Origin of the sequence: Pseudomonas sp. TSRC2-2 (genome assembly GCF_049897785.1) — a bacterium.
GTDB lineage: Bacteria > Pseudomonadota > Gammaproteobacteria > Pseudomonadales > Pseudomonadaceae > Aquipseudomonas.
In genome coordinates this window covers 453,483-509,032 of the sequence record NZ_JAFCWZ010000003.1, presented here as the reverse complement: position 1 = coordinate 509,032, position 55,550 = coordinate 453,483, and the positions used below count along the sequence as shown (strand labels likewise).

Sequence of the window (55,550 nt, the reverse complement as noted above, 5' to 3'; positions counted from 1 at the left end):
ATCGTTGATATAGCCTCTCAGCACCGCCCAGTGCATGTCTTAGCACTGAGTGGAAAAGCCAAGGAGCGCGCCAAGGAGTCTGTTGGCCGAGACACCTACACGATCCACAGCTTCTTGATCAAAATCAGCACCGCAAGCTCAGGGATCAGCACTGGAGGCGACCCTCTGGTAATCATTGATGAATCCAGCATGGTAGACATCGCCTTGATGCTGAAACTGCTGAATGCCTTCGCAAAGAAAGAACTGTCTCTTTTGCTAGTAGGCGATACCGGTCAGCTATCTCCGGTTGGTTATGGAATCTTCTTCCATGCACTGGCCAAATCGAAGGCGATACCGTCGACTCACCTGATCAAGGTTCACAGGTCTATCGGCAACAGTCACCTTCAGAACATCGCCATGAAGATTAGATCTGGTCACCTGGACACCTTGCCATTCTGGAATGGCGAGCGCGATGGGGTTTATCTGATCCCCTGCACAAACACGCAGGACATGCTGACACGCCTCGCGAAGATCAAGCAGATCATCCCTGACGCTCAGATCCTGACGCCACACATGTCTGATCGCATGCCGGATTCCGGGCACAAGATAAACAAACATTTGCAAAGTGCCCTCCAGCATACAGACGAGACGCAGGGCATCTGGATGGGCAAATACTGGCTGCGAGTTAACGACCCCGTCATCGTCACCCAGAATAGCTACGAACATAATCTGTTCAACGGCAACACCGGGATCATGACTGGCGTTACGTCAATCGATGGCCAGACTTCAGGTGTGTTTTTCTTCAATGGGTTCGAAGTGAACCTGTCCAGGATGGACTTGTTCGGGCTGGGAATGAAGCTAGCCTACGCCATATCCATTCATAAGGCGCAAGGCAGCGAGTACGAGACGTCGATCCTTTGCACTTTGAGTCAAAGCGAATTTGTGGAACGAAGCATGCTGTACACAGCCGTCTCCCGATCTAAGCGGCTGGCTTTGATCCTAAGCACGCAGAACATCATGCAGCAGGGGGTAGCTCGCCCAAACCGAAGCGACACCCTCTGTGTTGGCTTCTCGGTTTGAATACCAAACAGGTCGTTAGCCCTACAATATTGCGGGCAGGGCTTTCGCTTCAGGCGCCTTACCCTCCTCGTATGATTGCAGGATCCGCGCCCAATGCCTCAAGATAGGATAATGTCATTGAAGTTGCTCACAACGCTTTGGAGCGTCATCAGCCCCGACCGCCGCCCCGAGCGTGAGAAAGCGCGTGAACGTGAGTTCATCCGGGCGGCGAACTCCTTGAAGACCCTCAAGGTGACACCCGAGGGTGGGATGTCCATCGATCCCGAAGAGCTCCGCGATCAGATAATCGCCTCGCGTGAGCAGTTGAAGCACCTTGTCCACAAGCCAGGAGCGCCTAGCAGGTCATTAACGCCAGCGGGAGACGTCCAGGCGGAACAGGAAGCGAGTCCCGCCGTAATGACTTTGGTGAACGCCTTGGACTTTATCGAGGTGGTGGCTTGGCGTCGGTTGCAGACCGGCGCTGCTGTGCGCTACGTGTGCCTCCAGTCTACAAGTCCGGGGCGATCCGCTGTCGCTACAGCCAGTCTGTTCACAGAAGCCATAGAGAGTCTCCCTACTTGGGTCGACGGCAATACCAACAGGCAAGTTGCAAATGCCTTGCAGAGCGGTGGACTCCATTGGTACGCGACTTTGAGCGAGGCGATGGATGCCTGGGATGCGGAGCTTTGATGGCTCCACTAGGAGTTTTCACTCACACCAAGGCCCCCACGTTGGCGGGTTGTCCACGAGATCGATGGACGTACCGAGCTCGTCTTGCATGTGTTCGAAGACTCTGTCGAGACTTGGATGAGCTTTCGATTCTCGCAGTGCGTTCACTAATTCCAGTAGCTCTCGGCCTTGGGCCACAGGCATTTGGATATCGCAATACACAGTGTCATCGTTGTCTCGTTCCACGTCTATTCTCCGCCTGCATCAATCCAGCTTGGGCTCACTGCAGGCAGCTCTGTGTGCCTTGAGATGCTGCATCTCTGATTGCCAGCAAGCCAGGAATTTATACCAGTCCGAGGCGTATGGCCCATCAAGCAACCTGGTCGAGCCGATACTTGCCTGGTTGAAACGCTCCCTCCAGGGCTGCGGAATAGTCTGCTCCAAAATGATGTCGATTCCGGAATGGCGATGCTGCACCGTGACACAATCCCGAAGCTGGTTGAGCTCAAGTGCCTTGACCGTATGAGGGGAGTTTTTTCGCTCTTGAAGTTCAAGGTCATCAAGGATGGATAAGGCATCGAACGCCTTCGACTCGCCTGGGGATATGCTCGATAGCATCCACAAAGCCTTTCGTCTCTTGGCTTCTAGTTCGCGGAGATCATTGTGGGGCATTTGGGTTACCTCTTGCTTGAGCCAGGCGTCGCTGATGGCGTGCCGCCTGCGGCGTCAGGCTGCGGTGAATCGAGCCCCGCCAAGGCGTGTCTCGCCCTGCGGGCGCGCATCCTTCATGCCTGTGCGCTCCGCTTGCTTGGTGTTGGTGGCTCTGTAAAGCCTAGATTGTGACGCATCCTGCCCTCATCATTCGCAGCTCAGCATCGTTATCCAAAGCGTTCTGTTATCGTTCTAAAAGTAATTTAGTCGCTCTTAGTCACCAGCCTTCTGGGGAGCCGGGAATGGACACAACTCGACGTGTACCAGGCAGAGCCTACCAAAAGGTTCGCGATCCCGAGCGCCTACTCATTGAAGAACGCGCCGAAGCTCTATCCGCTGCTGGCTACCCGCTGCCAGCTGATGACCCGGCTATGTACGCTGAGCAAAGGCTGAAAGAGGCCAGAGCGGCAGCGCGTTCATCCCAGGTAGGTAGCGTTAGCGTAAACACTGAGGCTGAGCTCTCCGCAAGAGAGGTATCCCAGGTACTTAGGGAGGCGATTTTCGGTCGAACCGTCATGAGTAAGGTGGGTCATGAATCGTGGGACGAGATTTATGCCGGCCACTTCCAGATCAATGTAGACGGTTGGAAGGTCTCGATTTACAACGACTGCGATGAGCTCGACTACTGCGAAAACTGCGTGAGCCCAGATGGGCGGCGCTGGTCGTTTGACGCAGGAGATCGATATGGGACTGATCCTGTTGCCCTGCTCTCCGTCTGGGAGCATCAAACACTCGAGAGGCTTTTGAAGGAAATCTGACTTAACGCATTCATGGAGCGCCCCTGACGGGGACTGCTGTCGTAGACCATGCCCTGGCTAACGCCAGTGTCATGGCCCGTAGGGCTTCCATCCTCGCGCCTTCGGCCATGTTGGCCTGCGCGCTCCCCCACAGTATCAAGACGTCTCATAGGCAACCACCGAGCTGAAAAATTTCTACCTGCCCAACCCCATCAGAAACTCGTCGACCCGTTCGAATAAATAAGTATTCGGGTCTCCGCCATCATCCTTCGCGATGAGCAATTTCTCTATTTGGGGCACGGTGAGTGAAACAATCAGCTTTCCTCCTTCTCGCATGGCACCTCGGATAACCTTGTCTGCTGAAGGGGCACACCCTTTGGGCGATATCATAATTGCAAGCTTTCTAAGGGCTGAGGGATACAGATATCGCTCAGTCGTAACCACCTCTTTCTGAGTGATTGGGTCGGTATAATTTTTGAACTCAAAAATCACGTACCGGCTGCCCAAATCATCGAGCATGAGTTTCCAGATTTCAGCGTTAGGAAGTATTCGACATATGAGATCCCTGCGGTGAAGCTCATCATCGGTATTCGACTGTTCATGCCATCCATGGAGGTCGGTTTCAAACAGATACTTCAAAGCGGCGATACACGCGTCCTCGAAAGCAGCCGCCATTTTTCGTCCAAGTCTGATATCCAGAAGTGTATCGGCCAATCGGCGCCCAGTCTTTTGGGGCATCCCTTTAGTTTCGGAAAGACCGGCTTCTAGCGCCAAGGCTGGCTTGGTGTAGGGAGATGTCGTTGCTTCGAAGAAGTGCTCCAGCTTCCGTGTAAGTCCTGGAAATCCAGCCGCGCGTCTGAATAGTTCCGCAGCATCCCAAATTTCGACCAGAGGGTATGCCTTCGCAGCCTCTGCCAAGCTGGGTGTTAATGGGCACGAAAAAGCAAGGATAGCAACGCGGGCTCCTACCAGCTCTCTTACACTATCTGCCTGTCTGAGAGCCTTCAGAAATAGACTGGGGGTGGGAGGAGACAAATATCTGTAGTGCTTAACTTCAGCTACGCCAACCTCACCGTCCCTAATAAAGGAAACGTCGATCTCATAATGCCTTTCCAAGGCAGTCATGCCTTGAGGGTTGTTGCGAACATCCTCGTAACCCTGCGCCCGAAATATCTCGGCGACAAGCCGCTCCAGGTACTCTCCGCTTGAGTTGATATTGTGCACAAAAGCTCCTATGAGCTACCTGTAGAAGACCACCAAAAGTCTGCCATCGGTCGTCTATAATTTTTTGATAGTAAATCCTACTGGTGGCGCCCAGGTTGGTGTAGCACACCACATCCACCAAAATCTCATGACTTTGTTTCAAACCTAAAAACCGCCAAGGCAGGGCCGCTCATTTGAGGTAGCTTTAAGTCATCGGGGAGCCACCATTCTGATGCGCTCGTACTGTCTCTAAGTTCTCTATCATAAGTTTAAAATCCGCTACGAATTCCGGGTCACGATCCTGCCAGCGATCTCCGAACCGGTTTGCCTTTCTCTTAATTTTGACCACTGACAGCCATCGACTGAGCCTGAACTGAGAGCGCCATACAAAATGTTGGGCTGAGAGCTTATCTCCGCCGATGGGTACGGGCTCTGTGGTATCCCAATTGCTTTGAAAGAGTGAGTCTGGCTCAAGCCTTTGGCAACTATCTTTGACGTACTGAGCTTGAGAGCTCGAACTAAAAATCACTGACGACGTCCGACTTCGGAACTGCAGAGAGTTCAATAACCTGACGTCTTCTGTAGAATTTAACTTGGTAAAGCCATCCCGCCCACTGCCCACCTTATAGGTACGACTATCATAAAAGGTAAGCATTAAGCGATTTGATATGGGTAGAAAAATGTGTACCCCCTGCTTCGTCAGGCTGGTGGCACACATACCAGTTTCGTCTTTTAAATACCAATTATAAAAGCAGGATGGATTGTCTGAAAGTACAAAATCCAAGGGTGTTGAGTTAATAAATACATGGGGCTCCAGATCTCGAATGAGTGGCCAATTCAAAGCGCTTCCGACTGCTGAGATCCTTAACAGATCCTTCTCATCCTCAAGCACTATCGATACCCCTTCAAACTCCTTGGGATCATGACCAAGGATTTTAAGCTGCTGGGTCACATACGAGTCTGTGTAGCTTTTCAAATTACCTCTTGCCGTCCCGTAAGCGCCGGGTGTTCTTCCTAACTGAACCAAAACAAAACGAAGAAGATCGATGTCCTGACGCGGAATTCTCTCAGTTGGGTTGGCTATTATCTGAGCAATCTTAGGGGCTGCCAGCGCCTCAACGGTACAAAGAAAATTTTCAACTTGGTTATCTTTGTCGTAAAAGAAGTTTTCTGACAAAACACCTTCAGGCTTGGTGGAGCGAAGAATATCGCGAGAGCTATCGTATGTCCAAACTTTGCCTTTGATAGCAAAGTTTCTAATTAATAATCGAGGGACATAATGCTGATTTTTTGTGATGTTAACCATGTAAACTTCCGTATGTAGTCCATGTAGCGATGTTTGCCTACCAGAAACTTCGACAGGAGCATGAGGCTGGACACCCGGCACTCACTCAATGTGCCAAAGCCGACCAACGGTGCTGCGTGGCAGTCCCAACTGCCGACTGACTTCCAACTGGGAAAGCCCAGTATTCTTCAGTTCCCGTACCGCCTTCAGTTTTTCTGCAGCAGCGGCTGATTGGGGGGCTACAAGTTTGTTTGGCTCACTAGGGAGCACCTCGTCGAGAACACCCAAGACGAGCAATTCAGCGAGCGTCGCATTCAAAGCTGAGCGTGCCGTCTTACCCTCATGGGAGGCAGCTACCAGTGTGAGAAATGTAAGTGGTGTTACCCCCAATGCCTGAGCGATATCAGCAGTTAGGTCGACACTGGCTGATCTAGTCGATGCCTCCAATCGGCTGATGTGCCCTTGATCGGTCTGGGCTTGGAGCTCTGTCTGCGATAAGCCCCGCCGCATCCTTAGCCACTGTAATGTTGCTGCGTACGCCTTGCGCAAAGACATCCAGGCTGTTCTCCCCCAAAAGGAGACGGTATGCCGCGTTTGATTGATCCCATTCAAATGTATATAGTCATAGCGATGGGATTTGCGGCCTGCCTGCGCCAACCAACACGTGCGCCGCACGCTGAATTTTGCTGTCGTCATGAGGATCATCAATTTATGGGTAATTCTTCGGAGCACGAGTTGCTCCGGGAGGGTGAGATATCGTCCTTCGGAACAGAGCTACCTCAAGCCGAAATAGAGGCATTGGTGGCGGATCGCTTCGGTCGGAAACCGTACTGTTTGGTCGAGGACTGGCTCATCTTTCACGTGGACGAGCCTCCTGAGTCGCTCGCCAGGGTACGCGCCATAGGCCTGCAGACAATGTTCCTTTATTCCCATTGCGTCACCTACGACAGCCAGGGCCGGTTCCCTCCAGGGGGCTGGGTACGCTCGACCCTGTGCAAGTCGTTTGACGGCGTTTGCCTGTTCGAGACCCGGAATACGGTGTACGCCTTGGTAGGCAAAGGGCGCGAGATGACCGCATCGCTCAAGACAATATTCGGCTTATGTTAATCGCAGGCGCTAAGCAGGCCTGCTCCAAACGAGATACACGATGTTCAGGATAAGCATGCAAGACCAGGCCGGCCCGGTGGGTATGTTCGGGGACGGTCTCGCTCACTTCCACGCCATGTCGCGATCCTTGGTTACCCATTGGTATCACGTGAGCCTCAAGCGCCGGCATGAAGGGCGATTCGTAGCTTATGAAGAGATGCTGAACGATGAGCCTCGCTTGGTGGAGCTGCTGGTCTCCCAAGACGAGAGCATGGTCATTCAAGATGTCCAGGTCGTTACCCCGGCATGGATGAACAAAGGGTCAGGCTGGAAGATGGAACAGCTGAAATCACTTTCCATGGGGTTCAACCAGGCAGAAGTGCCAATCTGTGTTCTGCAGGTCGAGAGTGGCGAGGTGTACGTCAATACTCATCAGCGCGATCTGGATGTTGATGCCTTGGTTGGGGTCAGGGAGCTATATCGGCACAGTGCTGCGACCACCGACGTAGCCTCAGCGTCAGAGGCCGTGTAGCCATGGACGACATCAATACCGTCGCAGTCGATTTACACGAAAAGCGCTACTCGGACTTCGACCTCCTTCGCATCAGCAAAGCAGTGAGTCAAGACTACGACGGGCTAGTCACAGCCTATCTGGTGAATGTCCATATTCATGCGTGCAGTGCCGTTGGCGTTGTGTTTGGTCACATTTGCCCTGGGCCCTACCAACGATTTGCAGATGGAAGGCTGATTCGGACATCGGACATTCAGTCCGTTAAGAAGGAAGGTAGGTTCTGGGTGATCAACACGGTCAACTCGAAGTACGTCATCGCGACGTTTAGGCGTGATGTCGGACGGCGTAGTCTGCGTGAATTCATGCGCATAGCTGGAGACAGGTATCTGCCAACGCCTGATCGCCTCCAGTAGTCGTTGATCGTTGTTTTGGGCTTGCCCCTCTTCAGGGACGCCCGCCAAGGCAGAAACCCGGAAAATCCGGGTTTCTGCCTTGGCGGGCGTCACCCACAGGCCTCTGGCTCATTTAGCGCCTGCGCGCTCCGCTTGCTATCCTGATCGGCAGATTCACGGGGTGGCTTTCACCCCCTGATCAGTCTGGACACCATAGATCAGCAGCCCGACCTCTTTGGGCGACCCAAAACTGCTGTACAGCCTCAGCGGCCCCTCTATCCAGTGACGGACATTCTAAAATGGTAAGTCTTCATCACTGAGGAGCAAGTGCGCTACTGGCGGTTTTGGCGTCAAAGCTTTATGAATGCCCTCAAGCCGACCTAGCATCTCGTCGAAGGTAATCACCAGGACATCCTTGAGGCTGTTCCGATACTGCTCGAAGGCTCGCTGCTCACCAATCTTTGATGGGGTACGGCCAATGATGACAATGGCCGCCATGGCATGTGCGTGGACACGGTCATCGAGATCCTCGCTCAGACCGAGAATGTTCTTCTGCAGAACGCTTCGCTGGCTAATGACCTGGGCCACGGATCCGCTGAGCTCGTAAGAGGGTACGTAGGTCTTGCGGTAGGCTTTTCCGAGCAGGTCGTGCTGAGGGTGCTTGATCTCGATCAGAGCAAGGTTTCCGGTGGCCTTCGCAGCCATCAAGAAGTCGGAATACTGGCCCCCTTGACCTCTGATGTCTTTACCACCTACATAGGGCTGTTCTGCAATCATCTTGACGGGATAACCGAACGCCATGTCGAGTACGAAAGAGTGCTCACTCAGGAAGCGTTGCCACTTGTTCTCGGCGGCGTGGCTTTCCAGCATTTTCCGGTACACCTCAATGAGTTCGCCGAGCGTTATGAGCTCGATCTCAGACCTCAGCTGATACAGGGTTTTCGGTGAAGATTTCGCCAGCGCGGAGACGCTTTGCTGGGCAAGCATGACTGCCTGCTTTTGATCTTTGGGTGATAGACGAGGCGCCACTGACCCCAGCGCTACAAGATTTGCAAGCAGATCTGGCGGGAGCTTGCGTTCACGTGGAGGATAAAGCTCGGGGGCCGCTTTGTGCAGGAGCCCCGTGTAGCAAACAAGTTTTTTGTCGGCAGCGGTTTCTCGCTGATGCCGCTGAGTTAGCCGATCAAGGCTTCGCTCCATTTTCTCAAGCTGGGCAACGCCTAAACAGAAATGATTGCCCTCGATTTTCGCATCAAAATTCCCTGGCCCACCATGCAGAAACAGTGTGTCGATCCCCTCCAGATCATTTAAAGCCTGGATGATATATCGGTACTCGTAGTGGAAGCCGAGACCGTAGCGCCAGTCTTTGGTGAGCCCTACAGGGAGAAGTCCTAGCAAATCCTCAAGCTCATCCTGATTGTTAGGATGTGGATATTCTTGGAAGACAGGGCGAGTAATCACTATCGACTGGATGTTGTTGTACTTGGGCTTACCGTACTCAGAATGTTCCGAGCGGGCGTTGATAGGATAAATGGTCAAATACTCGGAGGTGACCATCAATAGGAGATGCCAGCCTGACCCATTGTCCGGCAGGGGTACATCGCTGTAGAAAACGAGTGTGGGGCCATAGTAGTCATTTTCGTCGTATTCGCCCGACTCCAGTGCTTCGAGTTCTCCCTCGCTCAGCCCTCTCGCTTCACCATTATCGAAACGAAGGAATGGGCCGCCATCCGCGCGCTGTTGCATGGCGTACTGTGAGGGGCGCATGGATGGCATGTGCTTTCGTCCTTGATCGAGATATGGTTTCTACTTGCCCACGCACTGGCGGGCCGAGTGCGAGTCTAGCGAGCCGCTAGTGTTTTGGAGAGGGATTGATGAGAGCTTGTCTGGAGAGAGCGGTATAACACTGCGAAGGCTCCAAGTCGTTTATATTTTAACTGAACATGCCAGCGATAATCCTGGCGTCGAGCAACGCGTGGTGAGGCAGCTCCTCACCCTCGCTAATCGGAGAAAGGGTCGTTGCGTCAGTAGGGAAATTACGAACGATTCTGGGCCATCGCCCGCAGTCATAGACCAGATCGCAAAAAAGCTCCCAGTCGTATTGGGGAGCATCCGTGACGATCTCGACCTCCTTTTTGAACGACGTCAGAAACCTGAGCAGCGACATCCTGGCTTCAACAATGGGCAGCGCATAGCTCCCACCCCACAGCTGCGGAAGCACGATTTCCTTTACGAAATCACTGCAGTCTTCTTCTTGCCAAGCTTCGAGCAATTCCACGTAGAATTCGCGCCCATCCTCCGCAACCAATGCGAGTGATATCAGCTTCGCAGCCGCCGAGAGCTTGGTAAACTCGCAATCAAGAAAGAGCCTCATGTTGCCGGAACTCCGTTATGACTAGGCCTCGCCTGGATATGGTGCAGGAAGGTCAGCTGTGGGAAATGGCTCTCAAGCATTTTGGCTCAGACGGGCTCCTCAGGATAGTCATAGAAATGTGGAGTCATGCTGCGCCTCCGCCCAAGCCAGTCGTGGAATACCTGTCCACCAAACAGGTGAGCCAAGAAGTCCTGAATATACTGAAAACTGCCCAGGAGCGAGTGGGTGCATTCGTTGCGGATCGGACACCGGTTCCAGACACCGTAATGCTGTACTCCCGGCATGCCAGTGACCTAGCGGACGAGCTCATTACGCGACTGCCGAAGGTGCAACTTTCCCGAGCCTGGAGGGGTTTGTGTCTTGAAATTGACCTAGGCATTTGAAATCTCCTCCTGCTCCATAGGGCATCTTGGCGTGAGCCTTCCCAAACAACTTGTTGAGTTAATTGCTGTTCTATAGAGACGATTTATGAAAGCTGATTTAACTGAGGAAGAAATGCGCCGCGCCTTGTTCGGTACAGCTAAGCCTGAAGAGGTTCTTGCATCTCCAGCACCGGAACCTGTGACAGAAGTCGTCTTCACGAAGCCGATAGCTGAGTCTGCAGCCAAGAAGAAACCGGCGAAACCGTTCACGCCTAGGCTCAGGGTTACGCTTCGAGTTGGAAACGAATTTGAGGGGAAGATGCACGAGCTGATCCATGAGGTCGACACGCTGAGTTCGTTGCTTGCTGAGCAAGATGCTGTGAAGGCTGCTAGGAAGAAATACAAATACGTGGAAGTGGAATCCGTTAAGTCGATGTAAAAGACACCGCTGTGAGGAATTGCCTACCTGGTAAAGATCGCTGAGCAGCATCGGGGGATATTCTGATTGTTGATCGAAGCGTCGATGCGGCCAGTGGAGATGTCGCTATCGCAACGCTTGGCGATACTTGAACTGCAACCGACACGACGAACCGTGCCGGTTTTTTATCATCGCAGGCTCATTTTTTTATGGAAACGATTGTGGCTTTGCCACCCTCTAGACGAAAGGTAAACGAGACACGGTCTCCGGCTGCCAGCCCTTTCAACTGATCCTCTGTCGCGGAAAACGCCATAGTCATCGGTGGCCATTGCACTGATGGAACAGCGCCATGGGCAATGGTCACGGTATGCTCTGTAGAATCGATAGCCTTGATCGATCCGTCGGCGGTGGCTACTGGAGCCTGCTTTGTTTCTTGCTTCAGTTCCATACCCTCCATTTTCATGCCCGGCATGTCCTCTGCTAGGGCAGAAAAAGACAGGGTAAGTACGGTGCTAACAGCTGCAAACAGGGTCAGTTTCATACGACTTTTCCTTGAGGGAGGTTGGGTTCATCTTGGAGGTGACGGCGACGCATCAGGCGATACGCTGCCGGAATGACAAACAGGGACAGCAAGGGTGCCGTGACCATACCGCCGACCATGGGCGCGGCGATGCGGCTCATGACTTCGCTGCCGGTGCCGCTGCCCAGCAGGATGGGTAACAGACCGGCAATGATCACGGCCACGGTCATGGCCTTGGGTCGAACGCGCTGCACAGCGCCTTCACGGATCGCCGCCACCAGCCCGCGCTCAGTGCGGTCGCCGAGGTCTTCACGCTCCGCCCAGGCGTTTTTCAAGTAGAGCAACATGATCACGCCGAACTCGGCAGAAACCCCGGCCAAGGCGATAAAGCCGACTCCGGTGGCGACCGACAGGTTGAATCCCAATAGATAGAGAAACCATGCTCCACCAGTCAGTGCGAATGGCAATGTGGCCATGATCAGCAAGGGCTCATCGAATCGGGCAAAAGTCAGGTAGAGCAACACGAAGATGATCAACAGCGTGGCAGGCACCACCAACTTGAGTCGTGCGTTGGCCCGTTCCAGAAATTCGAACTGCCCTGAGTAACTCAGACTCATACCGGGCTGCAACTTGACCTGCTCATTGACGACCCGGCGTAGGTCGGCGACCACCGAGGCAATGTCCCGACCACGCACATCGATGTACACCCAGCCTGAAGGCCGTGCATTCTCGCTCTTGAGCATCGGCGGCCCGTCGCTGACCTTAACCTTCGCCACCGTTCCCAGGGTGATCTGACTCCCTAACGGGGTGTAGATCGGCAATTGCTCCAGGGCGCCGAGCGAGTCACGCCACTCCCGTAGGTAACGTACGTTGATCGGGAAACGTGCGAGACCTTCGATTGTCTCCCCTACGTTTTCACCACCGATAGCGCCAGCCACAATGGACTGCACATCAGCGATATTCAGTCCGTAGCGGGCGGCGGCCTTGCGGTCGATATCTACATCGATATAGCGGCCACCGGTCAGTCGCTCGGCCAGAGCCGAGCTGACACCGGGCACATCCTTGGCCACCCGCTCGACCGCCTGAGTTGCGGCATCGATCTCGGTCAGGTTTGTGCCGGCAACCTTTACTCCGATGGGGCTTTTGATCCCGGTGGCCAGCATGTCGATACGGTTGCGAATCGGCGGTATCCAGATGTTGGTCAACCCTGGAACTCGTACCACTCGATCCAGTTCTTCCACCAGTTTCTCCTGAGTCATGCCTGGGCGCCATTGCTCGTGTGGCTTGAACTGGATAGTAGTTTCGAACATCTCCAGCGGTGCCGGGTCGGTGGCGGTTTCGGCGCGCCCCGCTTTACCGAAGACGTGTTCGACTTCGGGCACGGTCTTGATCAGGCGGTCGGTCTGTTGCAGCAGTTGCGCCGCTTTTTGAGCCGACAATCCCGGCAGAGCCGAAGGCATATAGAGCAGGTCGCCCTCGTCCAACGGGGGGAGAAACTCACCACCCAAGCGAGACATTGGCCATAGCGCACTGACAAAAACCAATAGCGCCACCAGCAGCGTGATCTTTGGTCGACGCAAGACTGCGTCCAAGGCTGGCTGATAGATCCGAATCAACCACCGGTTCAACGGGTTCTGTTGCTCACTGGGGATTCGTCCTCGAATCCAGTAACCCATCAGCACGGGCACTAAGGTCACTGACAATCCCGCCGCTGCGGCCATGGCGTAGGTCTTGGTGAAAGCTAATGGGCCGAACAGACGTCCTTCCTGAGCTTCTAGGGTGAACACCGGAATGAACGACAGAGTGATGATCAACAAACAGAAGAACAGCGCCGGGCCTACCTCTGCCGCCGCTTCGGTCATCACATGCCAATGACGCTCCCCCTTTAGTTCTTCCCCTGGATTAGCCACATGCCACGCTTCAATCTTCTTGTGGGCGTTCTCGATCATTACCACGGCAGCATCGACCATGGCGCCGATGGCAATGGCAATCCCGCCCAAGGACATGATGTTGGCATTGATCCCTTGGTAGCGCATGACGATGAAGGCAATCAGTACCCCCACCGGCAGGGAGATGATCGCAACCAGCGACGAGCGTATGTGCCAGAGGAAGATCCCACAAACCAACGCGACAACGATGAACTCTTCGATGAGCTTGTGGCTGAGATTTTCCACGGCGCGGTCGATCAGCTTACTGCGGTCGTAGGTGGTGACGATTTCTACACCAGCCGGCAAACTGCTTTTCAGTTCCTCGAGCTTGGTCTTGACCGCTGCAATGGTCTCGCGAGCATTCTTGCCGCTGCGCAAAATCACCACGCCGCCGACGGTCTCGCCCTGACCGTCAAGTTCGGTGATGCCACGCCGCATTTCCGGCCCCAGCTGGATCGTGGCGACATCGCCCAGGGTCACCGGCACACCGCCCGAGCCCAGCTTCAGTGGGATCGCCCGAAAGTCGTAGAGTGTCTTTAAGTAGCCGGAAGCACGCACGATGAACTCGGTCTCTGCCATCTCCAGCACCGCACCACCGGTTTCCTGATTGGCCTTGCCGATAGCATCGGTCACCTCAGACTGAGTGATGCCGAGGCTGGCCAGTTTGAGCGGATCAATCTGCACTTGGTATTGCTTAACCATGCCTCCCACGGTGGCCACTTCCGCAACGTTCGGTAGGGTCTTGAGTTCAAACTTCAAGAACCAGTCCTGAAGAGCGCGAAGTTGTGCCAAATCGTGCCCGCCGCTGCGATCCACCAGTGCGTACTGATAGATCCAACCAACCCCCGTCGCATCCGGCCCCAACGCCGGTTTGGCGCTGGCCGGCAAGCGGCTTTGTATCTGACTCAGGTACTCCAACACCCGCGAGCGAGCCCAATACAAGTCAGTGCCGTCTTCAAAGAGCACGTAGACAAAACTATCGCCAAAGAAGGAATAACCACGCACGGTCTTGGCCCCCGGCACCGAGAGCATGGTGGTCGCCAACGGATAGGTGACCTGGTTCTCGACGATCTGCGGCGCTTGTCCTGCATAAGGGGTGCGGATAATCACCTGTACATCGGAGAGGTCTGGCAACGCATCAATGGGCGTGCTTTGCACCGACCAAATGCCCCAAGCGGTGACAAACAGTGTCGCGAGTAGCACTAGGAATCGGTTGGCCACTGACCAACGAATCAGGGCAGCAATCATGGCTGGCTCCCCGTTTTATCCAGTCGTTCAACACGCAAGCCATCATCGGTCTGGCTCACCGCGACCCGAACCTTGTCACCAGCCTTGAGGCCCTGCATCAGCGCCGGACTAGCGAGAGGGAAAGTCATCGTCATGCCAGGCATACCCAGCGTCTTGAAAGGGCCGTGGGCGAGCGTGACTTCTTTGTCGTTGATCTCAACGATTTGACCATCAGCCTCATGAAAACTGGAGGCTGTTTCACTGGGTGGCGACTCTTCCTCCGTGCGGGCAGCAATGCCTTTAAGACTGGCCTCCGAGTCGAGCAGGAACTGGCCAGATGTAACCACCTTCTGGCCTGCTTCCAGACCTTTCACTATCGCCGTTTTGCCATCGCTTTCCTGCCCAAGGAGCACCTCCACGGGACGGTAGCGGCCAGCGTCTTCGGCGAGCATCACCAGCGCTCGTCGGCCAGTGCGAATCACCGCCTCACTCGGCACCCACAATACACTCTGCTCGGTCGAACGATTCAGGCGTACTTGCGCCGTCAAACCCGGCCTGAGACGCCCATCCGGATTGGGTAACTCAACACGTACCCGAAGTGTGCGGCTGTCCGGATTGGTCTCAGGCAAAATCGCGCTGACCTTGCCATTGAGCATTTCCCCAGGAAAGGCTGGTAGACGCGCTTCGACTGCCTGCCCCACGGTAATAGCTCCGGCGTCCGATTCTGGAACGGCTACAGCTAGCCAGACCGTGTCCAAACCATTAACGCGAGCCAGGGTCTCGCCAGTCGTCACGGTCATACCCGCTCGCACATTCAGCTCTTGCAGAACGCCGCTGATGGGGGTGGTTAGCTTCAGGGTCGGCTGGACTTTCCCACTGCGCTCTACCTGGGATATCAATGCAGCCGGCATCCCTGTGAGTCGCAGCCGCTGACGGGCCGCCGCTAGCAACTCAGCATCTGCGCTGCGCTTGAGAGCAAGAAACTCTGTCTGAGCCGCCGCCCACTCTGGAACCAAGATATCCGCCAACGCCGCGTTGGCTTTGAGTACATCGCCGGGAGCATGTGCATAGACCCGCTCCACAAAGCCAGTGGTGCGTGGCTGGATCACCGCGACATCACGCTCGTTGAATCCCAAGACTCCTGTAACGTCGATATTGGAATCAAAGATTCCACGGGTGACTGTCGCAAAACGCAGACCGAGATTTTGAGTCAGACTCGGATCGATACTGACGGTCGCACGATCTCCTGCGCCACCGGCGTACTGAGGAACCAGCTGCATGTCCATGAAGGGAGATTTTCCCGGTTTGTCGAACTTTTGCTGCGGGTACATGGGGTCGTACCAATACAGGGCTTTGCGTTCGTCCGGGGAATTGAGGCTCTGTTCCGGGGCAGTACCGGGTACTCCGCTCATGCGCTGATGCGCGAACCAGTAGCCACCAGCAACACCCAATGCCAGCGAGACGCCTACCAGCAATGCCCCGTTCCATTTCTTAAGGATCATTGGCTGGACTCCCCATAAGCGAAGTACAGACGTGCACTGGTCAGCGCTCGCTGCTCTTCTACGTCGATCTGTTTAAGGCGGGCTTCGATGAGTTCACGTCGGGCGGCAACCACCGCGTTTAAATCGCCCTTGCCTGCACGGTAACTGGCCATGCTGAGTTCGACCTTTTCCTTGGCCAGCGGCACCAGGCTGTCCTGATTTCTGCGCACGGCACGATCCAGACGCTCATAGTCAGCCAGTTCATTTTCGAGCTGCTGGGTATGCTCGCGTGACAGCGCTTCGCGCTCGGCCTCCAATTGGTTAAGCTCAGCCTGCTTGGCCGCAATCCTGGGGTTTTGGCGAGAGTCGGGAAATAGCGGTAAATCCCAGGAAAGTTGAACGCTGACCATGTCGCCGAACTGACGGTCACGATGCTGATAATCAAGTTCCCAACTCCAGTCCGACTGCTTTTCCGCTTCGGCTTCACGAACTTTGGCTTGCGCTTCGCGGGTCATCGGCGCAAACGCGGCCAACTCGGGGTGGTGTTGCAGCTTATGAGAGTAACTTGAGGTGTCGACGGGCCATTCAGGCAAGCTGCCCACAGGCTTGTCGTTGGCGGCGGAGCCAATCCAGCGTTTGAGGGCCGCACGAGCCTGCGCTCTCTGGAGAATCAGATCGTCCTGCTGCTCCGCCAGTTGAGCTGCTTCCTGCTTGGGTGTCACCGCATCGGCGGGTTGAGCGCGGCCACCGGCAATTTGGGCCCGGACGGTATCGCTCAGCAGGCGGTTTTCTTTGTAGAAGTCCTGGAATAGCACATCTTTGCGCTCAACCGAATAGCTGCTGATCCAGGCCAGCGCCGTGGACTGGCGCACCTTCAGACGTTCGACTCGACGCTCCGCAGAAGCACGATCAATAGCTGCATCGGCGACTGCGATACGCGCTTTGCGCTTGTCGCTATTGGGTATCTCCTGCCTGACCCCGACCATCTGCATGGTCATGAAGTCCTGGTCGATACTCCAACGATCCGGGCCGCCGATGGGGTAGTTCTGAACGCCCACCAAGAGCTTGGGATCAGGTAATTCACCAGCAGGGATGGCTGCACTGCTGGCAGCCTGAATTTTGGCGTCTTGTGCGGTCAGTGACGGCGCATTGTTTTCTGCCAGCCGCAACGCTTCATCGAGTGTCAATGCGGCAGCGAAGCTCGGCAATGCCAGTACGCTTGCCGCCAGACCGACCACGAGGGGCCAACCTGTGCAATAGCACTTGGATTTCATGTTTACGATTCCTGTAATCATCCACTGCACGCGTCAAAAGACATGCGCGCAGCTAGTCCATCCCGCTAATGCAGAATGAGGCTCAATGTGGGACAGGAATCAAACGCGGGGCGGTCGCCACACCCCGGATGGGGTCTGTATGGGTAGGGATTTAGTGAAGAAGGAAGCCACTACGGGGCTGAATACGGTAACTGGAGGCTTCAGGATCGAAACTTCAAGCATGCCGCCAGTCTTGCATTCCTGGCCTGGCTTGCAGGGTTTGCCATGCTCTGTCGGGCTTTTCATGTCGTTACAGCAGTCCATTCCCATGTCATCCATCATCGCCATGCCCATTGTCATCATCGGGCACGGTTCTGCGGGCGCCTGAACACCCGCCATCCCGGACAGGGGAAGCGTCAAGCTGATCAGGAAGAGAATGCAAAACCGCAGGTAGCGTTTCATAGAAGTGGAGTGTAGTTGGCGCGAACCGTCCTTACAAATGAACAGTTCAAACGTCAAAGCTCCCATTTCAAGGCTCTGACTTCCAAGATTCGCCAGCCTTTCATTCACGAGCATTAGACCAAGCAGGCAGGCTTATCGTAAAAGTCGTCCGACCCACTTCGGAAACGCATCCAACGCTGCCCCCATGAGCGTCTACCAACGATTTCACGATTGCCAAACCCAGCCCTGCATTGTTTGCAGAGCTTTCCCTGCGCGCAGGGTCAACCCTATAAAACCGATCAAACAGCCGAGGCAGATGTTCAGCAGCGATTCGCTCACCTGGATTTTGCACTGACAAGCTCATCATGTTGCCTGATGGCTCGATGTTCACAGAAATGGTGGCACCCGAAGGTGTGTACCGGATCGCATTCGACAGCAAATTGGAAACCATTCGATCCAGCATCGTTCTGTCGCCACGAACCTCACCGTGTCCGGTGATCTGTAGCTTTAGTCCGGTGTCATCTGCAAGCAGCTGGTAATACTCAAAGAGCTTCTCCACCACCAACCGCAATTCGACTTTTTCTTTAGCGGGTAGAACCAGACCATTATCAGACTTCGCTAAAAAGAGCATGCCATCGATGATGCTTGAAAGTCGGTTTAGATCTTCCAGATTGGAGTACAGATTCTCCTCGTATATTTCTGGCGCACGCTTTTTTGTAAGGATGACTTCAGTATGTGTTCGCAAATTGCTTATTGGCGTACGTAGCTCATGGGCAATATCGGCTGAGAAATTAGATAATCGAGAAAATGACTCTTCTAGCCGAGCAAGCATGGCATTGAACGAACTGACGAGTAGCTCAAGCTCACGAGGCACAAAATCCATTGGAATGCGCTCTTTCAGCGATCCAGCCGACATCGAAGCCGCGACCTGCGTCACTCGAGCGACTGGTTTAAGGCCGCTGCGCGCGACCAACCAACCCAAGCCGGCGCTGACCAACGCACTGATCGCCAAACCTATCACTAACCACCAGCGTAAGGTCTCCACGAAATGCATGTGGCTTGTGATATCCATACTCAGCCAGGCCGTCAGTGGCTCTGATTCATTCACCAGATGAACTTGGGCTTTCATCCCTCGGTACAGATGGCCTCCGTCTGTCCACTCCCACATATCATCATCAGGAGTATCAGGAGGAATAGAAGGATGCTGAGCTGAGTTGGAGGTCGCAAAAATCGTTTTTCCGCCGTGCATGACAATCGAGGCTGAGAGTTCCTGGTGTGCCCCCAAAAGCGCTTGTAACTGAAGCAACACATCTGAACGGTCAGCCGAGCCAGCTTCACCGTCCATAATTTGACGAATAGATTCGAGCTTTTCTGTCATTGCTTGCCGGTCGAGTGCCTTGAAGTGATGCCGGCTGAAACCATCGAAGGTAAAGCCTGCTACCACGAGCACTGCTACCACAGCGCACACAAACATCAAGCTTAGACGAAGCGTTAGAGATGGGCGCTTCATTCTGCGTCCGGGGCATCAAGCATGTAGCCCATGCCTCGCGAGGTCTGAATCAGCTTTGTATCGAAATCATCATCAATCTTGGCCCTAAGCCTGCGAATGGCGACCTCAATCACGTTTGTATCGCTGTCGAAATTCATATCCCAGACCTGGGATGCGATGAGTGACTTTGAGAGAACCTCTCCTCTTCGGCGCATCAGCAGCTCTAACAAAGCAAACTCCTTCGCCGTCAGGTCAATGCGTTGACCTGAGCGTGAGGCACGACGTTTGAGCAGGTCGACTTCAAGATCACCGATTTTTATAGACGTCAGATTGGGAGCACCGGCACCCCGACGCAGCAGGCTTCTGACGCGAGCGAGTAGCTCAGAAAACGCGAACGGCTTTACTAAATAATCATCTGCACCAAGCTCTAAGCCTCTAACTCGGTCATCGACTCCGTCCCTCGCTGTAAGGAACAACACGGGAACCAAGCTTCCAGCTGCGCGGACACTTCGGATGACCTCCCAGCCGTCAACCCCAGGCATCATCACGTCCAGAATCAGGAGGTCGTAGCTCTCGTTCAGCGCCTGATGCAGTGCCTCCGTGCCTGTCACGACCCGGTCGACAGTAAAACCCGCTTCCAAGAGTCCTTGCTGGAGATACATTCCGGTTTTGGGTTCGTCTTCTGCTACCAGGATTTTCATGGTGGAACTCCAGCTTTGCGTTGCTCAAGTGTGCTACGAAACCGACAACAATGCGCAAGCTGACGCAAATGTAATCGTTTCGACAGCTACCTGAAAGCGCCGGGACATCACGGCTTGGTAGGTTGTGAGTAGCTAGACGGCAGCTTACGAAAATGTAATCGGCAATAATCGTTGTTGCGCTTAACCTACCCTGGAACGGTGCGGATGCGAGGCCATGGCTATCGGCCAAGCTGTACATAGCAACCGCGCAACGAATCGTTAAAAGGTGCATCCAAATGATGAAGCGTAATTTACTCCTTGCTACGGGGCTGATGTTCATGGGCGTTGCACAAGCTGCGGAGCTGCTCAGTATCGATGTCCACCGCGACGCGAATTGCGGATGCTGCAAGGAGTGGGTCAAGCACTTGGAATCGAATGGATTCAAAGTAGTCGACCATGTGGAAAGCGATATGAGCGCTATCAAGAAAGGGCTGGGTGTGCCGCAAGGACTAGCGTCCTGTCACACGGGCGTTATTGGTGGGAAATTCGTAGAAGGCCATGTTCCAGCGGATGACATCAAGAAGTTGAATGATCGTCCCGACCTTGTAGGGATTGCAGTGCCAGGCATGCCAGCAGGTTCGCCTGGTATGGACTATGGTCAGAAACATCAACCTTACCAAGTCCTGGGCCTCACCAGGGATGGTGCTCAAGAGGTGGTCGCTGACTACCCGAACAGCAAATGATCGCCACGCAGATCTGAGCGACCAGCGCTGCTCAGACCTGCCTAGGCATTACCCTTGGGCCATCTCGATTGAAGGGCTGAGCGTTCCTAGCCAAGCCACCAAGCAAACAATGACAACCGCACAGGTCGATTCGAGCAGCACGCTCTTTTTCAAAGCCGTGACTGCGGCAGAATAATCACCCCCGCTCACAGAGCGTTCCAGTGAGGGGCTCAGGTAGAAACGATTGAGGGTCGCGAGTCCGAGCATGCCAGCGAACAATATGATTTTCGCTAGTAGGAGAATGCCATAGGTGCTGGCCACTACCTCTGTAATGGTTGGCCCGACAATGAAAAGATAATTAGCGACTCCTGTGAGTATGATCGTACCCACAATGAACCCGCCCGCTGTTTCGAATCCTTTGAGCGCCCGAGTCAAAACTCGTACGAGTTGCTCAGGATTACCTTCCCTCATGCTCAGCATCAGAGCAAAGGCTGCCAAGGCTCCAATCCATCCGCCAGCAGCCAATAAATGGAGAATATCCGCTGCGAAATGCCAGAACCGTCTAGCACCTTCATCCATTGCCCCGTGACCTGTCCATGGGAGCGTAGCTAAGGCAATACTGCCCGCTAGGGTAGCAATCCAAAGACTAGCAGATGGCAATCGAGTGCTTTGGCTTGCAGCAATTATCACCACCGCAAGCGAGACCATACGTGCCATCCAGCTGTAACCGACCTCGGTTTCAGACAACATCATTTCCAGGTGAGGTAACAGCTCCGCCCAATCGGACGCACCGCTCATGTTTTTTGTCATGACGAAGAACGCGGCCACAGACAGAAGAATGCCTATAACGGCAGCCCCACTCAGCAGCGACCCAAAATGCAACACTGTTCCCGATTCGCGCTCTTTCCCGCGAAAGCTGTACAGCCCGAACACCGCGAGCCCGAACAGGAGCATCAAATCCAGATAAAGCGCGAGGCGCAGCGCCACATTCAAAGGGTCGCTCATGCTTATTTCACTTTGAAAGTTACGGCACCGGTAATTGGATGAGTGTCGGACGATACTGCCCGCCATTCTACTTTGTAGGTGCCCGTTGTCAGGGGCGATGAAGGCGTGATTACCATGGTCTTCGGATCATTGCCGCCTGCTACGCTTGCTTTGACACCCATAGGTGAATTCGGCATACCTGGCATATCAGTCATGATCAGCTTGGCTCCGGAAAATTGGGTGACCAGGTTTTCGGAAAAGTGCAGTTCAATTTTCGAGGGGGCCGCACCGGAGTCGCCTTCTGAAGGAGTCGAAGACAACAGTTTCGGATGGGCTTGAGCGACCGAGCTCAGCAAAATACCGGATGAAAGAGCGACGGCCACAACACAGGCTTTCAAGAACGACATGCAAGGCTCCTCACAGCGCATAGCTGTTGTAATGAGGTTGAATAATTATTTTTGGTGCTACTAACTTGGTTTAGAACCAGACCCGAACGCCTAGCACCAGGCGTGCTTCGTTATTGTCTTCGCCTTCCTCGCTGGCGTAGTCAGCCGTTTTTCCATAACTACGATTCCAGGTAACGCCCACGTAAGGAGCGAATTGTGGACGGATCTCGTATCGGAGCCGCAGACCAATCTCACTTTCTGATAACCCGGAGCCAATGCCACGCTGGGGATCGTTTTTCCCGTAAAAATTGAATTCTGCAGTCGGTTGCAAAATGAGCTTATTGGTCAAAAGGATGTCGTAGTCTCCTTCCAGCCGCGCCGCAGTCTGGCCACCTTCGCCCAGATAAGCAGTAGCCTGGGCTTCGAAGTTGTAGAGCGCCAAGCCCTGGATGCCGAAAGCCGCCCACGTTTGTGGATCACCCGGTTTGAAGTCTTGGCGAACCCCACCGACCAGATCCCACCATGGACTAATAGAGTGACCCCACAGCGCTTGCACCTCGGCTTCCTCTGTCTTCCCATTGGTGCGCTCTCCCTCAGAACGCAACCATAGACGATCCACATCACCGCCTATCCAACCTTGGGCTTCCCAGTTCAGCGCACTTCCTTCATCAGCATCCTGCCATTCCAATTTTTCGAAAATGAAGTACGAGTTAAGAGCAGTGTCATGAACCGCATGGCCACCAGGCGCATTGTAAACTGCAGCTCTCTCAGCATCTGTAATTGGAGGTATGGGAGTTCGGCTTTCACTACGAGCCTGCTGCTTGGCGGGCTGCATCCCCTGCATCTGGCTGTGATCCATGCCCTGCATTTGGGAGTGATCCATGCCTTTCATCTGACTGTGATCCATGCCCTGCATTTGCGAGTGATCCATGCCCTTCATCTGGCTGTGATCCATGCTCTGCATCTGCCCGTCATCTGCAGTCTGACCGGTGTCAGCGGCTGCCGGCAGAACAAAGCCAAGGCTCAGAGCGACCGTAGCTACAACTGAGTGAATGCGAGTGCCACAAAAATAGTTGCTCATAGTCGACCCCTTATTCCTCTACTCGCACTTCTCGGAACATACCCATTTCCATGTGATACAGAAGATGGCAGTGATAGGCCCAGCGACCTAGCGCATCGGCGGTGACTCTGTAACTGCGCTTCGATCCTGGCGGCATGTCGATGGTGTGTTTACGAACGAGGAATTGGCCATTTTCGTCTTCAAGGTCGCTCCACATCCCATGCAAATGGATGGGGTGCGTCATCATGGTGTCGTTAACGAGCACGATCCGAACCCGCTCGCCATACTTCAGCCTCACCGGCTCGGCGTCAGAAAACTTCACCCCGTTGAACGACCAAGAGAATTTCTCCATGTGCCCGGTCAGGTGCAGTTCGATAGTGCGGCTTGGCTCACGGCCATCAGGATCTTCAAACGTGCTCCTGAGATCTGAATATGTCAGCACCTTGCGACCATTATCACGAAGCCCCATACCAGGATCATCAAGCTTCGGTGAGGTCGACATTGCTTGCATGTCGACCAGAGGGTTGTTGGATTCCGTCTTGGGGTGCGCCTGCATGTCCCCCATCCCACCCATGCCTTCCATAGACATTTTGCTGTGATCCATTCCGGCCATGCCTTCCATGCCGGACTTATCCTGCTTAGCGCCATGGTTCATCGATGTCATGGAGCCGCCGTCCATTCCCGACATGCCATTCATTGAGCTGTCACCCATGCTGGCCATTTTGCTGTGATCCATTCCAGCCATGTCGCCCATTCCGCCCATCGAGCCATGATTCATACCCGCCATGCCCATGTCCGCCATGGTGACGAGAGGACGAGGATCGAGCTCGGGTACAGGCGCGACTAACCCTGATCGAACAGCCAAAGTACCTCGGGCATATCCCGACCGATCCATCGACTGTGCGAACAATGTGTAGGCTTCTTGGGTGGGCTCGACTATCACATCGAACGTTTCAGCTGTGGCTATTCGGAACTCATCCACGCTCACGGGTTTTACATACTGGCCATCAGCAGCAACAACAGTCATCTTCAGTCCAGGAATACGGACGTCGAAGTAGCTCATGGCCGATCCGTTGATGAATCTCAACCTGAGTTTTTCGCCAGGTTTGAAGGTGCCCGTCCAGTTCGAATCCGGAGCGTGGCCGTTCATCAAATAGGTGTAGGTCGCACCACTGACGTCTGCGATGTCAGTAGGGTTCATCTTCATTTCTGCCCACATCTTGCGATCAGCAACGGTGGCTGACCAACCTTTGTCAGCGACGTCATTGATAAAGTCGCTAACCGTGCGCTTGTGGGTGTTGTAGTAGTCAGCCTGTTTCTTCAGCGTTTTCATCAACGAGGCCGGATCTTCATCCGTCCAATCGGTGAGCATCACCACGTAGTCACGGTCATACACAAACGGCTCGGGGTCTTTCGCTTCAATTACTAACGGGCCATATACACCGACCTGTTCTTGAAAGCCGGAATGACTGTGATACCAGTATGTTCCGTTCTGCTTGACCTTGAACTGATAGACGTAAGTTCCGTCGGGCTCAATCCCGTGAAAGCTAAGGCCGGGTACACCATCCATATTGGCGGGAAGAATGATCCCGTGCCAGTGAATGGAAGTCATATCCTTCAGGCGGTTTTTGACGCGCAAAGTTACCGTGTCACCCTCACGCCAGCGCAGGAGGGGCCCCGGAAGCCCTCCATTGATCGTCAGCGCTGTACGGCGATTGCCAGTAATGTTTACCGGCGTTTCTCCAATAGACAGGTCGAACTCCGTTCCTGACAGGACATTCGCTTCCCCAAAGCCAGGTGCAGCCCATACAGGGGTACGCCAGAGTCCTAGGCCCGCGAGAATTCCGCCTGCGGTAAGGCCTTTTACGAAGGTGCGCCGAGAGGTGTTGGAGTGCATACCGATTCGTGTCCCGTCAGTCGGAGAGAGGCGCGCACTACTGCGCACATTCCGAGTATTCAATCTATTGATCGCCTGCGCGATTTCATACCTCGAAAGATGCCACAGGCCAGCAAACGAGGTAATTACATTTCCGTAAGCTGGGCGACTCAGCAGTGATGGTTAGGCTGTTCAGCCACAGGTTTTTCCTGCGCAACGTCCTCTTTCGGCTGCGTTCCTGTACTCGGGACAAGAGTGGACATCGCCGTCTCGCGGGCTCGCTCCATGCGCTCAGCTGTACGGTCGCCACCGCCCTCAGCAAACGCCAGCGACGATATAGCCAAACTGAATGTAAGAATCAGAGCATTGGTTGCTTTCATGGCGCATTTCCTCAACAAAATTAGCTCTCCGGTAGTCAAGAGAGTCTGAGCATCGGCTCAATGAGGATGATGGAGACTTGCACCTGTCAGCAGGCTGAGCCTGCGATTACAACTTTGACAGCGGCGTGGGGCGGAACTGGTCAGCATGACGGGAGTGCCATAGGTGATTTGGATTGCAGGCCATCTACTCCAGCCACTCGCTCCGCGCATTGCCGCCTGCATGGAGAGCCGAATTTCCAGACCTATGCCTGAGGGCGACCGCTCGATGAGGCGAGCTGAGATGTGAAAGCTTGCCTACCTTACAAAACTGTAATTTTTTTCTCGAAACCCTGCCTACCCGCTTGGGTCGGACGAATTGTACCTTCGAGAAAGGTACATCAAGTGAATCGACCGTCGACCTCGGAGAATTGGTTATGAACAGTAGCTATGAAGATTGCATTGCGGAATGCCTGCGTTGTGCTATGGCATGTGAGAGTTGCGCGTCCGCGTGCCTAGAAGAGCAGGATGTGAAAATGATGGCGGCTTGCATAAAGCTCGATAGGGATTGTGCAGATATCTGTAGGCTCGCAGCGACCCTGATGGCACGGGGAAGCCCCTTTGCAAATGAAATTTGTGTGCTCTGCGCAAAAATTTGCAAGGCATGTGGTCAGGAGTGCGGTACTCATGAAGCAGAGCATTGCCAGCAATGCTCTAAAGCGTGCTTAGCTTGCGCACAAGCATGCGAGTCAATGGCTGCTTGAGCTTCCCTTCGACCAAAGGTGTCATCACCCTAGTGGCGAACCATTGAATGATGGGTTGGCCACTAGGGTGAAAAACCCGACACGGCGTTTTTTTGGGATAACTACCTATCGAAATAATTGCATGCCCCAATTCCACTACAAGAGAGCGCGGGGAAATCGAAAATTTGCTCCGAAAAAGGTACTGTTACCGCTTTGGATCATGGATGACCGGTATGGCTTTGAAGATCCGCACGGCAGCGGTAGCAGATGCAGAGGCCATCCAGCGCATTTATGCTCCCATAGTTTCGACAACGGCCATCTCGTTCGAAGAGATTCCGCCAAGCGCTGAGGAAATCGCTCAGCGAATAGCGACAACGCTTTTGACATATCCCTACTTGGTGGCCGAAGAAGGTGGGGAGATCAAGGGCTATGCCTACGCAAGCCAGCATCGCGCTCGTCCGGCCTACCGATGGGCTGTGGACGTGACGGTGTATATAGCCGAGTCGGCTCGCCGGCAGGGCGTTGGCCGTGAACTCTATGAAACCTTGCTTCCGATTCTCGAAAAGCAGAGGTTTCGCGCAGCTTACGCCGGAATTGCGCAGCCCAATGAAGGCAGCGTGGGCCTGCACGAGTCGCTAGGATTTACTCACATAGGGACGTATCCAGAGGTAGGCTTCAAGCTTGGGAAATGGCACGACGTCGGCTATTGGCGGCTCGGGCTGTGCCAGGCAACCCCTCCACTGGAACCTATTCTCTTCCCCGAGCTTGAAGTCGCATCAAAGTAGGCTCACTCGACTTTTCAGGGCGCGCTATCAGACCCCGCCTGTGAGATACGTTTGCACTTGCTTGACTACATCTCGAGCGGTGCGGGTTACTCCGATCAATGTCGCGGAGGCGAGCCCCGTCCAATCGCCGTAACCCACCAGCCACAGATTGGGTGAAGCAACACTCCGGTTTTCGTCCACAGCCACTTTGCCATCCTGGCCTACAATGCCCAGGTTGTTTAGGTGGTCGAGCGCTGGAGAAAACCCAGTGCACCAAATGACGACATCCACCGCTGTTTCGTCTCCTGATGACCAAACAACGCCTGTTGAAGTGAAGTGCGTGAATGGCCGTACTGCGCTCAATACACAGCGTTCACGAGCGTCCTTCACCGATGGCACCATTACGATGTCGCCCAGCCCCCCAGCGGGTTGTTCAGGCTCCACACCTTCCTGTTGCGCCTTAAATCGAGCAGTAGCTCGTTCGAACAGGACGCGCCCATCAACCTCATCAGGTAGAAACTTTGGGGCCTCTTGAGTTACCCAGGTTGCCTGAGCCACTTTAGAAACCTCGGCGTAAATCTGGGCTCCCGAGTTGCCACCACCCACGACAAGGACGGTTTTCCCCTCAAACTCATTCGGCCCAACGTAATGAGCGGAATGAAGCTGCTGCCCTACGAACAACTCCTGTCCGGCATAGCTCGGGGTAAATGGGCGGCTCCAGGTGCCTGTTGCACTGATAACCGCCTTGGCATCCCAGTTTCTATCCCCGGAGACAACCCGTAATCCTTCTTCGATTTTTTCGACACGGGTCACCCTGGTGGATCGGATGATGGGGAAGTCATATCGACGCTCGTACAGAGTCAGATAGTCGATAACATCATCACGGTGAGGCGTTTCTTCTGATACGGCAGGCATCGGCCAGCCCGCAATCGAGCTCCATGCCGATGGAGAGAAGAGTCGCAGCGAGTCCCAGCCATGCCGCCAGGCTCCTCCTGGTGCCGACTCCGCATCGAGCAGCACATAAGACAAGCCTGACCGCTTCAAAAAATAGGCGACTGTCAGCGCGGATTGACCACCGCCAATGACCACAACATCAAGTTTCGAATTCTGACTCACCAGCATCCTCCAGGCTCAATCGCGGCACCTCACTGTCGTCGTATCAGACTCTGCGACCGTGCTCATCAATGACCACTTGGCCGTCCTCTTTGACGAAACTCCCACGCTGCTCTTGTGGTAGCAGGTGTAGGACTGCCTCTGACGGGCGACACAAGCGTGTGCCCAACGGCGTCACAACGATGGGGCGTATCAGGATAGGGTGAGCCATCATGGCATCGATGAGCTGTTCGTCCGTCAGCGATGCATCACCCAATCCCAGCTCTTCGTGCGGATTTCCTTTGATACGCAACAGAGCCCGCACCCCGATACCCATATCCCCGATGATTCTGACAAGTGCGGTGCGATCAGGCGGGGGTCTCCAGATACTCGATAACCGTCGGTTCTTCCCCGCTGTTACGGATCAACTCCAAGGTGTTGCGAGAGGTGCCGCATTCGGGGTTGTGGTAGATCGTGATCTGGCTCATATCGCTTCCTCGTACTGACGTTAGATGGAGCGCTGGTTGACGCGTTTGGAAAGCTCTTCGGCGGACTCTTTACGCTCGGAGTACCGATCAACCAAATAATCCTGGCGATCCCGCAACAGCAGGGTGAACTTCATCAGCTCTTCCATCACATCCACGAGACGGTCGTAGTACGAGGACGGCTTCATACGACCTGCCTCGTCGAACTCGGTAAATGCCTTGGCAACCGAAGATTGGTTTGGGATGGTGAACATCCGCATCCATCGACCCAGTACGCGCAACTGATTAACCACGTTGAAAGATTGCGAGCCACCGCAGACCTGCATCACTGCAAGGGTCTTTCCTTGCGTAGGTCGTACAGCACCTATCGCCAGCGGAACCCAGTCAATTTGGGCTTTGAATACTGCACTCAGGGAGCCGTGACGCTCAGGGGAGCACCACACCTGCCCCTCAGACCATTGCATCAGCTCGCGCAGCTCAGCGACCTTGGGATGTGTATCGGCAGCGTCATCCGGAAGCGGCAGACCCGATGGGTCAAAGATCTTGGTTTCAGCGCCAAACTCATTCAGCAGGCGTGCCGCCTCTTGCGTGACTAACCGGCTGAATGAGCGCTCTCGCGTTGATCCATACAGCAGAAGAATGCGAGGTTTATGGAGCGAAGGCGTGCGAGGCGACAGTTGCTCCAGCGACGGAATGTCGATCAGGTCGGCGTGTACGTTCGGCAATGTGTCTTGCATATAAACTCCTACGACGGCGACTGGTTGGGTGCCGCCTCGGTTGATCTTTAAAGCGAACCGATGCGGTTCAGTTCAGCTTTCAACTGTTCAGCGCTGATGGTCTTCAGTGGCAGCGCAAGAAATGCGCTCACGCGCTCGTGAATTTTGGCGAGTGTGGTTTCAAAAGCTGCGGTGATCTCGGCTTCCGAACCGCTAGCGTCAGACGGGTCGGCCAGACCCCAATGCGCCTTCAAAGCTGGCCCAAAGAAGATTGGGCATGCCTCACCCGCAGCCCGGTCACAGACAGTGATCACGATGTCGGGAGGCGAGCCTTCAAAAGCATCCGAAGCCTTGCTGCTCAAGCCCGCCGTGGAGATATCCGCCGCCTCCAGCGTTTGCAATGCCCGTTGATTTACCCGGCCACTGGGAAAGCTTCCTGAGCTGACTGCTTCTACACCCTCGGGCGCCAAGTGGTTGAAAAGCGCCTCGGACAGAATGCTGCGGCAGCTGTTGTGGGTGCACATGAACAAGACTTTCATCAGACGATTCCTTGATTCAGAAACTGAGGCGCAGTGCCAGGGCGGACAATGTGGCGACGAGGATGGGTACGGTCAGCACGATCCCAGTCTTGAAGTAGTGACCCCAGCTGATCGTTATGTTTTTCCGGGCGAGCACGTGCAGCCACAACAGAGTTGCCAAGCTCCCAATTGGGGTGATCTTCGGGCCCAAATCGCAGCCGATGATGTTGGCGTAAACCATCGCTTGCTGGACTACACCATCGACTTCAGCGGCATGAATGGATAAGGCGCCTACCAGAACAGTGGGCATGTTGTTCATGATCGAAGACAGCAACGCTGTTAGCAGCCCTGTACCAAGGGACGCGCCCCAAACGCCATAACCGGCGAACACGTTCAGGATCTGCGCAATGTGGTCGGTCAGGCCGGCGTTCTTCAGGCCATAAACAACCAGGTACATACCCAAAGAAAAGATCACTACCTGCCATGGCGCCTCTTTGAGCACCTTGCTTGTGTTGATGGCGTGACCACGAGCCGCGATGACGTAAAGAATGAATGCACAGACCGCTGCAATGGCGCTGATCGGCACCCCCAATGGCTCAATGACAAAGAAGCCGATCAGGAGTAGTGCCAACACCCACCAGCCGGCTACAAAAGTGGCCCGGTCGTGGATTGCCTCGTCCGGATTGTCCAGTTGGTTGAGGTCATAGGTCTTTGGTAAATCCTTGCGGAAAAACCACAGCAGCATGGCTAACGTTGCCGCCACGCTGACGATGTTTACCGGCACCATGATCGAGGCATATTCGTTGAAGCCTATATCGAAGTAGTCGGCAGAAACGATGTTGACCAGGTTGGAAACCACCAGCGGTAAGCTCGCCGTGTCGGCGATAAAACCGGCTGCCATGACGAATGCCAAAGTAGACGCAGGAGAAAAACGCAACGCCAGCAACATCGCGATCACAATGGGCGTAAGGATTAATGCTGCTCCGTCATTGGCGAACAGGGCCGACACCGCTGCGCCTAGAAGGACGATAAATGCGAACAGTTTGCGGGTGCTCCCGCCTCCCCACCGAGCTACATGCAGCGCAGCCCATTTGAAAAAGCCTGCCTCATCAAGCAACAGACTAATGATAATGACCGCGATGAACGTTCCGGTAGCGTTCCAGACTATGCGCCATACCTCCGGTATGTCTGCGAGCGTAACGACACCTGCCAGCAACGCCACGATGGCACCGAACATCGCACTCCAGCCAACCCCAAGCCCCTTGGGTTGCCAGATGACAAGGACGATGGTGGCAATAAAGATCAATACGGCAATCAGCATTTCATTAATCCGGTTGGGCGTGAATCAGCTACACACGGCTTGGTTGATCGGACGGTCGTTCATGCCGCAGAGGCGCTTAGCCTCGGTTTCCAGCCATTGCTGATTGGCGTCTACCACTTCCTTCAAAACTGCCGTCACCCACTCGGGCAAATCAGGATTCAGTCGGTAATACACCCATTGGCCTTGGCGACGATCCAACAGCAAACCGGCGGAGCGCAGCAGCGCCAAATGACGAGAAATCTTCGGCTGACTCAGGTCAAGTGCTGCCGTCAGCTCGCATACACACAGCTCACCTTCACTCACGACAAGCAGCGAAATTTTTGCTCGGGTGTCATCCGCCAGGCACTTGAATAAGGTGGTGGGGTTCATGGGTTCTGTCATAGATCCTCCAGGTGTTTGGTCTTGACCAAAACGAAGAGCTTGATGCGCTCGTGGATGTCGTGGAGCGTGTGGCGAAATGCGCCAGGATCATCGCTAGTTACTGGGTCAGGAAAATCCCAGGCAATGACTTCACCTGCATTGGGCATTGGTAGGCACTCGCTTGCGGATTTATCACAAAGAGTGATTACGTAATCGAATCGATCAGCTTGAAACTCGCTGAGGGACTTGCTGCGCAGGCCCGTTGCATCGACTCCAACTGCCTCCAATGCCTGAGTGGTGCGCGGATCAACCTCAGACGGTTCAGATCCTGCGCTGAAGGCCTCGAAGCGCGGGTCGGTGTGCCGCAGCAAAGCCTCTGCAAGCAGGGAGCGGGCTGAGTTGGCAACGCACACGAAAAGCACTTTGATAGCAGGGCTCATGGTGGAACTCGACGCATATGGAAAATCGAATATACGCTTTGGCGAATATTCGGTAAAGCGAATATAATGCCTGCTATTTAGGCATGTGCCCTAACGCTCCATGCGTGTCGGCATAACGGAGATGAGAGGATGGAGGGGGATATGATGATCCAGGCAACGGAAATAGCCGGAGGGCAGTCCCAGCGCTTTCGTGATGCGCTGAAATTGGCTGACCTTCCAGCAGACGATATTGATCTTCCAGGCCGAACCTTTTTTGAGTTCACACTGGACAGTGAGACGGTCGCATGGGGAGGATTCGAAACGCATGGTACGGACGGGTTGTTGCGTTCTCTGGTCGTAGTGTCGACATTCAGATCGAAGGGGGTCGGTGTCGCGGTGCTTCGGGTCATTGAAGCGAAAGCCGCCGAGCAGGGAATCGCTCGATTTCATTTGCTGACAACAACTGCTTCAGGCTTTTTTAAGCAGCAGGGCTATGCAGTAAATCAACGAGGCTCTGCGCCACCTCTTATTTCTCAGACGGAGCAGTTCAGGGGGCTTTGCCCTGGCTCGGCTTGCTACATGTGCAAGGCATTATCTGCGAATGCACGAAAGTAGCTGATCACCTTGGTGATGGCTTTTAGCCTCGATGCCAGCTAGATTTGGAGCTTTCTACGATCAAGGATGGATATGAAAAAGCTCATCGCAGTAATAGGGATCTGTGTCGCACTTGGCGGTTGTGCTACGTCCCACTACACCGCAGGGCGAGACTTTCCGTCGGCCAGTGTAGCGAGCATCACCAAAGGTAAAACGACGACTACTGAGTTGAAGTCGCTGTTTGGTGAGCCCTACGCTAAGAGCGCAGTCAGCGAGACTGACGAGAAGTGGATCTACACCTACACCAATGGCTCAGCGCATGCCCAAAGCTACGTGGTCACCATGAAGGTGACGACTACGGGCACTCAGAAGACCCTCGACGTCTTGATCCGAAATGACGTGGTCATCAACTACACGTTCAGCGAAGGCCCCGCTCCAGGCACTACCACTGCGACGAACTAAGTTCGCCACCTTGTCATTGGGCGACCCGCCGCGCTCAGTACGTTGTTGATGGAGCAAGCTCATGGACAGAACATATGCCTTCGTGGATGAGTCCGGGAATTCCGACCTAGATACGTCAAAGGGTGGAAGCTCGAGCTTCTTCATCGTCTGCTCCATTCTAGTGGCAGAGAAAGACCTGGAGGCTGCTTATGCCCAAGCTGAAGCACTCCGCGAGCGGCATTTTCAAACGGGCGAGATCAAATCCAGCAATCTTAAGCCCAAGGATTCAGATCGCCGTGCCCGGATCCTAAACGAGCTAGCCGATCTGCCATTCAGGCTCTATTTCACCGTCGTTGATAAGTCCCAAATTCGCAAAGACGGTGGCCTTCGTTTCAAGACCTCATTCATAAAATATGTGAATGGGTTGCTCTATGAACGTTTGTTCCGCGCATACCCAAACCTCCAGATGATCGTAGACGAGCATGGTGGCCAGGAATTTCAGGAGAGCCTCAAAAGCTACGTTTCAGAACGGTTCGTCGATGACCTATTTGGCGATAAAGATGCCTTCCAGACGATGGCCAGTAAGGACAACGTCTTGGTTCAGGTTGCAGATTTTTTTGCTGGCTCAGTCGCTCAGATCTACGAAGAGAAAGCATCGGAAGAAGCAGTTCTTGCCTACAAAAAGATTCTACGAAGCCTGACCCTTGGAATGCTTGAGTGGCCATCCAAGTACCAGTCTCTTCTGCCGCCGCCGGCGGATGAATCTGGGTATGCAGACTACCAGGTACACCAGGAGGCTCTCCGCCAAGCCGACCGTTTTAGCGAGCGGATTGGTGACCACCCCGATGAAGATGAGCGACTGCAGCTAAGCATCTTGAGGTTCTTGAGATTCCAGAGCGAATTCGTCACCAAGGATTACGTGCTGACTACGGAGATCATGGCCCATCTAAAAGATTGCGGACTGGGAGAGGTCAACGGCCAGAGAATCCGATCCAGTGGCATTGCCAAGCTTCGGGATGCGGACGTCATCATCACAAGCGCGGCCAAAGGCTACAAGATCCCTCAAACACGGGCAGACATTAACGAATTTCTTGAAAGAGCGTCAGGCATTGTTGTTCCTCTACTGGAACGGGTCAAAAAGGCTCGAGAGGTATATCGGCTGAGTAGTCGAGGAGAATATGACATCGTGACGGCAGCCAAGCTGGCTGAGCTTGCCAAGCTGCTCGCCGCGCTTGAGGCATTTGCAGATGACTGAACTCAGTTATGGCCAGGAACCTCACCAGGCTGCATTAATCCAGGATGAAATCCTAGAGATTTTGAAAGAGGCCAAGGTGCTCGCGCGTAGATTCTATCGCCTGACCGGCAAGCCGCTGGGCGTGACCGGCGAGGTCGCAGAGTACGAAGCTGCTGCTAGGCTCGGCCTGTCACTACATCCTGCAAGGCAGGCAGGTTACGACGCTACAGAGACGCTGGAAGATGGCGTCGCGAGAATCCAGATCAAGGGCCGCTGTATCCTGAATCCGCAAAAGATTACAGGGCGTATGGGTGCAATTGATCTACGGCAACCCTTCGATACTGTGCTCTTGGTGCTGCTTGATTCTGAGTTCAACTCATTTGCAATGTACGAAGCGAGTCGTGCCAAAGTAGAGGCAGCGCTGACCCTGCCAGGATCGAAAGCCAGAAATGAACGGGGAGCTCTGGCGATTAGGCAATTCATGTCCATAGCTACCTTGCGCTGGGCTTGCCATGAGGCCAGCGAATCAGAGAATCTACTTCCCTCCTAGAATCGAGCGCTAGTGGTACGTTGCTCTGAGATACATATTTAATGTCCCCAATATGGCACATTAACCATCATTTTTAGGCTTAATGGCCGTATTTGGGTACATTACGCTGAGCGGCGGATGCAGCCCACAATGACGATAGCTCTATTGCAATTGCAGCCAAATAATCGGCTGATAATTGCAGCAAGCCCCCGTGTGTACCAATCGAGAGGAAGCTGTCGCATTCCTTAGTGGCTGCGAGACCTGAGTGCCATTCGTGCCCACGTATCACGTCATCGAGCCAAACGACACCAGGCCTAAGCATTACTGCAAGGTGCGGGATTAGATAGCTCGCATCCAATCTAGGGTGCTTCGGAAAACTGGATACTCTTGATCAATTATCTCCGGTTGCCAGCTCCGGATATTGTCTTCTTGAGCGATTATGGCTGCCTCTCCCTTCTCATCAATTCTCAATGCATCCTCAATGCACCCCATTGGCCAGACCCAGGTTGCAAAACCTTTCATTGCTTCATGAGCATCATTAGCGAGAGCTTGGCCGTCAGCATTTCTCGCAAAGGCAGCCCAGCAGTCAGCTGCTGAACCGCTTCTGGAGTTCTGAGGCATGCCGTTGCCACCGATCTGGAAGCCCTCGGTTTGGCCGACGACTTGAAGCACAGATCTGACCTTGTCCATCTCTTCGCATTCCTTCGGCAGCCATGGCCCCCTGGCATGAGTGAATGCGAAATCTAAGTCAGCGATCACACCGCATTTGATACCCATTGCTGTCAGGACAGAAAAGCCTTTGGGAATCGAAGTACAACTGCCGAGAGCAACAAAGCAGATCCGTTCGAGCTCAGGCCTGACGCCGTAGAGCTTTTCATAGATTAGTGGTAGCAGCCTCTGATCAGTCTTGCCCTCGCAGAGAATTACCTTTTCAGCGAAATATATCTCAGCGATATTTCCGAGCTCAAAGAGGGTTCGGGATTGTGCTTGCGCCTCTGCCATAGCTTGCGCAACCGCCGCGCCCATCGGAATGCGAACCTCGGAACCATTCTCCCGAGATCTGCGCACAATCACCGTCTCAGGCGCGTTATCCCTGCTTACCATCAAGGGCGAATGGGTTGTGAACACTACTTGGTAGCCGGATTTCGAAAGCACATGTAGTGCTTCCCTAAGGCCTCTGACGCCTTGAGGGTGGAGGAAAATCTCAGGCTCATCGATCAGTAGGAGACGACGGGCAAGGTCTTGATCGCGTGTTTTACGGATATCGGCCAGAAGCCGGATCAAGGCCATCTGTATCGCACGCTGCGCACCGCTACCCAAGGTGTCGAAACGTCTGGTTTGACCGGATATCTCGTCTGTCACGTTTAGGTCACCGCTCTTGAAAAACTCCTTAACATCGATTGACGGTACGTCCAGGTTCAATAGCAAACCAGGGAAGAAGCTTGAGAGGGCATTAGTGGCGCTGGTATCGAACTCAGTCAGTAGAGGGGATCGGTTCTCACCGTCGGCTCTCAATATATTCCTGACCGCTGTGAGTGCATCCTGTACCTCTTGATGAGCAGTGAGGATGGGGGCCATGATCTCATCCAGCAGCCCACGAATTGTGCTCCCAGCTTTGCCTTTGCCCAAGTCTTCCTGGACATCGTCCATGGCGCGGATGTGCAGCGCTTCGGGTAACAATGCCGAAATGGCTTGAGGCAGGCCCGTGGGATAGGAGCGCCATGAAGTAGGGAGACCTTGCTCATCAAGACCAGCATTTTCCCAGACTTCCGTGGTCGGTTTAGTCGAGCCTGATGCGGAAATCCTTATCCAAAGGTCACCGTTGATGCAGTAGGGGGTAATCGCGGCTTGATGTTTGGCTTCAGGGATTTGTGCAATTAGCTCTTCTGTAATCCCTGACACGCAGGCGCTGATGATGATTGGCTGGCTTGGGTCATTAGCATCTGTTTTCGCAAATGCTTTTGGTGCTAACACCAATCTGATCGCGTCGAGGATGGTGGATTTCCCCGCGTTGTTCTGACCGACCAGTGGGGTGAAATCACCCAGAGGCAAAAACACTTGCTTGCACGAGCGGAAGTTCTTGATGTGTATTTTGCTCAAGGAGTGCATGGCCGGAATTCCCTATCTACGGTGGGCATGGAGCCTCAGCGTAGCTGGAAAGTGGCGATGCGCACTGTCCTCCACGAGCACCATGGTTCTTGTCGACATGCGCAGCTTGTTTTGTAGTGGCTGGATAAGGCAGAGGGCGTTTTGAATGGCCAGCGTTTGCGCCGGCCATCACCTGGTCTAACTCAGAATTCGTGCTCAATATCGTCGAAGAAGTTCGGGCCAAGCTCGTACTCCAGAGAACCGAATCGCGCTAGGAGGTCTGCTCTCACTTTACCCTCGGCTACGGGTTCAAAATTGATCCAGTAACTGTATACGAGGCCCTCATCCGATTCGTTGGCCGTGACCTCTGAATCGGCCAGAAGCTCTGCGTCTTCGAGAGAAATCTCCAGCTCATTCGCCAGGGCGTGGGCCATGGTTTTGCGGTTGCCGCGTTCAGCTTCTTCGACTTGGGCCCAGTGCTCCCATTCAGATCTACGGTCGCGATCAGCATCAGACTCACTGCTGGAGATGACCACGCCTTCGTCAGCAAGTAGCCATATACCATCACGGCGTAGCAATTCGACCGTGGCTTTGAGATAGAACGCTGCACCGTGATACATCCTCTCCTGATCTTGCTGCCCCTGGTAGGTCAGGGAAACTTCCAAAGTAAGCTTCCCGGTTGCGTCGCTGTAGTCAGCGGTTTCCACTTCAAGAGCATCAATAGTGAATCCACTCGCATTGGTATCCGCAAACGCGCCGGAGAGCTGATCCTCCAATTCTAGATCCAGGTTGGCGTAGACATCATCCTCATGGATCGCTTGGGAAAAGTCTTTGATCCCAAAAACGGCCAACATCAGACGCGGATCCTTGAGGTTCCGTTGGGCGACGACAGAAAACTCATGGTAATCAGCGAAGCCCGCTTTTTGCACAAGGGTTTCTTGAGCGACAGAAAGCTTCAGGCCCCGATCACGAGCAAGCTGTTTAGCTTGGGATTTAAAGATGTTTAGCGGGGAAAAATCAGACATGGCAATGGTTCCTAAATCTACGACGCTTAGGTGTCCGATTGCCTGTTCACCGGGCAGCGTCTGGTTAGGGACATGCCGATGTAAAACTGAAGGGTGTCACAGATGGGCTATTGCTTCGCGAAACAGGCGCCAGGCGACCATCACCGCCTGGCGTGATGATAGGTCAGAGGAAATAGCCCCGCAATACCCCGCTGAATGTTTTCAGTGGAGTTTTTTAGCGTCATCCACTGGCCGTGGAAAGAGTTTGGGAAAAGCACCTGACGGATAAAACCAAACCAGATCTAACGAAGAAATGACGCCACTGGATTGTCACTTTTAAACGCTGAGGGTGGCTGTTCCATAGGGAACAAGGACATGCGAAAGGAGTGTATTTCAAAATATTTCAAGGGCGAAACGTCGTACCCCGCGATTTAGAAGGGCTGGCCATACATACAGGGGAAAAATGGATCCAACCACTGATTTGCACGCAAGTTATCCACAGGGTTGTTGCCTTGCAATGTCATTTTGACCCCATTATCTTGTAGGTCATCTTTACAACAGCACTACATGTTGTGTTTTTGGCGAGAGGCTGAGGTTTCAGTGAACACAGCGGGTATGCGTGCAAAGTTTGGACGCCGAGCACACATACACGCCAATCCCTGAGCCAATGCGGACATTGGTGGGACGCGCATTAGAGAAAAACCGACTTTGGATGTCAACCATTCAGCTCGGCTTTCCGCTCAAGGGCTGCTCCTGCCTACTCGATTTTTTCTAGATACAGGAGCACCTAATCGTGCCGAAAAATCCTAAACAAACTTCGTCTCACGTGGCCAGCTTGGCCTCCAAAATCCTGCGTAGTGATAGCTCCTCGGCCATCCAGAAGGAATTGGCAGGGTCGGCCATGGCTCAAGCTTCGACCGGCAAGCAAACCGGTGCCGATATGGAGACTAAAGCCAGTCATATCCTCGACAGCAACAAGTACAACGCCACCACCAAGACCCTAGCGGCCTCGGTACTCGCCCAATCGAACAAAGAGCGGAGTGAGTAAAAATGGCTCAGTATTTCGTGAACCGTAATGCACAGACCAATGGTGACCACGAGGTGCATACCAGTACGTGCATCTATTTGCCGGCACTCCATAACCGCCTTGATCTTGGCTATCACACCACCTGTGTGACCGCTGTTCGCCAGGCTCGCAACACCTACCAGCAGTCGAACGGTTGCCGGACGTGTTCCTCAGTATGCCATACCCAGTAATTTTGAAGTTTCATCGGAAGCTCTGGGCGGCTTTGCTGCCGCCCATCTTCTGCAGGTTAATGGGCTTCCGGGACATTAAGTCTATTCAAAGTTGCGTCTGATGAAGGTTGCGCCTAATGATTCACGATCATGAATACAGCCTATTGGGCGGAGTAAATCGAGCTCTGATTGGCCGGTACTTGACACTACTGGCAAGCGCGATTTCCGGCATTGCGGTTTTTTTGCTGCTGTCAGCTGAAGATTTGGCTAAAAAGTATGACCTGCCTGTAAATCTTCCACCGACAGCCCTGTCACTAATTGGCGCAGGTATAGTTTTTGCCCTGCTGTACGCTCTATTCAATAAGACAGTTTGGAAATGGCGCTGGGCAGTTAAATATCTAAAAGTTCCTGATCTGTCGGGAGAGTGGCAGTGCACTGGAGCAACACTGGACACCGAAGGAAATCCGATTCGTTCTTGGCAAGCCGATGTATATATTTGTCAAACTTGGGACAAGATTAGAGTGCGATTGAAGACACATCAATCAGGCTCCAACAGTATCACTGCGGCGTTGGTTCACGATGAAGCTGACGGATACCGCCTTCTTTATAACTACCGGAATGATCCTAATCCCGGCGAACCTGAGCTTCGGGGACATGTTGGCAGCGCAAACCTTTTGTTTACTAAATCACTAGATTGCGCACAGGGTGACTATTTTAACGGTTACGGTCGGCCCACCTATGGGCGAATGGAGCTGAGGAGAAAAAATGAACACACCAATTAACGAACGAATCAATCGTCTGCGCTCCAGACGCTCGGGCCTTGATAGATCCTCTGTAATCGCGATGGATGCGAAGGACTTCATCGTGAACCGAAGCCTTACAAAAGAGGCGTGGGAACATAGGGTTAAAGACAAGCCGAATACAACATTTGCTTTAGGCGCTATGCAGGAGGTAGATCCTACCTACACCCGCATCAGCATCGAAACCGCAGAACGGGTTAGCAACCAGTTGTCTAAGAGGACAAGCGGCAATCTTGAATTCGAGCTACAGGGATCAGTACCACTGAATGTCCATATTCGAGGGGTAAGTGATGTTGATCTTTTAGCAATAGAAGCTGACTTTCATACCTATGATGCGCGTGGGTACATGAGTACATCGGGTCAGTACCGCTCACCGACCTCACGCACCTCAGTTGGGGTGTTAACCGCTCGCAGGGGCGAAATTGGTAGAGCTCTTCGTGATGCGTTTCCCGCTGCGACGATTGACACTTCTGGCTCTAAGGCCATCAAATTGCAAGGAGGGTCATTAGCACGTCCAGTAGACGTCGTGCCTTCCCACTGGCATGACACTATCACTTACCAAGCCTCTGGCCAGAAACATGACCGCGCTGTCACTATTCTAGATTCGCATAAAAGTACCACGATTGAAAACTGGCCTTTCCTGCACATCAAAAAGGTACGAGAACGATGTGAAACTACGGGTGGTGGACTCCGCAAATCAATAAGGTTATGTAAAAACATAAAGGCAGATCTCGAGGCGGAAGGAAAAACTGTAACGATCTCCAGCTTTGATATTGCCTCAATAATGTACCACGCCAACATGCATAGTCTCTCCGTTGGCGCCTACTATGAATTAGCGATATTAGCTGAGACCCAAAGATATTTGGATTACTTGTGGAACAACAAGGAAGAAGCGAGGCGACTGATAGTGCCAGATGGATCTCGCTTTATATTTAACACGGAAGACAAGTTTAACGGCTTAATGCATCTCTCCGTGGCCATGGACAGTCTCCTTCGGGAGGTCGCTAAAGAGCAAAGCTTCCTGCTGAGCTTATCCGAGAAGCCTATGCTCGATGCCAGCAGGGTAGCTGTGACCAACGCGATCATTTTGTAGATCGCGTGGAGCGTTTGGAGACCCGTGCAGAGATCCACCGAGCTGGATGCAGACTGCCATGCAGATGAGTTATCCGCTGGCTACCAGTCATTGGTTAAGGTCGGTTTTTTTGTGACCACTTGAATTCCGGTGCATGGTTGGCGACATCGGCGATGAAGTGCGGGGTTCCATTCCGCTGCATCTGAGAAATTTCAGGCAGCGGCTCACCTGACAATACTAGGATATTCCGAGCACGCTCCGGAGGGCGCCTGCTGGGCAAGATCGGATGCCTTGCGTTGTCGGAAGCAATAGATATCTAAAAACTGGGATGAGGTGACATTTATTCAAATGCCACACCGAGGTGATATTTGGAAAACGTTGCCACTGAATCTTCCGATTACCAAAATTGCCCATTCACTCTAGAGATTACAGGCCACAAGACCGGACGGACAGTATCTAAACAGGATATTTACGCACCACATAATGGTTCGAGTCCGTGTGGGCCCACCAAACAAACAAAGGCTTGTGCTTGATGGCATAGGCCTTTTTTGTTTTCGTGTTTTGTGGGCCATTCAGCCGTACCCATCACCAGGATGTGAGTGGCGCATGCGGGACATACCCGACATCAATTGCAATGGAGCAGGCAGTGAGCGTAATGGAAAAGGAACTTCCGGAAATACACATCGAAGACACCATCAAAGTTCTTGAGCACTTGAGTACCTGCAGGCCCCTGAAGGCATCTGCGAGACGCAGCAGGCTCGAAGTGAACGCAGAGAAGTTTGCCAATTGGTGTCTCGCTCTTGGCGGTGCCGGAATGGCCGTGGCTGCCTGCATGGCCTACTGGCATACACCGCAGACTCCGCTGCCGGAACAGGCCAAATATCTGGCTCTCCTTCTAGTGTTCGCCTCGACAATATTTACTCTGCTGTCGCTGCTTACACCTATCCTGGCATTGATCCACGCGCTCTTCCGATGGGAGACCATCACCTTGAGAAGCATGATCGCCGATGTCAAACACGAGAATGCGTTAGTAGATTCACTTCAACCTCATACGGAAGTGGCGCTTCTAGATGCAAAATATTGGCTCGAACTCAGAATCAATCGAGCAGAAGCCCGAGTTGCCCTGTTTTTTGGCGAAAAAGCTGCAGCGCTTGCTTTGCTGGGAACGGCCTACGTTTGCGCGGAAAAATTCGGCGGTTTGCCCTGGATCAGTCAGACCCTGTTGACCGGACCTGTGAGCGGAAACTGGGGAAATAGCGCCTTATTGATGATCATTGCTTTGGTACTTGGCCTATCCATAGGGGCGGTATTGCTCAAACATGTAAACCTCCGGTACCGCTTTCAGATCGAGCTTATCGATCGGGCATTACGCAGAATGGCCAGATAACCGACAATCCAATCGAATAAAGCAACGCAATTGCGCTGCTTTTTTGTTTCTCCTCTTCGCTCCCCAAGGTGGTAAACCATTCGATTTATCGCCCACAAGCGCCTGGCCGGTTGAGCCTGTAACATGCTCGCTCCAAGATCCGCGCCCTATGGAGCCCCCCTTGTCAGACACCCGCCCTGCTGCGCTCGACGAAATCGACCGCCAGCTGATCGCCGCGCTGCAAATCAACGCCCGCGAAAGCGTGGCCATGCTCGCCCGTCAGCTAGGCATTGCTCGCACGACGGTGACGTCGCGTCTGGCCCGGCTGGAAAAGGCCAAAGTGATCACCGGTTACGGCGTGCGCCTCGGTCAGCGTGTCGTCGATGGAGGGCTGCAAGCCTACGTCGGGATCAAGGTGCAGCCGCGCTCCGGCAAGGACGTGCTGCGGCGCTTGAGTGCGATGGCGCAGGTGCAGCAGCTGTGTGCGGTGAGTGGCGAATTTGATTATGTGGCGTGGTTGCGCACCGATTCGCCGGAGCAGCTTGATCAGTTGCTGGATCAGATTGGCAGCGTCGATGGCGTGGAGAAGACCACGACGTCGATCATTCTGAGCAGCAAGATTGATCGGGGGCAACCGGTCTGAGCATTGGCCGGGCATTCCAGTTGAGCCGCTTCGCGAGCAGGCTCGCTCTCACTTTTTGGTCGGTATGCAGCCTGCAATCGTCAGTCTGCACAACAATCAGGCAAAACGACGACACATTGCGTCTTATTAACGCGCTCCGCGCTCCCTAGAATGGCTGGCATCTTTTTCTATACTCAGACGCGAATCCTGCGTCGAGTCGCCAACAAGGTCAGCCATGAACAACAACAATCGCCATCCTGCAGACGGGAAAAAACCAGTCACCATTTTCGGTCCGGACTTTCCGTTCGCGTTTGACGACTGGATCGAGCATCCCGCGGGTCTGGGCAGCATTCCCGAGCAGCACCATGGCGCTGAGGTGGCGATTGTCGGCGCGGGCATAGCCGGTCTGGTGGCTGCCTACGAATTGATGAAGCTCGGTTTGAAACCGGTGGTGTACGAGGCGTCGAAACTCGGCGGACGTCTGCGCTCGCAAGCCTTCAACGGCACCGATGCCATCGTCGCGGAGCTCGGTGGCATGCGCTTTCCGGTGTCCTCCACGGCGTTCTACCACTACGTTGACAAGCTTGGCCTCGAAACCAGACCTTTCCCCAACCCGTTGACCGGCGCTTCTGGCAGCACCGTGATCGACCTGGAAGGCGAAACCTATTACGCCGAAAGCCTGAAGGATCTTCCTGCATTGTTTCAGGAAGTCGCTGACGCGTGGGCGGATGCGCTGGAGGCCGGCTCGCAGTTTTCCGAAATCCAGCAAGCCATTCGCGAGCGGGATGTGCCGCGTCTGAAAGAATTGTGGAACAAGCTTGTGCCGCTATGGGACGACCGGACTTTTTATGACTTCGTCGCCACGTCGAAAGCCTTCGCCAAGTTGTCGTTCCAACACCGTGAAATATTCGGTCAGGTCGGTTTCGGCACCGGCGGCTGGGATTCGGACTTTCCCAATTCGATGCTGGAAATCTTCCGCGTCGTAATGACCAATTGCGACGATCACCAGCACCTGGTGGTCGGTGGCGTCGAGCAGGTGCCGCAGGGCATCTGGCGCCATGTGCCGGAACGCTGCGTGCACTGGCCGGCGGGTACCAGCCTGAAATCCCTGCACCGTGGCGCGCCGCGCTCGGGCGTGAAGAAAATTGCCCACGCGCCACAGGGTCGTTTCGCCGTCACCGACAACAATGGTGACACCCGTGAATACGCCGCTGTGCTCACCACTTGCCAGAGCTGGCTGTTGACCACACAAATCGAATGCGACGAAACCCTGTTCTCGCAGAAAATGTGGATGGCCCTCGACCGCACCCGCTACATGCAGTCGTCGAAAACCTTCGTGATGGTCGACCGGCCGTTCTGGAAAGACAAGGATCCGGAAACCGGCCGCGACGTGATGAGCATGACCCTCACCGATCGCCTGACCCGTGGCACCTATCTGTTCGACAACGGTGACGACAAACCCGGTGTCATCTGCCTGTCCTACTCGTGGATGAGCGACGCGTTGAAAATGCTCCCTCATCCAGTGGAGAAACGCGTTGAACTGGCATTGAACGCGCTGAAAAAGATTTATCCGAAAGTCGACATCGCCGCACGGATCATCGGCGATCCGATCACCGTGTCGTGGGAAGCCGATCCGTATTTCCTCGGTGCCTTCAAAGGTGCCCTGCCCGGCCATTACCGCTATAACCAGCGCATGTATGCGCACTTCATGCAGGACGAGATGCCGGCCGAGCAACGCGGTATTTTCATCGCTGGAGATGACGTGTCGTGGACACCGGCGTGGGTCGAAGGCGCGGTGCAGACTTCGCTTAACGCGGTGTGGGGCATCATGAAGCATTTCGGCGGTTCGACACATAAAGCGAACCCCGGCCCGGGTGATGTGTTCAAAGACATCGGCCCTATCGCCCTGCCCGAGTAAGAGGATTCCCCGATGCGTGTAGCCGTTTACCAATGTCCACCGCTGCCACTGGACCCCGCCGCCAACTTGCATCGCCTGCATCAGGTGGCGATGGAGGCCAAAGGCGCTGATCTGCTGGTGCTGCCGGAGATGTTCATGACCGGTTACAACATCGGCGCCGAAGCGGTCGGCACGCTGGCCGAGGTCTACAACGGCGAATGGGCGCAGCAGATCGGTCGCATCGCCAAGGCTGCTGGTCTGGCGATCGTTTACGGTTACCCGGAGCGCACCGCCGATGGGCAGATCTACAACGCCGTGCAACTGGTCGATGGCCACGGCGAGCGTCTGTGCAATTACCGCAAGTCGCATCTGTTCGGCGACCTTGACCGGTCGATGTTCAGCCCGGGCGAAGCGGAGTTGCCGTTGGTTGAACTGAACGGCTGGAAGCTCGGTTTCCTGATCTGTTATGACCTGGAGTTTCCGGAAAACGCGCGTCGTCTGGCCTTGGCCGGCGCCGAGCTGATTGTGGTGCCGACGGCAAACATGATTCCGTTCGACTTCGTCGCCGACGTCACCGTGCGCGCCCGCGCCTTCGAAAACCAGTGCTACGTGGCTTACGCCAATTACTGCGGACATGAAGGCGACATTCAATATTGCGGGCAAAGCAGCATCGCCGCGCCGGACGGCAGCCGTAGCGCCCTGGCAGGTCTGGACGAAACGTTGATCGTCGGTGAGCTGGACCGACAACTGATGAACGATTCACGCCAGGCCAACCGCTATCTCGGCGATCGCCGGCCAGAGCTTTACGGCGCGCTCAACCGTCGCTAATCCGCTAGCATGGGCACTTCACTGTTCTGGAAGTGCCCATGCCTGCGCCGACTCATCCTCGCCCTCACACAGAAACTCTGGCCAACGGCTTGCGCGTGACCCTGCGCCATGTGCCCGCCCTCAAGCGCAGCGCCGCCGCGTTGCGCGTGGCGGCCGGCAGCCATGACGTGCCGTTGGCATGGCCGGGGCTGGCGCATTTTCTTGAGCACTTGCTGTTTCTCGGCACCGAGCGTTTTCCCACAGATGAAGGGCTGATGGCCTACGTGCAACGTCACGGCGGACAGGTCAACGCCAGCACCCGCGAGCGCACCACGGATTTTTTCTTCGAGCTGCCTGTGTCGTCTTTCAGCGCGGGGCTGGAGCGTCTGTCAGACATGCTTGCCCGGCCGCGTATGAATCTGGACGATCAACTGCGTGAACGGGAAGTATTGCAGGCGGAATTTGTCGCCTGGTCGCAGGATCCGACAGCGCAGCAGCAGTTTGCCTTGTATGACGGTTTACCCGCGCAGCACCCGCTGCGTGGATTTCATGCGGGCAATCGGGACAGCTTGCAGGTGGAGTCGCCGGGGTTTCAGTCGGCGCTGAAAGATTTCCATCAGCGCTTTTATCGAACCGGGCAAATGACCCTCAGTCTGGTCGGGCCGCAAAGTATCGATGAGCTTCGGGAGTTGGCGCAGCAATTGACTGCGGTGTTGCCGGTTGGGGATAAAGTTGCCCAAGTCGCCCCGCCACCGCTGACGGTGAAAAGTTATCAACAGGTCGGCGCTCACGCGAACCTGTTAATCGCTTTCGATGGCCTACCCGAGTCATCCGCAGAGGCGATGGCCTTTTTGTGCCATTGGTTGAACAGCGCAAAACCCGGTGGTTTGCTCGCACACCTGCAACAACAAAAATTGGCAGAAAGCCTGAAGGCCGCACCGATCTATCAGTTCGCCGGGCAAGCACTGCTGCATCTTCAACTCCATGCCGACGGCGAGCAATTGAACGCCATTGGCGAATACCTGCTGGACTGGCTGAGTTTCTTCACCCGACAGGACTGGACGCCTTTGCGCGAGGAATACGCCGCCCTGCTTCAGCGCCAGCAGCAAGTCAGCGGGGCATTGCAACTGGCGCGCCTCGACATCGAGCAGCAAGCATTCGGCCTGACCGAATCGGGCGCCGCCGCACTAGAGCACATCCTGAGCGAAATCGGTGTTGTGGATAACTTCAGCGATCATTGGCGCCCGCCCGCCGCCAACCCGTTCCTGCACACCAGTGAACCGTTGACCAACGCCGGGCTGATTCGCGGCCAGACCAGCGCCCACCGCGGCCTGCGCACGTTCGCCCAGGATCGCTCACGCAGCCGTCGCGAACGCTCGCCGATGCAGTTCAGCCAAGCGCTGCCGGACCACAGCGATGAAGGGGCGATTTATTTGCGCTGGCAGGTCGAGGCGGCGGCCGGCGCAGATCTGCGCTCGAGATTGCAGCGTAGTCTGCGCCAGACCCGGCAGGATGCGGCTGAAGCCGGAGTGGATCTGTCTTTCAGCGCCCCAGGTAACCAATGGCTGCTGAAAATGACCGGACTACAGGAACCGATGCCGAGCGTCCTCGAACATGCGCTGCAATGTCTGACAGCCATCGACGCCGATTCGCCGCGCGACGAGGCGCAAACACCCTCGATGCCGATCCGCCAACTGCTCGAAGCTCTACCGGAAAAGTCCCTGCCCACGATTGAATCCAGCGATGACATCAAGCAGCTGTGGACCACTGCCCGCTGGGACGGCCTGGCTCTTGGCCTGAACCAGCAAACCCAATCAGCCATGGGCCTGGCGCTCAGCCGCATTCCCGGCACACCGGACAATCAACTGCCGATTGCCCCGCACGGCAACGGCGGATACCGCTGGAGCAAGATCGACACCGCTTCCAGTGAACATGCCTTGCTGCTCATCTGCCCGACCAACCACGATATCGCTGATGAAGCCGCTTGGCGCCTGCTCGCACGGTTGTGCCAGACACCTTTCTACCAGCGCCTGCGCGTCGAGCTGCAATTGGGTTACGCCGTGTTCAGCGCGCTACGTCAGTTGCATGGGACGACTGCAATGGTCTTCGGCGTGCAATCGCCGACGGCCTCGGCGGTCAAGTTGCTCGAACACATGCAAGCGTTCTTCAAGGACATTCCAGCGCTGATCGAAAAGCTCGACGACGCTAGCCTGAAGCAACAGCGCCAAAACCTCGCCGATCAGTTCGACGACGCCACGCTGTCGGCCAGGGATGCGGCCGAATTCCTGTGGCAGGTCAAACTCGGCGGCCACTCGTCGGATTACCGTGAGCAACTTGTCACAGCCATCCGGCAGGTTGATCGCCAGGCTTTACTGGCCGCTGCGCAACGGCTGATCAATGCGGACGGCGGCCACCACTGCCTGGCCAATGAATCGGTACCGGGCGCGCCGTGGCAAGCGGCAAACTGATCATTACCGGGGCTGCAAGGAGCTTTCTCAAAGATTCACGGGTCATTACGCTGAAATTTTGAGTAACATAGCCGCCTAACTAATTGGAACATCGTCGCGCTGCCGTGGACTATACCTATGGATAGCGCTATCCCAACCCTCAGAAGGAGACATCTCATGGCCTGGACCAAACCTGCTTACACCGACCTGCGTATCGGCTTCGAAGTCACCATGTACTTCGCCAGCCGCTGAGTTCTGCTTACGTAGAATTGCAGTGCAACGCCTCGGCTCGCCGAGGCGTTTTATTTTCCGCGTTGAAATGATGGAGCGTTCATGTTCGTCCAGATTCTGGGTTCGGCCGCCGGTGGCGGTTTTCCGCAGTGGAACTGCAACTGCGTCAACTGCGCAGGCTTTCGCGACGGCAGCCTGAATGCCAAGGCACGCACCCAATCGTCCATCGCCATTTCCGATGACGGCGTGAACTGGGTGCTGTGCAACGCCTCGCCAGACATCCGCGCGCAACTGCAAAGCTTCGCCCCGATGCAACCGGGCCGGGCCCTGCGCGACACCGGCATCAGCGCGATCATTCTGATGGACAGCCAGATCGACCACACCACCGGCCTGCTCAGCCTGCGCGAAGGCTGCCCGCATCAGGTGTGGTGCACGGACATGGTTCACGAAGACCTGAGCACCGGTTTTCCGCTGTTCAAAATGCTCACGCACTGGAACGGCGGGCTGGACTGGAATCGCATCGAACTCGACCAGAGCTTCACCGTAGCGGCGTGCCCGAATCTGCGTTTTACACCATTGCCGTTGCGCAGCGCCGCGCCGCCGTATTCGCCGCATCGCTTCGATCCGCATCCGGGCGACAACATCGGCTTGATCGTTGAAGACCTCAACACCGGCGGCAAGCTGTTCTACGCGCCAGGGCTGGGCAAGGTCGATGCGCCGCTGCTGGAAATCATGGCGGGCAGCGATTGCCTGCTGGTCGACGGCACGCTGTGGGATGACGATGAAATGCAGCGCCGTGGCGTCGGCACCCGCACCGGTCGCGAGATGGGCCACTTGGCCCAGAACGGCCCGGGCGGCATGCTCGAAGTGCTGGAGCAGTTGCCTGAGCAGCGCAAGGTGCTTATCCACATCAACAACACCAACCCGATTCTCGACGAGGATTCGGCCGAGCGCGCAGAACTCGCGCGGCGCAATGTTGAAGTGGCGTTTGATGGCATGAGTATTGTGTTGTAGCGACCGGCCTCTTCGCGAGCAAGCCTGCTCCCACAGGAGTTTTGTGTACGCCACAGATCCAATGTGGGAGCGGGCTTGCTCGCGAAGGCGTCCGAACAGACACCCAGGATTCCAACGGTTGTTCCCCGGAGAACCGCAATGATCGACACCCCGCTGTCCCCCGCCGAATTCGAAGCGGCCCTGCGCGCCAAAGGCGCCTACTACCACATCTACCACCCCTATCATGTGGCGATGTACGAAGGCCGCGCGACCCGCGAACAGATTCAGGGCTGGGTCGCCAACCGCTTCTACTATCAGGTGAACATTCCCCTGAAAGACGCGGCGATCCTCGCCAACTGCCCGGATAGAGAGATCCGTCGCGAGTGGATTCAGCGTCTGCTCGACCACGACGGCGCGCCCGGTGAAGATGGCGGTATCGAAGCCTGGCTGCGTCTCGGCCAGGCGGTCGGCCTCGACCCGGATCAATTGCGCTCCCAGGAGCTGGTGCTGCCCGGCGTGCGTTTCGCCGTCGATGCCTACGTCAACTTTGCCCGTCGCGCCAGTTGGCAGGAGGCGGCCAGCAGCTCGCTGACCGAACTGTTCGCGCCACAGATCCATCAGTCGCGCCTGGACAGCTGGCCGCAGCATTACCCGTGGATCGACCCGGCCGGTTACGAATATTTCCGCACCCGTCTCGGTCAGGCGCGGCGTGATGTCGAGCATGGGCTGGCGATCACCCTTGAGCACTACAAGACTCGCGAAGGCCAGGAGCGCATGCTGGAAATTCTCCAGTTCAAACTGGACATTCTTTGGAGCATGCTCGATGCCATGAGCATGGCCTACGAACTGAACCGTGCGCCGTATCACAGCGTCACCGATCAAAGGGTCTGGCATAAAGGAATCAGCTTATGAGTTTCGACCGCAGCAAAGTCCCGAGCTGGCGTCCCGGCTACCGCTTCCAGTACGAGCCAGCGCAGAAAGGCCACGTGTTGCTGTACCCGGAAGGCATGATCAAGCTCAACGAGACGGCCGCGCTGATCGGCGGCTTGATTGACGGTGAGCGCGATGTCGCGGCGATCATTGCCAAACTCGACGAGCAGTTCCCAGGCGTGCCCGAGCTCGGTGACGACATCGAGCAATTCATGGAGGTTGCCCGTGAGCAACACTGGCTCACCCTTGCCTGATCTACCGGCAAAACCGCAAGTCGGCCTGCCGCTGTGGCTGCTCGCCGAGCTGACCTACCGCTGCCCGCTGCAATGCCCGTATTGCTCCAATCCGCTGGATTTCGCCGAGCAGGGCAAAGAACTGACGACGGAACAGTGGATCAAGGTTTTCCGCGAAGCGCGAGAAATGGGCGCGGCGCAGCTGGGCTTTTCCGGTGGCGAACCATTGGTGCGCCAGGATCTTGCCGAACTGATTCAGGAAGCGCGGCAGTTGGGTTTCTACACCAACCTGATCACCTCCGGCATTGGCCTGACCGAGCAGAAAATCAGCGACTTCAAAAAGGCCGGGCTCGATCATATCCAGATCAGCTTCCAGGCCAGTGACGAGCAAGTGAACAATTTGCTCGCCGGCTCGAAAAAGGCCTTCGCGCAAAAGCTGGAAATGGCCCGGGCGGTGAAGGCCCACGGCTACCCGATGGTGCTGAACTTCGTCACCCATCGGCACAACATCGACAAGATCGACCGCATCATCGAGCTGTGCATTGCGCTGGAGGCCGATTTCGTCGAACTCGCCACTTGCCAGTTCTACGGTTGGGCGCAGCTCAACCGTGTCGGCCTGTTGCCGACCAGGGAGCAACTGGTACGCGCCGAACGCATCACTAACGAATACCGGGCCAAACTGGAAGCCGAAGGGCATCCGTGCAAGCTGATTTTCGTCACCCCCGACTACTACGAAGAACGCCCGAAAGCCTGCATGAACGGCTGGGGCAGCATCTTTCTGACCGTCACCCCGGACGGCACGGCCCTGCCCTGCCATGGCGCTCGCCAGATGCCAGTGCAGTTTCCCAACGTGCGCGATCACAGCATGCAGCACATCTGGTATGACTCGTTCGGCTTCAATCGCTTTCGCGGTTACGACTGGATGCCGGAGCCCTGCCGCTCTTGCGACGAGAAAGAAAAAGACTTCGGCGGCTGTCGCTGCCAAGCGTTCATGCTCACCGGCGATGCCAGTAATGCCGACCCGGTGTGCAGCAAGTCCGAACACCACGGCGTGATCCTCAAGGCCCGCGAAGAAGCCGAGACCGCCACTCAATCCATCGAACAATTGGCCTTTCGCAATGAACGAAACTCACGCCTCATCGCCAAGGGCTGAGCCTTTCAGCGCCGCCCAAGCCGTCGCCGCCGGCACCGACTTCGCCGAACTGCAGCTCGGCGCCCACGGCTTGTTCTGGAATGAATATCGCCCCGAGGACGCCGCGTGCCGGATCTGGCATTGGCGCGATGGCGTGGCGAAACGTCTGACACCGGATGGCTACAGCGTACGTAGCCGCGTGTACGAATATGGCGGTGGCGCGTTTTGTCTGACGCCCGACGGCGTGGTTTTCGTCAATGAAGCGGATCAGCAGCTGTACCGACAGGCGCTGAATGGCGAGCCGGTCGCGCTGACGTCGACTGACTGTCGCTATGGTGATCTGCAGTTTGCCGCTGGCCGGGTGTTGGCGGTTGAGGAACAGCAGGATCAGCATCGGCTGGTGGCGATCGATCCGGCGGACGGCACGCGACAGGTGTTGGCAGAAGGCGCCGACTTTTATGCGTCGCCAACGCTCAGCCCCGACGGCCAGCGGTTGGCGTGGATCGAGTGGAGCCGCCCGCATCAACCGTGGACATCGACGCGTTTGATGCTCGCGGAAGGTGATTTTTCTGCGCCCCGCTGTATTGCAGGCGAGCAGATGGAGGAGTCGATTCAGCAGCCGCGCTTCGGCACCGACGGGCGACTCTACTGCCTGACGGATCGTGGCGGCTACTGGCAGCCGTGGGTCGAAACGTCTGATGGTCTGCAAGCGCTGGCCTGTGCCGAGGCGGATCATGCGCCCGCGCCGTGGCAGCTTGGTGGCTGCACGTGGTTGCCTGTCGGCGATCAATATTTAGCCAGCTGGAGCGAGGGTGGTTTCGGTCGCCTGGCCCTTGGCAGTGAAGACTTCAGCGGCGACTACAGCCGCTTCCGTCACTTGGCAATGGACCAACAATTCATCTATTGCATCGCCGCATCGCCGGTCAGTCCGTCGGCAGTCATTGCCATCGATCGCGTGTCTCACGCAGTGAAGGTATTGGCCGGTGGCGTGGCTCCGTTGCCCGCCGAGCACATCAGCCGCCCGCAGACCTTGTGCTATCCCAGCGGATCCGGCGAGGCGCACGGTTTCTTCTACCCGGCCATGAACGGTGAAGCGAAACCGCCATTGCTGGTGTTTATCCATGGTGGCCCGACGTCGGCGTGCTATCCGATGCTCGACCCGCGCATCCAGTACTGGACGCAGCGGGGTTTTGCGGTGGCCGACCTCAACTATCGCGGCAGTAGCGGTTATGGCCGCGAATATCGGCAAGCGCTGCATCTGCGCTGGGGCGAGGTGGATGTCGAGGATGCCTGCGCCGTGGTCGATTACCTTGCCGGCAGGGAGATGATCGACGGCGACCGTGCGTTCATTCGTGGTGGCAGTGCGGGCGGCTACACAACGCTGTGCGCACTGGCGTTCAGACAGGTTTTCCGCGCAGGCGCCAGCCTCTACGGTGTCAGCGATCCGGTCGCTTTGGCCCGGGCTACGCACAAGTTCGAGGGTGATTACCTGGACTGGCTGATCGGCGACCCCGATCTGGATGCCGAACGCTATGCCGCCCGCACTCCGCTGCTGCACGCAGATAACATCCGCGTCCCGGTGATTTTCTTTCAGGGTGAACTGGACGCGGTGGTCGTGCCGCAACAGACCCGCGCCATGGTCGCGGCGCTGGAGCACAACGGCATCCCGGTCGAGGCGCATTACTACCCCGACGAACGCCACGGCTTTCGCCGCGCGGCCAACCAGGCGCATGCGCTGGAACAGGAATGGATGTTTTATCGGCGGGTGATGGAGCTGACTGACTGAAAAACCGTATCGCCCCGTTCGCGAGCAGGCCCGCTCCCTCATTGGATCCGCTTCAATCACTAATTCCCTGTGGGAGCGAGCCTGCTCGCGAAAGCTGTCTGATAGACGCTACCGGACTCAGCGCTTGGCGATGATATACACCGCATGCACGATCCCCGGAATGTAACCGCACAGCGTCAGCAGAATGTTCAGCCAGAACGCCCCGCCAAACCCGACCTGCAGAAACACGCCCAGTGGCGGCAACAGAATAGCGATGATGATACGAATGAAATCCATGGGGCAGCTCCTGAGTGGGGGTTGGCTCACTTGAGCCATACAAGCTAATCGACCTGCGCCGTTCGTCAGGGTTCATTACGCTTGCTATTTGATCGCCAGCACCACAAAAAAAACGCCCCACGCCAAAAGAATCAGGCGTGGGGCGTGCGTTATACCGCGAGACGGTTCGGGAAATCGGTTGGGGGACTTCAGCTCAGACGGCGATACCCTTGCGGCATTGCAATTGGGCGGTGTGCACTCGTGAGAAGGCACGGCCCAGACGCAGGAACATTTCGTCGATGTTGGCATTGCTGACCGTGAGCGCCGGGGTGAAGCGCAGGCAGTCGGGTTGCGCGGCGTTCAATATCAGGCCCTCGTGCAGTGCGGCGTGCACGACGGCATCGGCGCAATCTGCCGATAGCGTCAACCCATAGAACAGGCCTTGGCCGCGCAACTCACCATGGCCATAGCGGTGCGCCAGTCGTGCAAGGCCTTCGCGCAGATGCTGGCCATTGTCCTTGACCTGCTGGAGGAAGCTTCGGTCGTGCACGCTGTCGAGTACCACCAGACCGGCCGCAGTCATCAGTGCGTTGCCGTGATGGGTGCCGCCTAGCTCCCCAACGGCAAAACAGCAGGCCTTGCCCCGCGCCAGCAACGCCGCCAGCGGCAAGCCGCCGCCGAGTCCTTTGCCGAGCACAACGATATCGGCGCGAATGCCGTAGGACTGCTCGGCGAGCAAGGTGCCGCAGCGGCCGATGCCGGTCTGCACTTCGTCGAGAATGAGCAGAATGCCCAACTCGCGGCACAGCCGCTCGACGCCTTTGAGGTAGTGCTCGGTCGCGGGGATAACTCCGGCATCGCTCTGGATCGGTTCAAGCATGACTGCTACGGTTTGCGCGTCGACCGCCGCATGCAGCGCCGGCAAGTCGTTGAATGGCACCCGATCAATCGTCGGCAGACTGCGGCCATGGCAACCCTGCTGCGCGACGATGATCCGCGAAGCCCCGCTGCGATGCAGTTGCCCCCATTTGCGCGCCAGTTTGATTGCCGCGTCACAAGCCTCGCTGCCACTGTTGAGCAGGTACGCCTGATCGCTGGAGGTGCTGGCGCACAAGCGTTCGGCGAGGCTGAGCATGCCGCGATTATGCAGATTGAAGCCTGGGTTGATCAGCGCCTGGGCCTGATTGGCGATGGCTTTGACCAACGCCGTGGGGCTGTGGCCAAGGCTGTTGGCGCCGCCAGCCTGGGAAAAGTCCAGGTAGGCGCGATCATTGCTGTCCCACAGCCAGGAACCCTGGCCCCGAACGAACACTTGATGCGGTCGTTCAACACTGGGCATCAGGCGTTGGACACTGAGGTGGTCGGTCATAGCGGATGGCCCCGCCTCGAAGGTGAGGTCGTCCAGACTCGGCGTCTGGCGCCGCAAACTGAACAGATTCATGCGAAAAAACCTCGCTTGAGGTTTTTTGAACTGCCTATGTAAGTACTAACGAAGCAAATGGAATTCATCACGTTTTCTGGCCCTGTAAGCCTTGTGAATGCGTTTAGACTAGGCGCGCAAACGGCATCAGGCCATTTCGATTTCCCAGCCATTTCGATAAGCACTACTTATGGATTTCAAACAACTGCGTTATTTCGTCGCGGTCTACGAAGAAGGACACGTCGGCCGGGCGGCGGAACGCCTGTCGATCTCGCAACCAGCGCTGTCGCAACAGATCCGTCAGCTGGAGCAAAACCTCGACGTGACGCTGTTCGAACGCAGCAGCAAGCGTCTGCTGCCGACCCTGGCTGCGCACACCTTGTATAACCACGCATTACCGCTGCTCGATGGCTTGCAGCGGGCGCGCGAGGCGTTGGGCAATTTCAAGGGGCAGGCGTTGCGGACCCTGGCGATCGGCGTGCTGCAAACGGTACACACCAGCCTCGTGCCGCAAATGCTCGAGCGTGTGCGCAGGGCGCAGCCGCATCTGGTGGTGCAGATCTACGAGCTGACCGGGCTGGAAATCGAACGGCGCCTGCTCAACGGTTCGCTGGACATTGGCATCAGTTATCTGCCGCCGCGCCAACCCGGGCTGCACGGCGTGTTGCTGTATGAAGACGAACTGACCCTGGTCATTCCGGCGGATCATCCGTTGCGCGAGTTCAAGAAAGTCTCGATGCGCCAGGCTGCCGAACTGCCGATGCTGTTGCTCGGTGAGGAATTCCAGATTCGGCAGATCTGGCAGGCGCAACTGACCAGCCTCGGG

General features: G+C 55.4%; 58 protein-coding genes and 1 pseudogene (2 of these 59 cut by a window edge). 29 read left to right on the top strand and 30 right to left on the bottom strand.

The genetic code is table 11. The features are described 5' to 3' along the window. On the top strand, window positions 1-1,059 hold the 3' portion of the coding sequence (locus tag ACP7D9_RS08360; protein WP_093097764.1) for an AAA family ATPase. 1,107 nt of this gene lie to the left of the window's left edge; only the last 1,059 of its 2,166 coding nucleotides appear in the window; its start codon lies off the left edge, out of view; it ends in the stop codon at window positions 1,057-1,059. Between the two features lie 111 nt (window positions 1,060-1,170). Next, window positions 1,171-1,728, top strand: coding sequence for a hypothetical protein (locus ACP7D9_RS08355; protein WP_093106439.1), 558 nt, complete (start codon window positions 1,171-1,173; stop codon window positions 1,726-1,728). Window positions 1,729-1,746: 18 nt separating this feature from the next. Here ACP7D9_RS08355 and ACP7D9_RS08350 read toward each other — a convergent pair whose 3' ends face one another. Further along, window positions 1,747-1,953: a hypothetical protein gene (locus ACP7D9_RS08350; RefSeq protein ID WP_093097762.1), complete on the bottom strand. Its 207-nt coding sequence runs from the start codon at window positions 1,951-1,953 to the stop codon at window positions 1,747-1,749. Window positions 1,954-1,971: 18 nt separating this feature from the next. Beyond that, on the bottom strand, window positions 1,972-2,379 hold the full coding sequence (locus ACP7D9_RS08345) for a hypothetical protein (RefSeq protein ID WP_426156640.1): 408 nt from the start codon (window positions 2,377-2,379) through the stop codon (window positions 1,972-1,974). A gap of 281 nt (window positions 2,380-2,660) precedes the next feature. Here ACP7D9_RS08345 and ACP7D9_RS08340 point away from each other — a divergent pair, with 281 nt between their 5' ends. Next, entirely contained in the window at window positions 2,661-3,176 is a 516-nt protein-coding gene (locus ACP7D9_RS08340) for a DUF7693 family protein (RefSeq protein ID WP_231990190.1), read from the top strand. 174 nt (window positions 3,177-3,350) lie between these two features. Here ACP7D9_RS08340 and ACP7D9_RS08335 read toward each other — a convergent pair whose 3' ends face one another. The 3 genes from ACP7D9_RS08335 to ACP7D9_RS08325 all read right to left on the bottom strand — a co-directional run bounded on the left by ACP7D9_RS08335 (window position 3,351) and on the right by ACP7D9_RS08325 (window position 6,153). Then, window positions 3,351-4,379 (bottom strand): restriction endonuclease, encoded by a 1,029-nt coding sequence (locus ACP7D9_RS08335; RefSeq protein WP_426156638.1) that lies wholly within the window; start codon window positions 4,377-4,379, stop codon window positions 3,351-3,353. 184 nt (window positions 4,380-4,563) lie between these two features. After that, window positions 4,564-5,664 (bottom strand): DUF4238 domain-containing protein, encoded by a 1,101-nt coding sequence (locus tag ACP7D9_RS08330; protein ID WP_426156636.1) that lies wholly within the window; start codon window positions 5,662-5,664, stop codon window positions 4,564-4,566. 81 nt (window positions 5,665-5,745) lie between these two features. Continuing rightward, window positions 5,746-6,153 carry a helix-turn-helix domain-containing protein gene (locus ACP7D9_RS08325; RefSeq protein WP_231990218.1) on the bottom strand — a complete coding sequence of 136 codons (408 nt, stop codon included), beginning with the start codon at window positions 6,151-6,153 and terminating at the stop codon, window positions 5,746-5,748. A gap of 201 nt (window positions 6,154-6,354) precedes the next feature. Here ACP7D9_RS08325 and ACP7D9_RS08320 point away from each other — a divergent pair, with 201 nt between their 5' ends. Genes ACP7D9_RS08320 through ACP7D9_RS08310 form a run of 3 tightly spaced genes read left to right on the top strand, consistent with a single transcriptional unit; the run spans window position 6,355 to window position 7,653 of the window. Further along, window positions 6,355-6,750 carry a DUF6957 family protein gene (locus ACP7D9_RS08320; RefSeq protein WP_020308628.1) on the top strand — a complete coding sequence of 132 codons (396 nt, stop codon included), beginning with the start codon at window positions 6,355-6,357 and terminating at the stop codon, window positions 6,748-6,750. Between the two features lie 40 nt (window positions 6,751-6,790). Then, a complete protein-coding gene (locus tag ACP7D9_RS08315; RefSeq protein ID WP_093097754.1) occupies window positions 6,791-7,261 on the top strand; it encodes a hypothetical protein in 471 nt (156 codons plus the stop codon). 2 nt (window positions 7,262-7,263) lie between these two features. Then, the gene (locus ACP7D9_RS08310) at window positions 7,264-7,653 is read left to right on the top strand and encodes a hypothetical protein (RefSeq protein WP_093097752.1); all 390 of its coding nucleotides are present in this window, start codon (window positions 7,264-7,266) and stop codon (window positions 7,651-7,653) included. A 273-nt stretch (window positions 7,654-7,926) separates the two neighbouring features. Here the strand turns inward: ACP7D9_RS08310 and ACP7D9_RS08305 are convergent, their stop codons facing one another. Further along, the gene (locus ACP7D9_RS08305; RefSeq protein ID WP_093097750.1) at window positions 7,927-9,408 is read right to left on the bottom strand and encodes a Shedu immune nuclease family protein; all 1,482 of its coding nucleotides are present in this window, start codon (window positions 9,406-9,408) and stop codon (window positions 7,927-7,929) included. Between the two features lie 157 nt (window positions 9,409-9,565). Continuing rightward, on the bottom strand, window positions 9,566-10,006 hold the full coding sequence (locus ACP7D9_RS08300; RefSeq protein WP_093097748.1) for a 3'-5' exoribonuclease: 441 nt from the start codon (window positions 10,004-10,006) through the stop codon (window positions 9,566-9,568). Between the two features lie 468 nt (window positions 10,007-10,474). Here ACP7D9_RS08300 and ACP7D9_RS08295 point away from each other — a divergent pair, with 468 nt between their 5' ends. Further along, window positions 10,475-10,807 carry a hypothetical protein gene (locus ACP7D9_RS08295; RefSeq protein WP_343296920.1) on the top strand — a complete coding sequence of 111 codons (333 nt, stop codon included), beginning with the start codon at window positions 10,475-10,477 and terminating at the stop codon, window positions 10,805-10,807. A 178-nt stretch (window positions 10,808-10,985) separates the two neighbouring features. On the opposite strand, the gene ACP7D9_RS08290 is transcribed toward ACP7D9_RS08295, so the two are convergent. The 7 genes from ACP7D9_RS08290 to ACP7D9_RS08260 form a co-directional block, all read right to left on the bottom strand. Beyond that, on the bottom strand, window positions 10,986-11,327 hold the full coding sequence (locus tag ACP7D9_RS08290) for a copper-binding protein (protein ID WP_426156633.1): 342 nt from the start codon (window positions 11,325-11,327) through the stop codon (window positions 10,986-10,988). Next, complete coding sequence (locus ACP7D9_RS08285) at window positions 11,324-14,482, bottom strand: efflux RND transporter permease subunit (protein ID WP_093097739.1); 3,159 nt, start codon at window positions 14,480-14,482, stop codon at window positions 11,324-11,326. Before ACP7D9_RS08285 ends, ACP7D9_RS08290 begins: the two co-directional genes overlap by 4 nt. After that, window positions 14,479-15,963, bottom strand: a complete 1,485-nt coding sequence (locus tag ACP7D9_RS08280; RefSeq protein ID WP_093097737.1) for an efflux RND transporter periplasmic adaptor subunit — start codon at window positions 15,961-15,963, stop codon at window positions 14,479-14,481. Before ACP7D9_RS08280 ends, ACP7D9_RS08285 begins: the two co-directional genes overlap by 4 nt. Continuing rightward, complete coding sequence (locus ACP7D9_RS08275; protein ID WP_093097735.1) at window positions 15,960-17,216, bottom strand: TolC family protein; 1,257 nt, start codon at window positions 17,214-17,216, stop codon at window positions 15,960-15,962. Before ACP7D9_RS08275 ends, ACP7D9_RS08280 begins: the two co-directional genes overlap by 4 nt. 99 nt (window positions 17,217-17,315) lie before the next feature. Continuing rightward, the gene (locus ACP7D9_RS08270) at window positions 17,316-17,657 is read right to left on the bottom strand and encodes a hypothetical protein (RefSeq protein WP_093106429.1); all 342 of its coding nucleotides are present in this window, start codon (window positions 17,655-17,657) and stop codon (window positions 17,316-17,318) included. Between the two features lie 100 nt (window positions 17,658-17,757). After that, entirely contained in the window at window positions 17,758-19,146 is a 1,389-nt protein-coding gene (locus ACP7D9_RS08265; RefSeq protein WP_054092730.1) for a heavy metal sensor histidine kinase, read from the bottom strand. After that, window positions 19,143-19,826 (bottom strand): heavy metal response regulator transcription factor, encoded by a 684-nt coding sequence (locus ACP7D9_RS08260; RefSeq protein WP_426156630.1) that lies wholly within the window; start codon window positions 19,824-19,826, stop codon window positions 19,143-19,145. The genes ACP7D9_RS08265 and ACP7D9_RS08260 overlap by 4 nt, the downstream gene beginning before the upstream one ends. Window positions 19,827-20,104: 278 nt before the next feature. On the opposite strand from ACP7D9_RS08260, the gene ACP7D9_RS08255 reads away from it, so the two are divergent. Continuing rightward, entirely contained in the window at window positions 20,105-20,548 is a 444-nt protein-coding gene (locus tag ACP7D9_RS08255; RefSeq protein ID WP_054092765.1) for a DUF411 domain-containing protein, read from the top strand. A 48-nt stretch (window positions 20,549-20,596) separates the two neighbouring features. Here the strand turns inward: ACP7D9_RS08255 and copD are convergent, their stop codons facing one another. The 5 genes from copD to ACP7D9_RS08230 form a co-directional block, all read right to left on the bottom strand. After that, complete coding sequence (gene copD / locus ACP7D9_RS08250; protein WP_093097731.1) at window positions 20,597-21,532, bottom strand: copper homeostasis membrane protein CopD; 936 nt, start codon at window positions 21,530-21,532, stop codon at window positions 20,597-20,599. 2 nt (window positions 21,533-21,534) lie between these two features. Further along, a complete protein-coding gene (gene copC / locus ACP7D9_RS08245) occupies window positions 21,535-21,918 on the bottom strand; it encodes a copper homeostasis periplasmic binding protein CopC (RefSeq protein ID WP_054092733.1) in 384 nt (127 codons plus the stop codon). A gap of 70 nt (window positions 21,919-21,988) precedes the next feature. Continuing rightward, window positions 21,989-22,978 (bottom strand): copper resistance protein B, encoded by a 990-nt coding sequence (locus ACP7D9_RS08240; RefSeq protein ID WP_093097729.1) that lies wholly within the window; start codon window positions 22,976-22,978, stop codon window positions 21,989-21,991. A gap of 10 nt (window positions 22,979-22,988) precedes the next feature. After that, window positions 22,989-24,854: a copper resistance system multicopper oxidase gene (locus ACP7D9_RS08235; protein WP_426156627.1), complete on the bottom strand. Its 1,866-nt coding sequence runs from the start codon at window positions 24,852-24,854 to the stop codon at window positions 22,989-22,991. Window positions 24,855-25,003: 149 nt separating this feature from the next. Continuing rightward, the gene (locus tag ACP7D9_RS08230; protein ID WP_426156625.1) at window positions 25,004-25,213 is read right to left on the bottom strand and encodes a co-regulatory protein PtrA N-terminal domain-containing protein; all 210 of its coding nucleotides are present in this window, start codon (window positions 25,211-25,213) and stop codon (window positions 25,004-25,006) included. A 413-nt stretch (window positions 25,214-25,626) separates the two neighbouring features. Here ACP7D9_RS08230 and ACP7D9_RS08225 point away from each other — a divergent pair, with 413 nt between their 5' ends. Beyond that, a complete protein-coding gene (locus ACP7D9_RS08225; protein WP_093097721.1) occupies window positions 25,627-25,953 on the top strand; it encodes a four-helix bundle copper-binding protein in 327 nt (108 codons plus the stop codon). A gap of 212 nt (window positions 25,954-26,165) precedes the next feature. Continuing rightward, on the top strand, window positions 26,166-26,717 hold the full coding sequence (locus tag ACP7D9_RS08220) for an arsinothricin resistance N-acetyltransferase ArsN1 family B (protein WP_093097719.1): 552 nt from the start codon (window positions 26,166-26,168) through the stop codon (window positions 26,715-26,717). 27 nt (window positions 26,718-26,744) lie between these two features. Here ACP7D9_RS08220 and ACP7D9_RS08215 read toward each other — a convergent pair whose 3' ends face one another. From ACP7D9_RS08215 to ACP7D9_RS08185, 7 genes and pseudogenes are all read right to left on the bottom strand, one after another. Continuing rightward, window positions 26,745-27,818 (bottom strand): ArsO family NAD(P)H-dependent flavin-containing monooxygenase, encoded by a 1,074-nt coding sequence (locus ACP7D9_RS08215; RefSeq protein WP_093097717.1) that lies wholly within the window; start codon window positions 27,816-27,818, stop codon window positions 26,745-26,747. Between the two features lie 37 nt (window positions 27,819-27,855). Then, window positions 27,856-28,276, bottom strand: a pseudogene (arsC, locus tag ACP7D9_RS08210) (arsenate reductase (glutaredoxin)). Between the two features lie 20 nt (window positions 28,277-28,296). Beyond that, window positions 28,297-29,010 (bottom strand): arsenical resistance protein ArsH, encoded by a 714-nt coding sequence (gene arsH, locus ACP7D9_RS08205; RefSeq protein WP_093097711.1) that lies wholly within the window; start codon window positions 29,008-29,010, stop codon window positions 28,297-28,299. A 47-nt stretch (window positions 29,011-29,057) separates the two neighbouring features. Beyond that, window positions 29,058-29,528, bottom strand: a complete 471-nt coding sequence (locus ACP7D9_RS08200) for an arsenate reductase ArsC (protein ID WP_093097709.1) — start codon at window positions 29,526-29,528, stop codon at window positions 29,058-29,060. Between the two features lie 16 nt (window positions 29,529-29,544). Continuing rightward, window positions 29,545-30,828 (bottom strand): arsenic transporter, encoded by a 1,284-nt coding sequence (locus tag ACP7D9_RS08195; RefSeq protein WP_426156621.1) that lies wholly within the window; start codon window positions 30,826-30,828, stop codon window positions 29,545-29,547. A gap of 24 nt (window positions 30,829-30,852) precedes the next feature. Further along, window positions 30,853-31,209 (bottom strand): metalloregulator ArsR/SmtB family transcription factor, encoded by a 357-nt coding sequence (locus tag ACP7D9_RS08190; RefSeq protein WP_074848706.1) that lies wholly within the window; start codon window positions 31,207-31,209, stop codon window positions 30,853-30,855. Beyond that, window positions 31,206-31,628, bottom strand: coding sequence for an arsenate reductase ArsC (locus ACP7D9_RS08185; protein ID WP_093097704.1), 423 nt, complete (start codon window positions 31,626-31,628; stop codon window positions 31,206-31,208). Before ACP7D9_RS08185 ends, ACP7D9_RS08190 begins: the two co-directional genes overlap by 4 nt. A 141-nt stretch (window positions 31,629-31,769) precedes the next feature. Between ACP7D9_RS08185 and arsN2 the strand changes: the two genes are divergently transcribed. The 4 genes from arsN2 to ACP7D9_RS08165 all read left to right on the top strand — a co-directional run bounded on the left by arsN2 (window position 31,770) and on the right by ACP7D9_RS08165 (window position 34,426). Continuing rightward, window positions 31,770-32,222 carry an arsenic resistance N-acetyltransferase ArsN2 gene (arsN2, locus tag ACP7D9_RS08180; RefSeq protein WP_231990189.1) on the top strand — a complete coding sequence of 151 codons (453 nt, stop codon included), beginning with the start codon at window positions 31,770-31,772 and terminating at the stop codon, window positions 32,220-32,222. Window positions 32,223-32,294: 72 nt separating this feature from the next. Continuing rightward, window positions 32,295-32,663 carry a hypothetical protein gene (locus tag ACP7D9_RS08175; protein WP_003395050.1) on the top strand — a complete coding sequence of 123 codons (369 nt, stop codon included), beginning with the start codon at window positions 32,295-32,297 and terminating at the stop codon, window positions 32,661-32,663. 61 nt (window positions 32,664-32,724) lie between these two features. Then, window positions 32,725-33,897 carry a DUF3800 domain-containing protein gene (locus ACP7D9_RS08170; protein WP_426156618.1) on the top strand — a complete coding sequence of 391 codons (1,173 nt, stop codon included), beginning with the start codon at window positions 32,725-32,727 and terminating at the stop codon, window positions 33,895-33,897. Further along, a complete protein-coding gene (locus tag ACP7D9_RS08165; protein ID WP_426156616.1) occupies window positions 33,890-34,426 on the top strand; it encodes a hypothetical protein in 537 nt (178 codons plus the stop codon). The genes ACP7D9_RS08170 and ACP7D9_RS08165 overlap by 8 nt, the downstream gene beginning before the upstream one ends. A gap of 318 nt (window positions 34,427-34,744) precedes the next feature. Here the strand turns inward: ACP7D9_RS08165 and ACP7D9_RS08160 are convergent, their stop codons facing one another. After that, window positions 34,745-36,514, bottom strand: coding sequence for an ATP-dependent nuclease (locus tag ACP7D9_RS08160; protein ID WP_426156614.1), 1,770 nt, complete (start codon window positions 36,512-36,514; stop codon window positions 34,745-34,747). Window positions 36,515-36,696: 182 nt separating this feature from the next. Beyond that, window positions 36,697-37,518, bottom strand: a complete 822-nt coding sequence (locus ACP7D9_RS08155) for a hypothetical protein (RefSeq protein WP_426156612.1) — start codon at window positions 37,516-37,518, stop codon at window positions 36,697-36,699. A 772-nt stretch (window positions 37,519-38,290) separates the two neighbouring features. Here ACP7D9_RS08155 and ACP7D9_RS08150 point away from each other — a divergent pair. The 14 genes from ACP7D9_RS08150 (at window position 38,291) to ACP7D9_RS08085 (ending at window position 53,049) form a co-directional block, all read left to right on the top strand. Further along, the gene (locus ACP7D9_RS08150) at window positions 38,291-38,545 is read left to right on the top strand and encodes a hypothetical protein (RefSeq protein ID WP_426156610.1); all 255 of its coding nucleotides are present in this window, start codon (window positions 38,291-38,293) and stop codon (window positions 38,543-38,545) included. A 325-nt stretch (window positions 38,546-38,870) separates the two neighbouring features. Next, window positions 38,871-39,515, top strand: coding sequence for a hypothetical protein (locus tag ACP7D9_RS08145; protein ID WP_426156608.1), 645 nt, complete (start codon window positions 38,871-38,873; stop codon window positions 39,513-39,515). After that, window positions 39,499-40,626: a hypothetical protein gene (locus tag ACP7D9_RS08140; protein WP_426156606.1), complete on the top strand. Its 1,128-nt coding sequence runs from the start codon at window positions 39,499-39,501 to the stop codon at window positions 40,624-40,626. Before ACP7D9_RS08145 ends, ACP7D9_RS08140 begins: the two co-directional genes overlap by 17 nt. A 625-nt stretch (window positions 40,627-41,251) precedes the next feature. Then, entirely contained in the window at window positions 41,252-41,992 is a 741-nt protein-coding gene (locus tag ACP7D9_RS08135) for a hypothetical protein (protein ID WP_313005090.1), read from the top strand. A 160-nt stretch (window positions 41,993-42,152) separates the two neighbouring features. Continuing rightward, window positions 42,153-42,614, top strand: coding sequence for an Lrp/AsnC family transcriptional regulator (locus tag ACP7D9_RS08130; RefSeq protein WP_101160908.1), 462 nt, complete (start codon window positions 42,153-42,155; stop codon window positions 42,612-42,614). A gap of 214 nt (window positions 42,615-42,828) precedes the next feature. Beyond that, window positions 42,829-44,511 (top strand): flavin monoamine oxidase family protein, encoded by a 1,683-nt coding sequence (locus ACP7D9_RS08125; protein ID WP_101160911.1) that lies wholly within the window; start codon window positions 42,829-42,831, stop codon window positions 44,509-44,511. Window positions 44,512-44,523: 12 nt separating this feature from the next. Continuing rightward, entirely contained in the window at window positions 44,524-45,318 is a 795-nt protein-coding gene (locus tag ACP7D9_RS08120; protein ID WP_426156603.1) for a carbon-nitrogen hydrolase family protein, read from the top strand. Window positions 45,319-45,356: 38 nt separating this feature from the next. Beyond that, entirely contained in the window at window positions 45,357-47,765 is a 2,409-nt protein-coding gene (gene pqqF, locus ACP7D9_RS08115; RefSeq protein WP_426156601.1) for a pyrroloquinoline quinone biosynthesis protein PqqF, read from the top strand. Between the two features lie 156 nt (window positions 47,766-47,921). After that, window positions 47,922-47,996, top strand: a complete 75-nt coding sequence (gene pqqA / locus ACP7D9_RS08110; RefSeq protein ID WP_003444522.1) for a pyrroloquinoline quinone precursor peptide PqqA — start codon at window positions 47,922-47,924, stop codon at window positions 47,994-47,996. 81 nt (window positions 47,997-48,077) lie between these two features. Continuing rightward, window positions 48,078-48,989 carry a pyrroloquinoline quinone biosynthesis protein PqqB gene (pqqB, locus tag ACP7D9_RS08105; protein WP_169843487.1) on the top strand — a complete coding sequence of 304 codons (912 nt, stop codon included), beginning with the start codon at window positions 48,078-48,080 and terminating at the stop codon, window positions 48,987-48,989. 138 nt (window positions 48,990-49,127) lie between these two features. Further along, window positions 49,128-49,880 (top strand): pyrroloquinoline-quinone synthase PqqC, encoded by a 753-nt coding sequence (pqqC, locus tag ACP7D9_RS08100; RefSeq protein WP_101160923.1) that lies wholly within the window; start codon window positions 49,128-49,130, stop codon window positions 49,878-49,880. Further along, window positions 49,877-50,152, top strand: coding sequence for a pyrroloquinoline quinone biosynthesis peptide chaperone PqqD (pqqD, locus tag ACP7D9_RS08095; protein ID WP_101160925.1), 276 nt, complete (start codon window positions 49,877-49,879; stop codon window positions 50,150-50,152). Before pqqC ends, pqqD begins: the two co-directional genes overlap by 4 nt. Continuing rightward, complete coding sequence (gene pqqE, locus ACP7D9_RS08090) at window positions 50,145-51,284, top strand: pyrroloquinoline quinone biosynthesis protein PqqE (protein ID WP_426156727.1); 1,140 nt, start codon at window positions 50,145-50,147, stop codon at window positions 51,282-51,284. The genes pqqD and pqqE overlap by 8 nt, the downstream gene beginning before the upstream one ends. Further along, window positions 51,250-53,049 carry a S9 family peptidase gene (locus ACP7D9_RS08085; protein ID WP_426156599.1) on the top strand — a complete coding sequence of 600 codons (1,800 nt, stop codon included), beginning with the start codon at window positions 51,250-51,252 and terminating at the stop codon, window positions 53,047-53,049. Before pqqE ends, ACP7D9_RS08085 begins: the two co-directional genes overlap by 35 nt. A 117-nt stretch (window positions 53,050-53,166) precedes the next feature. On the opposite strand, the gene ACP7D9_RS08080 is transcribed toward ACP7D9_RS08085, so the two are convergent. Then, on the bottom strand, window positions 53,167-53,325 hold the full coding sequence (locus tag ACP7D9_RS08080) for a YqaE/Pmp3 family membrane protein (protein ID WP_003228885.1): 159 nt from the start codon (window positions 53,323-53,325) through the stop codon (window positions 53,167-53,169). Between the two features lie 193 nt (window positions 53,326-53,518). Then, on the bottom strand, window positions 53,519-54,745 hold the full coding sequence (locus tag ACP7D9_RS08075) for an aspartate aminotransferase family protein (RefSeq protein WP_426156596.1): 1,227 nt from the start codon (window positions 54,743-54,745) through the stop codon (window positions 53,519-53,521). A gap of 169 nt (window positions 54,746-54,914) precedes the next feature. On the opposite strand from ACP7D9_RS08075, the gene ACP7D9_RS08070 reads away from it, so the two are divergent. Continuing rightward, window positions 54,915-55,550, top strand: the 5' portion of a protein-coding gene (locus ACP7D9_RS08070) for a LysR family transcriptional regulator (RefSeq protein ID WP_101160935.1). Its footprint extends 279 nt past the window's final position; only the first 636 of its 915 coding nucleotides appear in the window; it begins with the start codon at window positions 54,915-54,917; its stop codon lies beyond the right edge, outside the window.

What these genes read in the sequence shown, in the direction of transcription:
- ACP7D9_RS08145 (WP_426156608.1), top strand. Translation starts at nt 38,871, where the DNA reads ATGATTCACGATCATGAATACAGCCTATTGGGCGGAGTAAATCGAGCT.
- ACP7D9_RS08295 (WP_343296920.1), top strand. Translation starts at nt 10,475, where the DNA reads ATGAAAGCTGATTTAACTGAGGAAGAAATGCGCCGCGCCTTGTTCGGT.
- ACP7D9_RS08140 (WP_426156606.1), top strand. Translation starts at nt 39,499, where the DNA reads ATGAACACACCAATTAACGAACGAATCAATCGTCTGCGCTCCAGACGC.
- ACP7D9_RS08315 (WP_093097754.1), top strand. Translation starts at nt 6,791, where the DNA reads ATGTTCAGGATAAGCATGCAAGACCAGGCCGGCCCGGTGGGTATGTTC.
- copD (WP_093097731.1), bottom strand. Translation starts at nt 21,532, where the DNA reads ATGAGCGACCCTTTGAATGTGGCGCTGCGCCTCGCGCTTTATCTGGAT.
- ACP7D9_RS08270 (WP_093106429.1), bottom strand. Translation starts at nt 17,657, where the DNA reads ATGAAACGCTACCTGCGGTTTTGCATTCTCTTCCTGATCAGCTTGACG.
- ACP7D9_RS08260 (WP_426156630.1), bottom strand. Translation starts at nt 19,826, where the DNA reads ATGAAAATCCTGGTAGCAGAAGACGAACCCAAAACCGGAATGTATCTC.
- ACP7D9_RS08265 (WP_054092730.1), bottom strand. Translation starts at nt 19,146, where the DNA reads ATGAAGCGCCCATCTCTAACGCTTCGTCTAAGCTTGATGTTTGTGTGC.
- arsN2 (WP_231990189.1), top strand. Translation starts at nt 31,770, where the DNA reads ATGATGATCCAGGCAACGGAAATAGCCGGAGGGCAGTCCCAGCGCTTT.
- arsH (WP_093097711.1), bottom strand. Translation starts at nt 29,010, where the DNA reads ATGCAAGACACATTGCCGAACGTACACGCCGACCTGATCGACATTCCG.
- ACP7D9_RS08190 (WP_074848706.1), bottom strand. Translation starts at nt 31,209, where the DNA reads ATGACAGAACCCATGAACCCCACCACCTTATTCAAGTGCCTGGCGGAT.
- ACP7D9_RS08345 (WP_426156640.1), bottom strand. Translation starts at nt 2,379, where the DNA reads ATGCCCCACAATGATCTCCGCGAACTAGAAGCCAAGAGACGAAAGGCT.
- ACP7D9_RS08120 (WP_426156603.1), top strand. Translation starts at nt 44,524, where the DNA reads ATGCGTGTAGCCGTTTACCAATGTCCACCGCTGCCACTGGACCCCGCC.
- ACP7D9_RS08165 (WP_426156616.1), top strand. Translation starts at nt 33,890, where the DNA reads ATGACTGAACTCAGTTATGGCCAGGAACCTCACCAGGCTGCATTAATC.
- ACP7D9_RS08185 (WP_093097704.1), bottom strand. Translation starts at nt 31,628, where the DNA reads ATGAGCCCTGCTATCAAAGTGCTTTTCGTGTGCGTTGCCAACTCAGCC.
- ACP7D9_RS08235 (WP_426156627.1), bottom strand. Translation starts at nt 24,854, where the DNA reads ATGCACTCCAACACCTCTCGGCGCACCTTCGTAAAAGGCCTTACCGCA.
- ACP7D9_RS08340 (WP_231990190.1), top strand. Translation starts at nt 2,661, where the DNA reads ATGGACACAACTCGACGTGTACCAGGCAGAGCCTACCAAAAGGTTCGC.
- ACP7D9_RS08290 (WP_426156633.1), bottom strand. Translation starts at nt 11,327, where the DNA reads ATGAAACTGACCCTGTTTGCAGCTGTTAGCACCGTACTTACCCTGTCT.
- ACP7D9_RS08125 (WP_101160911.1), top strand. Translation starts at nt 42,829, where the DNA reads ATGAACAACAACAATCGCCATCCTGCAGACGGGAAAAAACCAGTCACC.
- ACP7D9_RS08075 (WP_426156596.1), bottom strand. Translation starts at nt 54,745, where the DNA reads ATGAATCTGTTCAGTTTGCGGCGCCAGACGCCGAGTCTGGACGACCTC.
- ACP7D9_RS08240 (WP_093097729.1), bottom strand. Translation starts at nt 22,978, where the DNA reads ATGAGCAACTATTTTTGTGGCACTCGCATTCACTCAGTTGTAGCTACG.
- ACP7D9_RS08255 (WP_054092765.1), top strand. Translation starts at nt 20,105, where the DNA reads ATGAAGCGTAATTTACTCCTTGCTACGGGGCTGATGTTCATGGGCGTT.
- pqqD (WP_101160925.1), top strand. Translation starts at nt 49,877, where the DNA reads ATGAGTTTCGACCGCAGCAAAGTCCCGAGCTGGCGTCCCGGCTACCGC.
- ACP7D9_RS08085 (WP_426156599.1), top strand. Translation starts at nt 51,250, where the DNA reads ATGAACGAAACTCACGCCTCATCGCCAAGGGCTGAGCCTTTCAGCGCC.
- ACP7D9_RS08320 (WP_020308628.1), top strand. Translation starts at nt 6,355, where the DNA reads ATGGGTAATTCTTCGGAGCACGAGTTGCTCCGGGAGGGTGAGATATCG.
- ACP7D9_RS08300 (WP_093097748.1), bottom strand. Translation starts at nt 10,006, where the DNA reads ATGAGGCTCTTTCTTGATTGCGAGTTTACCAAGCTCTCGGCGGCTGCG.
- ACP7D9_RS08170 (WP_426156618.1), top strand. Translation starts at nt 32,725, where the DNA reads ATGGACAGAACATATGCCTTCGTGGATGAGTCCGGGAATTCCGACCTA.
- ACP7D9_RS08305 (WP_093097750.1), bottom strand. Translation starts at nt 9,408, where the DNA reads ATGCCATCCATGCGCCCCTCACAGTACGCCATGCAACAGCGCGCGGAT.
- ACP7D9_RS08160 (WP_426156614.1), bottom strand. Translation starts at nt 36,514, where the DNA reads ATGCACTCCTTGAGCAAAATACACATCAAGAACTTCCGCTCGTGCAAG.
- ACP7D9_RS08330 (WP_426156636.1), bottom strand. Translation starts at nt 5,664, where the DNA reads ATGGTTAACATCACAAAAAATCAGCATTATGTCCCTCGATTATTAATT.
- ACP7D9_RS08285 (WP_093097739.1), bottom strand. Translation starts at nt 14,482, where the DNA reads ATGATTGCTGCCCTGATTCGTTGGTCAGTGGCCAACCGATTCCTAGTG.
- ACP7D9_RS08310 (WP_093097752.1), top strand. Translation starts at nt 7,264, where the DNA reads ATGGACGACATCAATACCGTCGCAGTCGATTTACACGAAAAGCGCTAC.
- copC (WP_054092733.1), bottom strand. Translation starts at nt 21,918, where the DNA reads ATGTCGTTCTTGAAAGCCTGTGTTGTGGCCGTCGCTCTTTCATCCGGT.
- pqqF (WP_426156601.1), top strand. Translation starts at nt 45,357, where the DNA reads ATGCCTGCGCCGACTCATCCTCGCCCTCACACAGAAACTCTGGCCAAC.
- pqqB (WP_169843487.1), top strand. Translation starts at nt 48,078, where the DNA reads ATGTTCGTCCAGATTCTGGGTTCGGCCGCCGGTGGCGGTTTTCCGCAG.
- ACP7D9_RS08080 (WP_003228885.1), bottom strand. Translation starts at nt 53,325, where the DNA reads ATGGATTTCATTCGTATCATCATCGCTATTCTGTTGCCGCCACTGGGC.
- ACP7D9_RS08225 (WP_093097721.1), top strand. Translation starts at nt 25,627, where the DNA reads ATGAACAGTAGCTATGAAGATTGCATTGCGGAATGCCTGCGTTGTGCT.
- ACP7D9_RS08220 (WP_093097719.1), top strand. Translation starts at nt 26,166, where the DNA reads ATGGCTTTGAAGATCCGCACGGCAGCGGTAGCAGATGCAGAGGCCATC.
- ACP7D9_RS08280 (WP_093097737.1), bottom strand. Translation starts at nt 15,963, where the DNA reads ATGATCCTTAAGAAATGGAACGGGGCATTGCTGGTAGGCGTCTCGCTG.
- ACP7D9_RS08325 (WP_231990218.1), bottom strand. Translation starts at nt 6,153, where the DNA reads ATGCGGCGGGGCTTATCGCAGACAGAGCTCCAAGCCCAGACCGATCAA.
- ACP7D9_RS08355 (WP_093106439.1), top strand. Translation starts at nt 1,171, where the DNA reads ATGTCATTGAAGTTGCTCACAACGCTTTGGAGCGTCATCAGCCCCGAC.
- ACP7D9_RS08155 (WP_426156612.1), bottom strand. Translation starts at nt 37,518, where the DNA reads ATGTCTGATTTTTCCCCGCTAAACATCTTTAAATCCCAAGCTAAACAG.
- pqqC (WP_101160923.1), top strand. Translation starts at nt 49,128, where the DNA reads ATGATCGACACCCCGCTGTCCCCCGCCGAATTCGAAGCGGCCCTGCGC.
- ACP7D9_RS08215 (WP_093097717.1), bottom strand. Translation starts at nt 27,818, where the DNA reads ATGCTGGTGAGTCAGAATTCGAAACTTGATGTTGTGGTCATTGGCGGT.
- ACP7D9_RS08230 (WP_426156625.1), bottom strand. Translation starts at nt 25,213, where the DNA reads ATGAAAGCAACCAATGCTCTGATTCTTACATTCAGTTTGGCTATATCG.
- ACP7D9_RS08195 (WP_426156621.1), bottom strand. Translation starts at nt 30,828, where the DNA reads ATGCTGATTGCCGTATTGATCTTTATTGCCACCATCGTCCTTGTCATC.
- ACP7D9_RS08275 (WP_093097735.1), bottom strand. Translation starts at nt 17,216, where the DNA reads ATGAAATCCAAGTGCTATTGCACAGGTTGGCCCCTCGTGGTCGGTCTG.
- ACP7D9_RS08200 (WP_093097709.1), bottom strand. Translation starts at nt 29,528, where the DNA reads ATGAAAGTCTTGTTCATGTGCACCCACAACAGCTGCCGCAGCATTCTG.
- ACP7D9_RS08175 (WP_003395050.1), top strand. Translation starts at nt 32,295, where the DNA reads ATGAAAAAGCTCATCGCAGTAATAGGGATCTGTGTCGCACTTGGCGGT.